Raw genomic sequence first — 57,671 nt, forward strand, 5'->3', positions numbered from 1 at the left:
CGCCGTCGAAATCGGCCGGGGGGAGGAATCGATGATACCCACCCTTTTCCCGGGAGATATCGTCCTGATCGATCGGGATGACCCCCGAGGAAAGATGGATTTCAAGAATGGCCGCATTTATGGGGTCAGAACCAAAGGTGGGGAATGTCAGGTAAAACGGGTTTATGCGCAATCGCAGGCCCTCATTATCAGTTCGGACAACCGGGAAGTTCCTCCCGAACCTGCCTGGACCGATGACCTTAAGCGGCTCATCATCGGCAGGGTCGTCTGGGGCTGGAGGAACCTGCAGGAAGCCTAAGGTATTCCAAACTTTAAAAGGGGACTTTGATGTCATTATTTCATTGGGTTACCCGAGGTATGACCATGCAGTTTTCAGAAAAAGTCCAGATTTTAAAAAAATCGCCGATCTTCTCCATTTTAAATGAATCGGAACAACTGGAGCTATCTAAAATTGCTTTTGAACGCGCCCTGAAGTCGGGCGAATTTCTCTTCCAGGAAGAGGAGCGTTGCGAATATTTTTATGTCCTCGTGGAAGGCAAGATAAGGGCTTCCCTTTATTCCTCTTTAGGGAAAGACCTGACCTTAATTACCTACTTGCGGCCCGGTGAGATCTTGGGCCCCACCTCCATTTTCCGGGACAGACCCCCTTCCGGCTCCATGCAGGCCGTGGTCCCGACACAAGTCTTAGGATTCAACAAAAATGAATTTGTCTCCTTTATCCTCGGTCACCCCTTAATCATGTTGGAAATGCTCAAGGTTCTGGCCGCCAGGGTTTCGGAATTGAATCGGCGGCTCAGGGATGTGGCCGGGGAAAGGGTGGAACAGCGCCTGTTCCGGGTTATGCTGACTTTGTCCCGCAGACTCGGCCCGACCTTTACCATCACCCGCCAGGAGCTGGCCGACATGGTCGGAGCCACCACCGAGACGATCATCCGGATCTTAAGTTCCCTGCAAAAGGAAAAGATCATCGCCTCGGTTCGGGGAAAAGTCACGATCCTCGATGAGGCCCGGCTTCGAGTCTTAAGCGAAGGCCTTTCATAGACCGGGTTTCCGTCCTCCCTTTCTTCTTCTTTCTTTATTACAGGAATACCGCCAATAAAATTCTTTCAGCATGATCTAGATCATAGACCCAAACAGGGGAATACCCTTATTGTGCGTTCGGAGTTCGGAGTTCGGAGTTTAAAAAGGCCATTTTTATATTTCGTGGACCCCCTGGAGTCTGGGGTTCAGCAGGAGAAGGAGGTCGTCATGTGGGAAAAAAGTCTTAGAATTATGTTGCTGGTTTCATTGATGCTGGTCCCTCTGGGGACCCCGGTTCACGGGGCGGAACCTCCCATTAAGATCGGGATCATCCAAGGGTTCTCCGGGGCTTTGGAGGCCTATGCCAAACAGATGCTGACCGGCTTTAAAATGGGCCTGGAATATGCCACCAAAGGGAAAAACGAGGTCCTGGGCCGAAAGATTGAGCTGATTGTCGAAGACGACCAATTGAAGCCCGATGTGGCCAAGAGGCTTATCACCAAATTATATGCGGACAATAAGGTGGATCTGGTCATCGGGACGACCAGCAGCGCCGCTGCTTTAGCCATGCTCCCGGTGGCCCTGGAGTTTAAAAAAATCCTGTTGATCGAACCGGCTGTGGCCGATTCGATCACCGGCAGTGCCTGGAATCGCTATGTCTTCCGGACCGGCAGAAACTCCGGGCAGGATGCCATTGCCAATGCCAAGGCCGTGGCCAAACCCGGGGTCTATCTGGCCGGCATCGCCCAGGATTATGCCTTTGGGAGGGACGGCGTTTCGGCTTATAAGGCTGCGGCCGAGAAATTGGGGGCCAGGGTGATCCATGAAGAATATTGCCCCATGGCCCAAAGCGACCACACTTCCTCGGTCCAGAGAATAATCGATGCCTTAAAGGATAAGCCCGGCGAAAAATATATTTTTTCTTACTGGGCGGGAAAGCATACCCCCATCGAACAATTGGGCGGCATGAAGGTGGAAAAATATGGAATCAAGATCACGACCGGGGCCAACATCCTTCCGGTCTTAAAGACCTACCTTCCCCTGCTCAAGGCCTATGAAAGTCTAAGGGGGATAACCGGAGGGGCCTATTACTATTACGAGATCCCTAAAAATCCGGTGAATAATTGGCTGGTCAAGGAGCATCTTGCCCGATTCAAGGAGCCGCCGGACTTTTTCACCTGTGGAGGATTCGCAGCCGCCACGGCGGTGGTGACGGCCCTGGAAAAAGCCAAATCAACCCAGACGGAAAAATTGATATCAACCATGGAAGGGATGGAGTTCCAGACCCCCAAAGGGAAAATGATTTTCCGAAAGGAAGACCATCAGGCCCTGCAATCCATGTACATCTTTCGATTCGAAGCCAAGGCGGATAGAGAATGGGCTGTGCCGGTTCTGGTCAGGGAGATTTCTCCGGAAGAAGGCGCACCACCCATCCAGGTCAAAAAATAGCCCATGCGCCAAACTTCGATTATAGAAACGGTAGATCTCACCATCCGGTTCGGCGGACATGTGGCGGTGAACCAGGTCACCCTGAAAATCCCTCCGCAGACCTTCAAATCCATTATCGGGCCGAATGGAGCGGGGAAGACCACTTTTTTTAACATCATTTCCGGTCAATATCCTCCCAGTGGAGGGAAGGTTTTTTTCAAGGGCCGCGATATCACCCAGCTCTCTCCCGCGGTCCGGACCCAGTTGGGTATCGGAAGGTCTTTCCAGCTTACCAATTTGTTTTTATCCCTGACGGTCCTGGAAAACGTCCGGTTGGCCGTTCAATCCCAAAGGAACCTTGGGTTCAATTTTTGGAAAAATTATCTCCATTTTTCCGAATGTGAAGACCGGGCCTATCACCTTCTGGAAATGGTTTTATTGGACAAAAAATGGAATGTTCCGGCCAGCAGCCTGACCCACGGTGAACAACGGAAACTGGAAATCGCCGTACTACTGGCCCTGGAGCCGGAAGTACTCCTCTTGGATGAACCTACGGCCGGTATGTCCCTGGAAGAAGTCCCTTCCATTTTGGAACTCCTCATGGAGATCAAGGAAAAACGGGATAAAACGATTCTTCTGGTGGAGCACAAACTGGATGTCTTGATGGCCCTCTCCGATTCCATTGCCGTCCTCCATGAAGGCAGGCTCATTGCCGATGACCGGCCTGAGGTCATCAGTCAAAACCGAATCGTCCAGGAAGCCTATTTTGGAGGAGGCCCAGCCAGTGCCTGAACCCATCCTTAGGATGGAGGGGATTCACACCTTCATTGGAAAACATCATGTCTTGCAGGGTGTCTCCCTGGAGATTTATCCGGGGAATATAACGGTGCTTTTGGGAAGAAACGGGGCCGGCAAGAGTACGACCCTGCGGACCATTATGGGGTTGGTTCCTCCCACTCAAGGGACCATTCATTTTAAGAATCAACCGATTGATCATCTGAAGCCTTTTCAAGTCGCCCGGCTGGGAATAGGGTTTGTTCCCGAAGATCGCGGCCTTTTCGATCATCTGACGGTGGAAGAGAACTTCCGGGTGGCCATGCTTGGGGAAGATGAAACCTCCTGGCAGAGACTGGAGTCCATCCTGGAAATCTTCCCGGATCTCAAAAAATTCTGGAGGGCCAAGGCCGGAGTTTTGAGCGGCGGACAAAAGCAAATGCTGGCTATTGCCCGCCCCCTGGTCAACCCCAATGCCCTGTTATTGATCGATGAACCCTCCAAAGGATTAGCCCCGATCATCATCGAACACCTGATCGAAGCCATCCATAAACTTAAAGAAAAAGCGGTCATTATCCTGGTGGAACAGAATTTTTATATGGCCAGCCGCTTAGGGAATGCCTTCTGTCTGTTTGACGACGGGAAGACTGTCCTTAAAGGTCCCATGGAGGAAATCATCCGGGATGAAGATCTGAAAAAGAAATATTTGGGGATTTCAAAGACTTCTTAGAAAGAGAGTATGGCATGACCTCTGCTGGCAGACCATGGATTCCAAGGCTTATCGGGCCGGCCCTGATCCTTCTTCCCCTTTTGTTCATCCAACCCAAGACCTATCTGACTTTGACTATCTCCGGATTGGCCATGGGGATGCTCCTCTTCCTGGTGGCTTCGGGCTTCTCTTTGATCTTCGGTTTTATGGATGTCCTGAATTTTGCCCACGGGGCCTTTTTCGCCTGGGGGGCCTATGTAGGTTATACGGCCATGCTCTGGATCAACAAATGGTCGGGGTGGGCCACTTCGGATTCCTTCTTCTTGAATATGATCATCTTTCTTCTGGCCTTGATGGCAGCCGGATTAAGCGTGGCTGTCCTGGGGATTATTATTGAGAGACTGGTGATTCGTCGCGTCTATGGAAACCATCTGTTTCAAATTTTTATCACCGTCGGGACCATGATCGTCCTGGAGGAATTGATTCGCATCACCTGGGGGCCGGACGATGAGGTCATGTCCGTACCCCAGAGCTTCATCGGATCCTGGGATCTTTTCGATGTGGTCATCTCAAAATACCCCATGATCGCCATTGTCATCGGACTATTGATTTACGGGGCCATGCACCTGATCCTGAAAAAAACAAAACTAGGGATGATTGTCCGGGCCGGGGTGGAAAAACCGGAGATGGTTCAGGCTATGGGGCATAATATTTACCGGTATTTTACCGGCGTATTTGCTGCCGGATCGGCCCTGGCCGCCATTGGCGGCGGCATGTGGGCCACTTTCGTCAAATCCATTCACCCGGCCATGGGGGGAGAAGTGATCATTTTCGCCCTGGTCATCGCCATCATTGGGGGCCTGGGCAGTATGACCGGTTCGGTGGTCGGCGCTTTGATTGTCGGGCTTTCGTACAATTACGTAGCTTACCTGATCCCTAAAGGGTCTTTAGGCATTACCATGATCCTTTTAATCGTTGTTTTATTGATCAAGCCGACCGGGTTATTTTCGGAGGGAACCTGATTTGGAAAAAATCCATTTGACGCCTGTTCAGGAATACCGTTTGCGCGAAAGGGCCGAAAGGACCAGCGGGTCCGTCTTTTATCTTAAACTCTTTCTGTTGGCCTTTTTTTTGTCCGTACCTTTCCTGTTTCACTCTTTTGAGATACTGGATGTGATCCTCAAGATCATTGTCTTTTCGGCCCTGGTCGCCAGTTATGATATACTCATCGGATATACCGGAATCGCCTCGCTGGGCCATACTCTATACTTTGGAATCGGGGCCTATCTGGTAGGCATCTTCATGGGGAAGTTCGGTTTGAGTTCCTATGGCCATCTGGCTCTGGCCGTCTTGATCGGTGTAGTGTTATCAGGGGTTCTATCCGTATTTATCGGGTTTTTTTCCCTCCGTATACGGACTATTTTCTTTGCCATGGTTACCCTGGCCTTTTTGGAGTTTGTCTTTATCCTCTCCAGCCAGTTACGGTTCCTGACCGGCGGGGATGACGGCCTCAGCTTTAAGCTTCCCGGCATCCTGGCCATCGATTACAGCCTGGGCCGGTTTTTAGGCCTGGAGGTTACGGGCCGCATCATAAGCTATTACCTGATCCTCCTGGTTGCCCTGATCCTCTTTCTTTTGATGCTCCGTTTTGTCCATTCCCCCTTCGGCCGGGTACTTAAGTCCATTCGGGACAATGAACAACGCTCCATTGCTTTAGGCTATAAGACCTACCTTTTTCATATCATGGCTTCTTCTTTTGCCAGTTGTGTCGCTTCGGTTGCGGGGGGGTGTTTTGCCATCTGGGTCGGGTTCGTCAGCCCCGAATCCACCCTGGGGGTCCCTATTATGCTGGATGTGCTCCTCATGGTCATTGTCGGGGGTATGGGGACACTCTATGGAGGAATTTTCGGAGCCTCCTTTTTAATGGTTATGCGGGCTTTTCTGCCAAAGGTCCAGGGACTCGTTGCGGCTCTGCTGCCCGGTGTTCCTTTAGCCGTCCGGTTATCGGAGCGCTGGCTTTTTTATTTCGGACTGCTTTTCATCCTGATCGTCTATTTCTTTCCCAAAGGATTAGTCGGGACGGCCCAGGAGTTCGTTCATAAAAAAAGGAACGAGGAAATTGGGTAGCCCCCAAATGGCCAAGGCCAGGGGGGATGGCCTTCAGATCCAGACGGCCCTTTGGAAGGGGAAAGGGAAAACCATTCTATGCCTTCATGGTCTTACGGCCAATTGCCGTTGCTGGGACCATCTGGCCTCCAGTTTAACCCCCCGCCATCAGATCATCGCCGTGGATCTCCGGGGCCGGGGGCTTTCGGACAAACCTTCCACCGGATACGCTTTGAATCATCATGTTGCCGATATGGTGGCCTTGCTGGATGATTTAAGGCTGGAATGCCCGGTGATCGCAGGACACTCCCTGGGTGCCTTCATCGCCCTGGCCCTGGCCGCTATCTATCCCCAAAGGGTTGAACGGCTGATCCTACTGGACGGCGGCGGAAAACTCTCTGAAGCACAAAGGGCCAAGGTCTTTAATGGGATCAAGCCCTCCCTGGATCGTCTGGGAAAGGTTTTCCCCGATTGGGAATCCTACCTTTCTTCTTTAAAACAAATCCCCTTTTTTCAGCCCTGGAATCCTGATCTTAACACCTATGCCCGGTATGAAGTCGAGGAGGTGGCCGGAGGCATCAGTCCGCGGATCAAAGGGGAACACATCATGGAAGAACTGTACAACATAAGAACCATCGACCCTTCTCAATTTTATCCCAAGCTGTCATCGCCGGTTCTGATTTTGCGGGCCACCCAGGGGATGGTGACAGAAGACGACCTGGTGCTGCCTGATGAAATATTAGAACCCATGGTCCGGACCATACCAAACGTTCGCTGTCTGGATCTGGCAGGGACCAACCACTATTCCATCCTGTTTCAACCCAACCCGATACGGGACCGGGCCATTCTGGAATTTCTGGAGTCCTGATATTTCTGAAAAAATCTAACCAAAGATATTCGGGGATATTTTAAATTTCGGACTTCGGAGAAATTAATAGACATGTTGCCTGAAAATGAAGGGAGGCAGATCCGGCTTGACATCAAAGATATAGTCATCTATTATGACCAACATGGGGGGATGGCATGAAACAGTATAATATTGCAGAAGCAAAATCCCATTTTTCCGAACTCGTAAAGCTGGCCTTGCTGGGGGAAGAGATTGTAATCGCACGGGACAACAAACCGATCATAAGGCTTTCACCGGTAACGGGGGTAAAAAAGGCGCGAAAGCCCGGTTCAGCCAAAGGGCAGATCCTGTCTATCTCCCCGGACTTTGATGACGTGCCTGCGGATTTCAAGGAATATATCTGATGGCTCGACTTCTCCTGGATACGCATGTATTCCTCTGGTGGGTTAACGACTCTCCCGAACTGACGTCGGCAGCCCGTCTGGCGATTGCCGATTCGGACAACGCCTGCTTTCTCAGCCTGGCCAGTTGCTGGGAGATGGCCATAAAATCGAGTCTCGGTAAGCTTCGCCTGGCAAAACCTGTTGAGAGATTTGTGACGGAACAACTGGCGGCAAACGGCTTTAGACTGTTGAACATCGAGCTGAGACATGCGGCAAAGGTGGAGAAGCTGCCCTTTAACCATCGCGATCCCTTTGATCGTCTGTTGATCGCACAAGCGATGACGGATAAGCTGACGATTGTATCGGCCGACAATGTCTTTGCCGACTACACGGTGAAGCTTCTCTGGTGAGAAGGTAGAAGCCGGCAATTATTCCTGAAAAGCCTCCTCCCTTTTTTTCCGTATAGCCGGAAAGATCACCAGGAAAAGCAGCAGGGCCGAAAGGGTAAGTAAAACGGCGCTTATGGGCCGGGTCAGGAAAACCATCGGATCGCCTCGCGAGATCAGCATGGCCCGCCGCAAATTTTCCTCCATAAGCGGACCCAAAATAAAGCCGAGTAAAAAGGGCGCCCCCTCGCAGCCGGTCTTGGCAAAGACATATCCGAGAAACCCGAAAATGACCATGATCACCACTTCAGCGGTGCTGTTGTTGAGGGTGTAGACCCCGATGCAGCAAAAAACCAGGATGGCCGGGAAAAGATAGCGGTAAGGCACCTTGAGCAGGCTTACCCAAAGCCCGATCAAGGGGAGATTAATGACGACCAGCATCAGATTTCCGATCCACATGCTGGCCACCATCCCCCAAAACAACTCCGGCCGTTCCTGCATAACACCGGGGCCGGGGGCTATGCCCTGGATGATCATGGCCCCCATCATCAAGGCCATGACCGCATTGGAGGGCAGGCCGAGGGTCAGCAGGGGGATAAAGGAGGTCTGGGAGGCCGCATTGTTGGCTGATTCCGGCCCGGCCACCCCTTCGATGGCGCCCTGACCGAACCGGAAGGGCTTTTTGGATAAACGTTTCTCCAGGGTATAAGAGGCGAAGGAACTGAGCACGGCCCCTCCCCCCGGCAAGACCCCGAGGATGGAACCCAGAAAGGTCCCTCGAACCACCGGCGCCCAGGATTCCTTAAAGTCCTTCCTGGACGGCCAGAGGCCACGAATCTTGGATGATACAACCCTGCGGTCCTGTCCTTTTTCCAGGTTCAAAATGATTTCAGCCAGGCCGAAGACCCCCATGGCAATAGGTACAAAGCCGAGACCGTCGGTCAATTCAGGAATGCCGAAGGTATAACGGGATACGCCGCTATTCAGATCCATGCCGATCAAACCCAGAAACAAACCGAAAAGAATCATGGCCACGGCCTTGATGACCGACCCATGGGCCAACACAATGGCCGATATGAGTCCCAACACCATGAGAGAAAAATATTCTGGGGAGGAAAATTTCTGGGAAAAGCTGGCCAGGGCCGGGCCGAAGAGGGCGATCAATAGGGTCGCCACCGACCCGGCAAAAAACGACCCCAAAGCGGCAATGGCCAGGGCCGCACCGGCCCGCCCCTGTTGGGCCATTCGATGGCCGTCGATGCAGGTCACCACGGAAGAGGCCTCTCCGGGCAGGTTGACGAGAATGGAGGTGGTGGAGCCTCCGTACTGGGCACCATAGTAGATGCCGGCCAGCATGATCAGGGCCGAAAGGGGGGTCAAACCGAAGGTGATGGGCAGCAACATGGCAATGGTAGCCACCGGCCCGAGACCGGGGAGCACGCCGATTAAGGTGCCGATCAGGGCACCAACCAGACAGAACAGCAGATTGGCCGGGACCAGTACCGCAGAGAATCCAAGGAGAAGGGAGTCAAAGATTTGTGTCATGACGGCCACACCTGCAAGGGTAAACCAAGCAGATAGATAAACAACAAAACAGACAGTCCGGCCATAAAGGTGCTCAAAAACAGGGTTTGATGCCAGCGGATTTCGTGGGTGCCAAAAGAGGAAAGGATAGTCACCAATATAATCGACAGAACCAGACCTCCCCGGGAAATCAAAAAAGCAAAGGCCAGAATGCCACCGAAAATGGAGGCCATGGGCCTCCATTTCCACCGCTCAAGGGTACTCTCGCCGAACCGGATGGATTTGAGACTGATTATCAGTCCGATAAAAACCATGGAATAGGACAGGAGTCTGGGTAAAAAACCCGGCCCCATGCGCGTGATGGTGCCGACAGTTAATGTCCATCCCAACAAAATCCCAAGGACACCAATAATAACGAAAATCAAACCGGCCAGAAAATCCTGCTTGTTTTTAAGGATAACCATCTGGTCCTCCCCTATTTATGCAAATAAGAACCAGGAGTCAAGGTGTTTTATGTTGAATTCTGACTTCTGAATTCTACGTATTGTTATTCCGCTTTGATCCCGGCGGCCTGGATCACCTTGGACCATTTATCCATTTCGGATTTCAAAAAGGCGCCGTATTCCTCCGGTGCGTTTCCGACTACTACAAATCCCTGTTTAGTGAGTTTTTGCTTGATTTCCGGTGTCCGTAAGACCTTAAGAAATTCGGCGTTCAATCTGGCCACCAGTTCCCGCGGAGTAGAGGCCGGCGCCAGGATCCCGAACCAGGCCGATGATTCAAAACCGGGAACGGTTTCGGCCAGGGCCGGCAAATCCGGCGCAATCTCCATCCGTTTGGCACTGGTAACCCCCAGGGCACGAACTTTCCCCGCCTTGATGTGCGGCTGAAGCGGCAGCAGGCTGTCGAACAGCATCTGGATCTGTCCGGTGATCAGATCAGCGGCCGCAGCCGCTCCACCTTTGTAAGGGATATGAACGATGTCGATTCCCGCTTTCATCTTAAGTAATTCCCCACCCAGATGCGATGCACCTCCGATGGCCGCTGAGCCGTAGTTCAGTTTACCCGGGTGGGCCTTGGCATAGGCCAGAAATTCCGGAATGGTTTTCACCGGAACACTCGGATGGACCACCAGGACCAATGGGGTGAGGCCCAGCAAGGTAACCGGGGCAAAGTCCTTAAGGCTGTCATAGGTTAATTTTTTATACAGGTAGGGGTTGATGGCGTGACTGGTGTAATTCATCAGAACCGTATAGCCATCGGGCCCAGCCTTGGCCACTAATTGGGAGGCAATCATCCCTCCGGCACCGGGTCGGTTGTCGATGATGATCTGTTGGCCAAGATTTTCATTCAATTTGTGGGCAATAATTCGCATGGAAATATCTGCGGTCCCCCCCGGTGGCGCCGGAACGATTATGGTGATTGGTTTGGCAGGGAATTTGGGAGATTCACCATAAAGGAGTCCCGAAAGGGAAAAGAGGGCAATAACACCGGCGATGATCATCCTGAATGTTCTTTTCATAGGCCTTCTCCTTTTTTTAACGACTCCGTATGAACGAGTCAAAATAATTAACGGTCCCATAAGAAAAAAAATTCGTCGAAGATTGGTTCCTATTTTATCCTCTCCTTTAATTAAACTTCTATGATGCAGATCATAGAAGGACAAAAAAGAATGGTTTAAATTGTGCATGCTGACGTTAGACATAAATTCTAAGAATCACGATTAAAGAATTGAGCGGTTTCAAAAAATGAAAGAGCAAAGTTTTCTCAGCCCCTATCGCATCCTGGATTTGACCGATGAAAAGGGACTGATCTGCGGTAAGTTCCTCAGGGATCTCGGGGCCAAGGTGATCAAGATCGAAAAACCCGGTGGGGATCCGGCCCGGAATATCGGTCCCTTCTATCATGATATCCAGGATCCCGAAAAAAGTCTTTTCTGGTTTTCCTTGAACACCGGCAAGAAGGGGATCACCCTGGATATCACTCGACCCAAAGGAAAAGAAATTTTCCGGGAATTGGTCAAAGGTGCGGACTGTGTTCTGGAATCCTTTCCACCCGGCACACTGGATGGCCTGGAACTCGGCTACAAAGCGTTATGCCTGATAAAATCCGACCTGATCATGACTTCCATCACCCCTTTCGGAGATAAGGGACCTTACCGGGATTATAAAGGATCGGATCTTATCCTCTGGGCCTTATCGGGCCTGCTCTTTATCTGCGGGGATCCGGACCGGCCTCCGGTCAGGATAAGCCTGGAACAATCATACCTGCACGCCGGTGCCGACGGGGCCGCCGGCACGGTCATGGCCCTCTTCCATCGGGGTCGATCGGGGAAAGGGCAGCAGGTTCAGGTATCGATTCTCAAGGCCATGGAACGTGTGGCCTATACGGCCCACATCCTCTGGGACGCCCGGGGCAAAATCCTGAGAAGGCCCGGAAGCGCCTTGAGAATTCCCCCTCTTGGTACGAAGACCCCTCTCATCTGGTCCTGTAAGGACGGCTATGTGGCCTTCTATTTATTCGGAGGCGCCATGGGTGCCGTGAGTAATCCGGCCCTCACTCAATGGTTGGATGAAGAAGGTCTGGCCAGTGAAGTCATGAAGGCCATGGATTGGCCTAAATTTGATATTGGAACAACCCTTCAAGAAGACATTGACCGTCACATTGTCGGACCGATCGCCGAATTTTTCAAAGGCCGCACCAAGAAAGAACTTTGGGAAGGCGGCATAAAAAGACGGGTCATGGTCTATCCGGTTAATGATGCCCATGGGGTGCTGAACGACCAGCAGCTCAAGGAAAGAAATTTTTGGGCCAGGGTCGCACATACCCATCTTGAGGATACCCTGGATTATCCCGGGCCTTTTATCAAAGTGGAAGGGGAACTTTGCCAGGTCAGGGGACGGGCCCCTTTGATCGGGGAACACAACGAGGAAATCTATGTAAATGAACTCGGGCTATCGGGAGAAGATCTGGTGCGGTTAAAGGCGGAGGGGGTTATTTAGATTTTGGATTTTAGATTTCGGATTTCGGATTTAAAAGAAACAGCATTCCCATGATCCGTGGTGCTCCCCCCGGACATAAGGGTTTAGTACGAAAATAGATTTTTAACCACTTTGGCCTCTGTTGGGGCTTCGTAGGGGCGGTATTTTCATGCTTAAGGGGTTTTTCCTTTGAGCTTTGAGCTTTCAGCTTTCAGCTATTTTATAGGGTGCAATGGATGAATAATAAAATTCTGGAAGGCATTCGTATCATCGAATTCGGTTGGGCCGTGGTGGGTCCCTTGACCACCAGTTGGGCCGGGGGTTACGGGGCCGAGGTCATTAAGATAGAGACCAAAACCCGGCCGGATATCATCCGGACCATGACCCCTTATAAAGATGACCGGGTGGACCTGGACAATTCACTCTTTTTCGGCCGGGAAAATGCCAACAAGTACAGCCTGGCCTTGAACCTGAAACATCCCGAGGGGGTGAATATTGCCAAAAAACTGGTGGCCGAAAGTGATTGCGTGCTGGATAGCTATACCGCCGGGGTCATGGATCGCTATGGATTAGGCTATGAGGATTTAAAACAGGTCAAGCCGGATATTATCATGTTGAGTTCCTGTATGTACGGGCAGACCGGTCCCTTGAGGTCCATGCCCGGCTATGGTGTCCCCCTGACGGCCATAAGCGGTCTGACCTACCTGTGTGGCTGGCCGGATCGGCCCCCTACCGGCCCCTATGGCTCCTACACCGATTATCTGGTCCCCCGGTTGAACCTCCTGGCCCTGGTAAGCGCCCTGGAGTACCGGAGGCGGACCGGTAAAGGGACCTTCATTGATGCGGCCCAGCTTGAGGCCAGTGTGCAGTTCGTCTCCCCAGCCCTTCTGGAGTATGGAGCCAATCAACGAACCGCCATCCGTTCCGGCAACACATCAAATCGTGCAGCGCCACACGGCGTTTTTCCCTGCAAAGGGAACGACCGGTGGTGTGCTCTCAGCGTTTTTAACGAAGAAGAGTGGCAGGGGTTCTGTGAGGCCCTGGACCATCTGCCCTGGACGAAAAGACCTGAATTTGCCTCCCTGTCGGAACGGAAGCAAAACGAAGGGGAATTAAACCGGTTAATTGAAGAATGGACCCGGCAGCGGGAAGCGGAATGGGTCATGGTTCAAATGCAAAGCCATGGCGTTCCGGCCGGGGTGGCTAATAACGGCCAGGACCTGGGGCATGATCCCCAGTTAACATACACCCATTATTACCGAAGGCTGGAGCATCCGGAAATGGGGGCCGTTGATTATGCCCCCCATTCCATTGAATTCTCCAATGCCCCCCAGGAAATTTTTCGTTCTCCCTGTCTGGGAGAACATACCGAATATATTTGTAAAAATATCCTTGGACTTTCCGACCAGGAATTCAAGAAGTATTCGGCTGAAGGGGTCTTCGAGTAATCATCCCCAGACAGCATGTATCTGTATTAAACCCTTATACCCCTTGGGGACACCACGAAGCATAAAAATATTTTTTAGGGGCGATGGGCGATGGGCAAGGTTAAACGGGTTTATGGGTTATTATTCGCCTATGGCCTATAGCCTCGTGCCTATAGCCTGAATTTTTCTATTTTCGAACTAAATCACAGGAGCAGCATGACGGATCTGAAAGAGATTATCGACAAGGGGATTGAAAAATATAACCGGGACAAGGTGGGGAAGATCATCCGCCCCCCACAGGGGAACGAATGGGCCACCAGGGATGCCATCAGACACTTCGCCAACGGGCTGGGTGACCCCAATCCCCTCTGGCGGGATGAAGACTATGCCCAAAAGAGCCCTTATGGCGGCATCATTGCCCCGCCGTTCTTTTTGAACGCCGTATCTGAAGGTCAGGCCATTATCGGACTTCCTGGTTTGATTTCAACCTTTGTGGGTTCTGAATGGGAATGGTTTAAACCGATCCGGATCAATGATCGATTTTCCGTGACCAATAGGCTCCTGGAGCTTAAAGAGTTGCCGGATAATAACGGCCGGCGCCGTTTATTACAATCCGGCATTCTGCGTTATTCCGATCAAAGGGGGGAAGCCGTCGGACAATGCCAATGGAATATGATGCGTACGGAAATAAAGCCGGGTCAAAGCAAACGCAATGAGACGTCTAACGAGCCGGCCCAAAAAGGATCTCAGCCCTACAGTGAAGATGCGTTAAAGAAAATCTATGCGGCTGTTGAAGCTGAAGAGATCAGAGGGAACATTCCCAGATTTTTCGAAGAAGTAAAATTGGGTGAGACGTTGAAACCGGTGGTCAAAGGACCGTTGTCTATTTCCGATATGGTGGCCTGGGCCATAGGGACCGGCTGGCACCGCATCGAATTGGCCCATGGTCCGAAATTGCTGCACTTGCGGGCCAACCCCGGTCTTTCCTATATTGATCCGGATTCGGGGAGTCCTGAGCCGATTGCCAATTCTCATTTTTGGCCTTCGGCGGCCAGGATTCTGATGGGCTCCTCCCTTCCCCTGGATTTGGGTTTTCAACGGGTCAGTTGGCTGGGCCATCTGATTACCAACTGGATGAGTGATTTCGGTTTTCTGAAAAAACTGGCGGCCCGTCTCAAGGGCCTGGTACGATTTGGGGATACGACCTGGTGTCATGGAAAGGTTATTGGGAAAAGGCAAGAGGCAGAAGGCTGTCTGGTGGATTTGGATCTTTTTTGCAAAAACCAGCACGGGGAGATCACCACTACAGGCCAGGCCGTGGTGCAGCTCCCCTCTAAGCATTCATGCCCCAGGGGACGCCACGAAGCATGAAAATAGGTTTTCGACGAACGCCGAACGCTAAACGACGAACGTTATTTTCGCACTAAATCTTCTGTTTTTAAACGCCTACAGGAGGATAAGCTTTGATGAACTTTATTGAGATGGATAACAAACTCAATCGCTATTTACGGTTGTCGACCTTCCCGGTGGCGGTCAGGATGTTGGAATCCGAGCAGGAACTCACCGGGGATGGAGGGTTAAAAAAATCCAGTGGAATGCCCATGCCGGTATGCCAGGGCATTTCCCTTTCCCGGCGCTACGGATGGAGGGTTGTCCAGGGGAGGGAGGACATGAGCTGCCCCCTTGGGGCCGTGGCCCTGGGGTTCGTCCCTCCGAAACCAAAATTTTTAGACGGCACTATCGAGGTCCCCTATTGGGTGAGAACCAGGGAGGCCCGGGCCAAAATCGCCCGGAATCTTCCCAAATTGGAATGGGGGAAATATAAATTTCTGATCTCGGCCCCCCTGAATACCGCCGACTTTGAACCCCACTTGGTTATAGTCTATGGCAATCCGGCACAGGCGATGCGGCTGGTCCAAAGTTGTATTTATTTGACCGGGGACCCGGTTGTTTCTTCCAGCTACGGGGCAGCCGGTTGCGGAACCTATATATCGAAAACCCTCCTGACCGATGAATGTCAATTTGTCCTTTCCGGAGCCGGGGACAGGATATTCGCAGCCACCCAGGACCATGAGGTCTGTTTCTCCATTCCCATGGGCCGGATGGAGGCGATTTTAAGGGGACTGGAAGAAACCTATCGGGCCGGCATGAGATACCCGACCCCCAGCTATCTTAAATCCCAGATAGAATTGCCCGACACCTATAAAGATCTCCTGGGATATTTACAGGTCGAGCAGATTCCTCAGAACTCCGGAGAATTGGCCGCCTTGCCCCCTTCCGGATAGAAAAAAGGCGGTTGTAGCCAGGGTCTTAAAATGATAAAAAAAGGATATCATCATGGAATCAAGAGATCTTAAACAGGAACTGGACCTGATGGGACTTCTGGTCAGAAAGTTTGAGGAGTGGGCCGAGGTTATCCCGGATAAAACATTTTTCTATTACGGCGAGGAGGACCGTCGCTTTACTTATCAGGAATTTAACCAGTTAGCCAATAACCTGGCCTTCCATCTGCGGGCCATGGGAGTGCAAAAAGGGGACCGGGTCTCCCTCTTTCTGCTCAACCCCACCGTCATCATTATTGCCATGTTCGCCTTGTGGAAAATCGGAGCTGTATTCTGTCCCATCAATTTTCTTTATAAAAGACGTCTTCTATCGTATCAGCTCAACGATACCAAACCCAGGCTTCTGATTACCGAAAAAGGGCGGGAACCCCTATTAAACCAGATAAAAGCGGAAATCGGTGATTTCCCCATTGTGCTTTATCACCCCCAAAAAGGCGACCATGATTTCAAGGAGGATGATCCCGCTCTGGTTTTGGATCAGAAGTTCCATTGGACCCCCTGGGCTGACCTGTTAAGCGGAGACCATCCAAACCCCAATATCCTCCTTAACTATTGGGATACGGCCAATATTATCTATACCTCGGGCACTACCGGCCCGCCCAAAGGGGTGGTCCAGCCTTGTCGTTGGCTGCAGAATTACTGTTATTACGGGGTAAAGCTCCTCCATCCCGATGATGTGGTTTATTGTGACCTGCCCCTTTACCACGTGGGTGGGGCCTTTTCCCTGGTCGGACGTGCAGCCTGGCAGGGGTGTACGGTGGCGGTCTGGGACCGCTTCAGCGCTTCGGAATTCTGGAACCGGATCCGAGTCAGTGGGGCCAGTTATTGCCTTTTGCTGGATGTGATGATGCCCTGGCTGCTTCAGCCTCCGGAAAAACCGGAAGATCGGCATAATACCCTTCGAAGGGTCCATATGCAGCCCCTGCCTGAATACCATCACCTTTTTGCCAGGAGGTTCGGTATTGATTTTGTAAATGTCGGCTATGGGGCCACGGAAATCGGTTATGCCTGTGCCGCCATGATCGATGAATCCCTTGACGGCCACGGGACCCCTGCAGAATTCCAGAAAGGTTTTTCAAGGGATGAAATCGTCGCCATTGCCGGCCGGTTGGGTCTGCCGGTGCTTCCCGGAACCGTTCCGGTCAAAAAAGGATTCATGGGTAAGGCCTGCATGTTTCATGAGGTTTCTATTGTCAATGAACATGATGAAGAACTGGCAGCCGGAGAATACGGGCAGATTGTCTTACGGAGCCGATTGCCTTATGTTTTACTGGATGAATATCTGAACCGGCCGGAGGCCACGAAAGAAGTATTCCGGAATCTCTGGTTTCACACCGGAGACGGCGCTTACAAAAATGAAGAGGGAATTTTTTATTTTGTGGACCGCATGGGGGGATTCATCCGGGTCCGGGGGGAAAATATTTCATCCTTTCAGATTGAGGATATGATCAATGCCCATTCCAAGATTGCCGTTTCGGCCGCCTTTCCGGTTCCGGCCGAAAAGGGATTGGAAGATGATATCGTTGTTTATATCGTCCCCGCACCGGGAGAAAATCTATCAGAAAGCGAACTCAGGCCCTGGATCGAGGCCGAAATGCCTAAATACATGTGGCCCAAACATATCCGGTTTATTGAGACCCTGCCCCAAACCCCGACTCACAAGGTGGAAAAGTACAAACTGAAAGAGATCTTCTTGAATGAGAGAAAATAGGGTGTGAAAACCACCCTGTTTTTTTCCCTTTCCACTGCCAAAGCACTCTATCCCTGTTTTTTCTTTCTTGACCTCCCCTCCCGGCTTGAGTAAAGTTGTCTAAGCTGAGATTCAATTCTAAGGATAACCGGTAAAACTCATGTCCGTTCCTCCTGTCCCTGTCCGGGTCAGCCGCTGCCCTGATTATGCGCCTGGAAACGTATTTGAAGCGGTGGAGAAGATGCTCTCCGATCTGGAGCCCCTTCCCCTCCCCCCTGGTGCCCGGGTCCTGCTCAAACCTAATGGTCTTTCGGCCCATCACGGTCCGGACCGGCCCGTTAATACCCGGGGGGAGGTGGTGGAGGCTGTAGGCCGCTACCTCCTTAATCATCATGAGGTGCATCTGCTTATCGCCGATTCCGGCGGACTGGGCTCCTACGGGAAATCTCAGAGGGCTTTTGCTCTGATGGGTTTGGACCGGGTGGCTGTCACCCTTGGGGCCGAATTGGTCAATCTCGAAAAACTCGGCGTTATGGACATCCAAAACCCACAGGGAAAACTGTTACCCCGATTCAAGGCCACTGCCCTGTTGGACCGGGTTGATGTCATAATCAACCTGCCCAAGTTAAAAACCCATATCCTGACCGGGATAACCGGAGCCATAAAAAATTATCTGGGGCTGTTGCCCGGATCCCTGAAGCGGTCCGTCCACTTGATCGCACCCACCGGACCGGCCATGGCCCAGGCCCTGACCGATATCCTGTCCGGAATTAAAATGAAGGTACCTCTGGCCTTGCATATCATGGATGGCATAATGGCCATGGAAGGGACCGGGCCGACCCACGGCCAGGCCCGGCCGGTCAATCGGCTCCTGGCCTCAACCGATCCGGTGGCTTTGGATGTTGTTGCAGCCTTCATCATGGGATTTGAACCGGCCAGAGTTCCCACAATCGTTCAAGCCGCGGAAGCAGGACTGGGGATGGCCGATCCGTCCCGGATCGAACTTCTGGGGACTTCCTGGCAAGACCTGCCTATCCCCGGCTTTAAACATCCCTTCACCAGGACCAGGGAATGGGCCGAGAGGATCATACCAGCCTGGTTGATCGGCAGGGCCTTTGACTGGCTGTATGAAGCCAAACCCAAGATCAAGAAGGATCAGTGTCAGAAATGCGGCTTATGCGTCCAGGCCTGTCCGGCCCAGGCCTTGAATTTGACCGATCCGGGGCTGACCATAAATCAACAACTGTGTATCGAATGTTACTGTTGCCTGGAGCATTGTCCCTATGAAGGGTTATGGGTCCCCCGGGGTCTGTGGGACCGGATTAAAAGGGGACGCTGAAAGCAAAAGTGCATCTTTTTGTTACTGGTTTCTCGTTACTCGTTTTAATACAAAAATAAGTTCGGGGTTTAGAGTTCGGAGCAAACCATTTTCATGATTCGAGGTGTTCCGGCGGAGCATGAGAGTTTAACCAGCAACCAGTAACCAGTAACCAGTAACGAGCCGCAGATAACAGTGTTTACGTTAGAATAAATTCTCTGTTGAACATTTTTACCACTAATTAAAAGGAGCTATAACCATGAAGGAAGTGGGTATCATCGGTGCCGGGACCATGGGTCACGGCATTGCCCAATGTTTTACCGTCAAAGGCTGGCAGGTCCGGCTTTATGATGCCAGACCGGAAACATTGAAAACAGCGCCAGACCGCATCCGGGCTAATCTGAATGTTTTTGTAGAAGCCGGGGTCATAGATCCGGACACGGCCCGGGCCGCAGCGGAGCAGGTGATCCTTTGTGATACATTAGCCTTGGCAGCCCAAGGCCCGGAACTCATCATAGAGACGATCAGCGAAGAACTGGATCTTAAGCGAAAGTTATTTACTGAACTGGAAGGACTGGTCCCCCCGGAAACCATCTTCTGCACCAACACCTCGGCCATCAGCATCACTTCCATCTGCCGCTATCTCAAACATCGGGAGCGGGCACTGGGGACCCATTTCTGGAACCCTCCCCACGTCCTGCCCTGTGTCGAAATTATAAAAAGCCAATATACCTCCGAGGACGTCTTCGAAAAGGTGGTCTCTATCATAGCGGCTATCGGCAAAGAGCCGGTGCGGGTCCATAAAGATGTTCCGGGATTTTTGGGTAACCGGATGCAGCACGCCTTGCAGCGGGAGGCCATGAGCATCGTGGAGCAGGGCATTGCCTCCCCGGAGGAGGTGGACCGGGTCGTTAAATTCGGTTTCGGCCTGCGTCTGGCCCTTATGGGGCCTTTGGAACGAGCCGATCTGGGGGGTCTGGATATCACTTATAAGGTTCAGAAATATTTACTCCCCCATCTGTGCAACGAAATCGAACCTTCTGCGCTCTTAGCTGAAAAAGTAGCCGAAGGTCATCTGGGGGCCAAGAGCGGCCAGGGCTACTATCCCTGGCCCCCGGAAAAGACCGCTGAAACCATCAGAACCAGGGACCGTCTGCTTTTGGACCTCATCAAATTGATCTTTGGGCCTTAACAGGTTGCTGAAAAAGGTCCAGATACAAGGCGCCCGAAATCCAGAGGAATGAGGCGTACATAAAAGTACGTCGCAATGACGAAGGATGAGGGCAACACGGTAGATGGACCTTTTTGAGCAACCTGTTAAAAAAAGTTTTTTCGCATCCCGTTAAGGGAAGGTCTGCTTTATGGCTGCCCCCATGGCCTCAATAACCTGTTCATCGATTTTCATTCCATCAAAATCATAGACCAGGAAATGGGCCTTTTTATCCAAGGCCGCCCTGGTCATTTGGCCGGCCCGGACAGGTCCCGGATTAATCACCGGGGTGCAATCGGTGTTGTTAATGACTTCCAAACCGGCCTCTGTGGTCTTTACGGTTGACGGATCAAAATCAGTACACCAATGCCAGTCCAGATAATCCACCTTCCCGGAAATCATCGGCCGGCCCCGCCCTCCGGGGCCATTAAGGACCTTTTTCCCAGGCCATTCCTTCAGGGCTAATTCCTGCCATTCTCGGGATTTACTGGAGCCATCAGGTTCTGAAACAGGCAAAAGGAGTACCTGGTTTATCCCGATTTGGTCCCTGATCTCCCGAATCCGGTCCAGAAACCATTCGGTCGAGGCTTTGCTTGACCCCTCGCTGTTCCAATTCACCACACTGATCAAGGTGGTGATATGATAGGTCCGCATGGCCTTTACGAACCGTTTGGCTGCTTCCAGATCCGTCCGGCGAGATAATCCTTTTCGTCCTTCTTCATCAAACCAGGGGACATATTCGATCCCGGTCAGCGTTAGTCCATTCCGGGAAAGCAGTTCTCCCAATGCATTCGGATCAATTCGAGACCAATTATTCACCAGGCCGTATCCGATCAAGATTGATGGGCGATTAAGACGAGATTCCTTATCAGACCGGGCGGAGGGGCTTGCCCCTGATTCCTGGGCCGAAAGGGGTCTGGCAGACAAGGTCCAGAGGCAAAAAGACAAAAAAACAGCAATAAAAAATAGAAAATTTTTGATCGGCTTCAATTTTTTGTTTTTATTCCCAGGGCCATCAGGCCCCCGAGGATGGAAACACCCCCGGCCAGAAAAAATGGGATTGAAAAAGTCTGGGTGGCATCGGAAAGATAGCCTCCGATCCCCGGCCCCAGGGCCTGACCGATCCCAAAAAATAGGGTGACTAAACCAAGACCGGCCGGGGCCAGCCGGGGACCGACGATATCGCCGGCAGTGGCGGCCATGATGGTCGGGATGCTCCAGGCACTCAGACCGAAAAAAAAGACCGATAAATAATAGCCTGTTGGCCCCTTGATCAGGGCAAAAATCAGGTAGGCGGCCGCCAGGGTTAAATAAGCCAGGGCCGCTCCCCGGGCCCGTCCCAGATAATCGGAGATACCGCCCCAGATAATCCCGCAAAAAATGCTTAAGCCTCCGACCAAAGCCCACAGACCTCCGGCTTTGGCCGGGGTCATTCCCAATTCCTTTATCAGATAGGCGGCAAAAAAGGTCATATAGATGATATAGGAAAAGCCGTACATAAAATAGACCATCCCCAGATACCAGACGGCCTTGACTTTATAAACTTCTTTCCATCTGAGGGCGCCGGAAGCAGGGGCCGGTCCTTTGGGTAAAGACTGTGGAACTTCCTCCCCCACCTGGCAAAGGCCCAGCTCTTCAGGCCGGCTGCGAATAAACAGGGCCGCTAAAACGGCAATCAGTAGCACAGCCGCCCCCAGATAATACCAGGCGAAGCGCCAACCCTCCAGCCCATGGGCCTTGAGAATAGGCGGGATGACCAGGCTGGCGATCATGGTCCCCAAACCGATCCCGGCCGAAACGATCCCGGTAGCAAACCCCCGCCGATGGCTGGCGAACCAGGCCGAGCCCAGGGCCATAGCCGGAACGTAGGCCGCCCCGTGGCCCAGGCCGGTGAGCAGGCGCAGGCTGAAGGCCATTTCAAAGCTTTGGGCCAGGCCGGTCAGAAGCATGGTCACCCCCATAAAGGCCAGGGCCAGGGTGATCATCCAGCGACACCCGAAATGGGCTGCCAAGGCCCCGCCGATCAAGGCCATAAGGAGATAACCGACAAAATTCCCGGTACCGATCAGACCCAACTGGGTATAACTGAAATGGAGCCCGTCCTTCATGGCCGGGAGAATCAGGGTATAAGACATGCGCCCGAACCCATGGGCCCCGATAGTTACCAACAAACCCACAAAGATCACAATCCAGCCGTAATGCAACCTGGGTTTCTCCATATACCCTCCTTGATGGGATTTCGGATAATCGGCTCACCTATTTTTTCAAAGCAGCCTCAACTTTTTTTAGCGGCAGGGTTCTCGACAGATCCCCGGGGGAAATTTCGATCAGAAAGCCCCGCTTGCCTCCGTTAATAACCAATCGGTCAAGGGAGAAGATACTTTTTTCAGCATAAACCGGCAAGGTTTTTCTGGTCCCGAAGGGACTGATGCCCCCTACTTGATAGCCGGTGTGTTTTTGGGCTTCCCCTTCCCCACAGGGATTAATCCGTTTTACACCTATCTGACGGGCTAATTCTTTGGTGGAAACCTGACAATCGCCGTGCTGCAGAACGATAAAGGGTTGGCCGGAGTCCGCTTTCAAGACCAATGTCTTGATAATACTATGCTCCGGAATCTTAAGCATCTCGGCCGCCAGATGCGTGCCTCCATGTTCTTCATAGGTATAGAAACGGGGCTTGAAATCTATTTTTCGCTCCCGCAGAAAACGGACAGCCGGAGTGACGGGAATGTCGGGTTTGTCCGCCAAAAAGCCCCTTTTATGCTTCCGCCTTTTTTTCAGCGGCGATCCGCAAGGCTTTTGCTTCCAATTGTTCAGTGTACTTTTTCCAGGCCTGCCCCTGTTCATCAGTTGCCTTCCAAAGGGTGAAATGACAGGTAGGAGCCCCGGTCGGAATCGTGGTGTCAACGCGCACCTGAAAGCCTGGTGCCAGGCCGGCCTCCTCAAAGGCATCCAGCATCCCCTGGACCAGGTAGCGTTGAACCCGGCAATCGAAGGCCTGATAATGATCCTGGTGGGGGCACCAGAGGATATCAAAGCTGACCTGATCCGGTCCGTCGATTTTGGGATCTTCCAGCGAGGCATAGGCGATCCGGTTGATCACCGTGACGACATAACTCAAAAACGTTTCTTCGGTCATCGAATCCGGTTTTTGAATGCCCTTGAGAATTTGCCGTCCCACATCCAAACCCACCTTTTGCAAGGCCTGACAGACCACCTTCTGACCTTCGACTCCGAACTGTTTTTCACAATCTTTGAGGATCTCGATAACCGCCATGGCCTGCATGGTCCCCCACTGCCAGAGGGTGGCCGGGTCGAAATCGGTCTTTCCCAGGACCTCTTCGTTCAACCTCTTCAGGCCGTTAGCATAGGGTTGGTTGAACCTGAAATCCTTCCAGGCCTCCTCCGGACGATGTTCCCAGTGTTTCATGGCATTTCCTTTCGTTTAAACTTGATTCTTTTGGGCCACCGAACTACACGGGCCAATATAGACATTTTGAGTCCGGCCAATAATGATGCTCACGAAAAAACCCGTCATTCCGACTCCGTCCCGTTGGGGACTACGTCCCGGAGGGCGCAGGCGGGAATCCAGGCCCTATGTAACTAATTAATCCCGCCAAAAGCGGGACCCGTTTTCACGGGAATGACGATAATGGGCGCTTCTCTTGAACTTTGAGCTTTGAGCTTTCAGCTATTTTCTCAACTCTTCCGAATAAAATGCGGTATCTCCGCCGGAACGGGGAAAACGATTTCAACAAAGCCGGCATAGCGCCCTTCCTGATACCAGGGGGTTTGATAAATGAGGCGATGCTGCCCTTCTTTTTCAATGGAATACACATTGTCCTCCTGCCGGTCCATCAGCCCCTTCAATTTTTCCCGGGCCGCCTCGGGATGGCAGTCCAGGACATTGGTGCCGATCAGGTCCTTCCCCCCCTGTTTCTCGAAGCTTTTAATAGCCCTATCATTCATATACAGGATAATCCCCTCCGGATCGCAAACCACAATCGCCCCCGGAAATTCCTTGACCCAAGCATGTTCCGTCATAACTTTTTCATATCCTTTCCGGTTTTATCAACCTTCTTGTAAAATCAGTGCGGTGTCAACTCACTTTAAAATTTAAATAATTCTTTCCCCGGTGGTAATAATCTCTTTTATATACGGGTTTGTTTCATCAAAGTCCGATCTGGCAAAGGCGTGGGGTTCAATACTAAGGTCAATGTCCCATCTAAGCTGCATGAGTTCGAGATCATCCTTAATTCCATCGATATCTTCCTTATCCAGAAAAACCGCCAAGTCGATATCGCTTTCGGGGTGTTGAGTGCCTTTAGCGTAAGATCCATATAAATAGAGCCGCCATATACCGACCCGATTGTCCTTAAGACGATCAATATACTGATTGATTTTTTGGTATATTACCTGCTTATCTGTTGCAAGAGCCATTGCCTAAACTCCTTGATCTTTTTGATGGAATCCTCTGTATATTCTTTGGTGGCCATTTGAAAAAACCTGTCTTTAAAATCAGGATATCGGGTACGAAGATTATACGTCGTTACCTCATCAAGAAAAAGCATCTGTTCCTTCGTTAGTTCAAGCCCGGCGTCTTTAGCGATTTTCAAAAGATTATGAATTCGAGGCGAGGCAATATCAACATTCCTGACGTAACAGGCTTTCAATAATTTTTCCAATACCAGATGCCCGACAAACAAGGACCACCCATAATGACTGTTGCTGAACAGACTTTCCATCACCGGGTAATCCTGGTTTGATGAATTGATCCAATACTGAACATTACGTTAGGATGCCCGGCAAGCTCGGTTTTGCCCTTAAATGACATAATCTTTAGCCCAGAAAGGACCATAACTGGTGTCCCGCCGAGTTCCACTATGCAAACTTATCAGACCGGCGTCTGCATGCAAGGCGGTTACTACCCATCCCGTACAACCGATTGTTCGCTGAGATTGATTCCAATCTCGTAAAGAAAATCGGGGGAAAAATCTGCATCATTTGGCCAAGTAACGGTATTGATATCCGGATTGACAGTAAAACGGCGGAAGTACTGGGGATCTTTAAGAGGTTCGAAGACAGGGCCGTCAAGGTGCAAGGCCAAGTCAACCATTTTTTCCTGACCATTTTCAAATCGAACCATAAGCTTATAATCGGACAGATAGGTGGCTTCAGTAACGTAATGCATTGGACGCCTCTCAATCTAACGGTGGTATTGTCAATAAATTTTCCCGACGTTCTGCTCTTTGCCAGTTCTCCATCAGTTCTTGCCGGTGCTCAAACGCCCATTCCAAAACCAGGGAGATGGCCCTGCGGGGGAGAGACCCCTCAATAATCCCGAGGTCTGAAATCGCAAAGGCGGCTCTTTGCCCTGCATATTTTGCGTGGAAATGAGGGGGGGCATGTTCCTTATAATACATGGCGATTACAATTCCAAAAAATCTACTTATTTCCGGCATTGAAAACCACCTCCAAAACCTCGATTACCATACCTGGTCAATAAATACCACAATTTTGTCCGTAATTCCGACGGCATGGGAAACGAAACCTCTTTAAGTTAACGGCATTGGAACCAAACCTCGACTTACACCTAAAAGAAATGCTAATATGCTGTGGAGACTCTATACTTCTGGTTTCCAACCAGTGCTACATATTGGAGATGAAAATATTTCCTCATACGTAATAATATTCGAAACCATGAGGACTTGAACAGCAATAGCCCTTTGTCTAAATTGCTTATTGCTATGCAGGTCACCGCCTCCTCGTTGGTTTGTAAGGTAATTTGTCTCCTACAATATTTTTGACAGAGGTCATCAAAAAATTTCAGTTCATGTGACCGATCAGCGATATCTCGGGATGCATCAGGGTGAACAGGAAAAAGGGATGAGCACCTGAGGGGTCTCACGTTTGTTATGTATACTATAGAACCCGTATTGTTCAGAAATTTCAAATTCACTCCATCGTAATCTTTGTTATCCATGGTCAGTTTACATTGGCTGAGTGAAACTGCAAGATTTGGAACATTCCTTACTTTTCGTCGTGTCCAAATAAACAAAACCAAAGGCCAAAAAATGCCAGTAAAAACGATCGTGAGCCAATTTGGAAGGTCGTTTAATCTTATCCACGAGTAGGCGTCCAGAAATTCACTCCCAATGTCTTTCATAAGACCTCCATGGGGGACGTATTCTATCTATTGATTATCTGGTTTACGAAAATATCTTTTTTAGCTTTCCAACCTTGCATCTACTCGGCGGATCGTCCACCAATTTATTAGATTTAAATTATGGTTAGCCCTAGGAGGGCACAATATTTTTATTTAATTTTCAACTACATACCATCATAAATTGTGTTTTGATTGTGTTTTGATTGTGTTGAATTCCCCTAAAAACACAATTAATTCAAACCATCCATACTAAATCGCAAACCATTTACCGGCTTTAGTTCGACCTTCCACTTTTATCTTTTTTTCTCCCTTTAACTCCTTTAACAAACCATGGATCTGGTACCTGGAAAGAGAGGGTAGGACTTGGGATAACTCTTCGAATTTGCATCCCCCTGGTCCGCACTCCTGAAAATGCTTTAAATTTATTGGCCAAAGAGTTATTGGTTTTTTTAAATTGGAAATATTTTAAATCTATTCGGGTAATGAATTGCTCAATGTCCGGGAATGCTTCAATATAGTCATTGATTATCTCCGGGAAGGCTGAAATATCAAGCTTGGGCATGATTTCATCAGTCAGCAACGCCTTTTCGCCCATAACGGCCCTGTTAATCCTGCCCCAAGTAAAAATATTTGTTTCATTTTTTGATCTTTTCTTGCTTAAAAATTCGAAGGAATCGTCGCTTTCTCTGCCAGCCTTTCTAATAGGCGAGCATCCCTATACCCATTAACTCTCATTAATCTGGCTTTTCTGATTTTTTCTCTTTTGGATATTCCGCTTGTGCCTCACGAACCTCAATTTGACCCACAGGAACCTTTCCATTGGGATATCTGATAAATCGGGTTTTTTCATTTTTAAATTCATTTAAAAATCGGTTGAGAAGAGGATATCTTGTACAAAGGCCCTGTCCAAACTGGGAGAATACTTTGCCGCTTCGAAAACCTGCCACTCTTTCAACAAATTCAATTAATTCTCCGTTATAAGACACGACTCCCCAAGCGAACGTCCAATATCTTGAAATTTCGCCAATTTTTTAAAATGATCCGTGAGATGAGCATCAGTCGACCTCCAAAATTTTCCAACTTTCAATAACAGGATTTTCGATGACCACCTGTTTCATCTATCAAGCTCCGAAAAAGGTTTTGGAGAAAGGGGAGATTGGAATATTACTTCTTTTATATAGCGTCAGGTCGGAAAGTCAAGTCAAATCATTAAATTATAAATTGGAGGGAGGGGCCTACACCGGGAGGGTAGCGAAGCTTATCGATTGCTCCGCCAACGGCGGATGGGGATTGGGCTGTCCCGATGGATCAAAAAAGGAAAAACGGTCGGCCTTTGCTGAATCCTGACTGGAACTTTGGAACATAATGAAAAATTTGAGGTCTTCAGACCATAAAACAAAGGGCAGTATAGCTATCCTTTATAGCCTTTATAGCCTTTGTCATAGTATGGACTTTTATAGAAATCGCACTGCATACAACTGGCCACTTTCATGGCAAATTTCCCTTGCACCTTCCCCCCGCAGAGGGTGCCGGCTATCCAGGCACAATGCTTGCCGTGATTCGGGAAGGCAGGACAAACCCCCAATTCCTGGGCCTTGATTCCTCCTAATTGACGGCCACAATTTTTGAATTCCCAACAATTCACTGTATCCTCCTTGCCAATAAAATTCCTGAAGAAAAGTTTCAAAAACTTCCCATAAAGGTTTTATCGGATTGGCCGGGAGAAAACTTAAATCCGAAGCGAAAATTCAAGCCAACTCATTGAATTATATAAAATAAGGATTGGAAGTACCCTGCCAAATTACGACGTCTGGCCGATACCCTGGAAGCCGGAAAGAATTTTTCCATCCAGATTTCCGGCGAACGTCTTTACGTCCCGTCGTCGGCCGTGGTCAATATCGAGCATGAGCGGGAAGGCAATTGGGAAGAGGTGGAATTCCAGATCAAATGGAAGAGGGCCTAAGCCGAAGGGGGAAGCTGGAAGCAGGAAGATAATTTTCAGGCTTCTGAAACCGCCATCTCAAATTTTTCCACTAAAAAAAACTCCAACACTTCTCTGACCGCCCGAATCTGGTTGCCGAAAGGCAAAGGTTCCGACCCTCTGAAAAACAATCCCTTTTCAATATCTCCCCGCTGAGCGGCTGCCAGACGGGTCTCAATACAAAATTGTCCGGCAGCCGGATTGCCGGATTTGAAGCCGCAATGGATGAGGCAATTTAAATTGCGGATACATTTTGCCTGCTCCGGATCAGCGTTGGCCCTCATCTCAACTTCCTGAGCCAGATAACGCTTCAGCCAGGGTGTTCTCACCGCCCGCGCCGGAAGACCGGCCGCGCTCATAAAGGTGACGATATCCTTAGAAGTGGCTTCAGCCAGTACCCGTTTGAAGTTGAGATGGGCATCACCTTCTTCGGTTACGGCAAAAGGGGTTCCGATTTGTGCGCCACTGGCGCCCAGGTTAAAAAGGTTCTTCAAAGTTAATAAAGAATTGATCCCGCCGGCAGGAATCAAAGGGATGCTGTTTACCTTAATCCCTAATTCCTTAAAGACGCCCCGAACCGCTTCCAACACATGGGTAAAGTCAAATTTGGGATCCATGACTTCTTCTATCCGTGGTGATCCCAGATGTCCTCCGGCATATCGGGGGTGCTCGATCACAATGGCATCCGGCAGACGGTCTTTTCGCATCCATTTTTTCAAAACCGCCCGGACGCCACGCTCTTCGGATAATATGGGAATCAAGGCTACTTCATCAAAACCGCGTACCAGATCAGGCAGATCCATAGGCAACCCCGCTCCCATAATGATGGCATTAGCCCCACTGATACAGGCCTGACGCACCAGATCCGCGTAATGCGGCAAGGCCTTCATAACATTGACGGCCAAAAATCCGGCAGCCTTGCAGATGTCCCGGGCGCTTGTAATTTCCCGGTCCAAAGCCTCCAGATTGCTTTCGGCCAAAGTGGCATGGTCCCGGCAATTGCGCGTACGCTCCATGATGTCCGGATGCAAACGGCGCAACTCCACGCTGGCAATGGTCCCTATGGCACCTTCTTTGGCTACGGTTCCGGCCAGCCGATGGGCCGAAATCCCTATGCCCATCCCGCCCTGGATAATGGGCAACAATTTTCGTCCTTTCAAAGTCAATAAAGGAAAAACAGATTTAATCATTTGATCACCTTGTTCTTTTAAATAGTTTGGTATTCAGGTATCCCAACCCGGACCAGCCGGAACCAAAATTGGTTATCTCAAACATCGGGAAGATTTTCATTTGGTCCGGGTAGAGGGCCTGTTTTTTATAAATTCTTTCCAAGTTGCGTAGATTTTTATTCTTAAGTCACTAAAAGGAAAGAAGCAGAAAATGCGGAAAATTTCTTTCTTCTTGAATCTCAGGACAGGGAAGATAAAACCTCGGCCGCTTCGTCCTGCACTTCGCCATCTTCGGCGATGGCCTTCAGAGTGCGGAGTTTGCTTAAAAAGGCCTGCTGGTCTCTCAGAGAGCGCCCGGGATAAACCGTCGCCATCTTTTTCAGCAATTCGACAACGATCTCGGGATCTTCATAATCCAGAAACAGGAACTGGGTCCCCCAATGGGTGGGAAGGCCGTATTCCTCGAGATATTGTTTGGCCAGAGCATGAAATTTACGGGATCCGAAATTCTCAAGCAAGGTACCGGCAGCCTTTTCATGGGCCGCGGTCCCCTGCTTGCCCCGGAAATGTTTATTGGCCTCTTTTAAGGCCATTTTTCGAAGCCATTCATCCTTGCCTTTTTTCCCCCGGGTCGGCCGAGGTCCTTTGGACACATGGCTGCTTCGATCCTTGCGTTGATCGATTTCCCGCCAGGACGGACGTTCCCGTTCCCGGTCTTCTTCATCGCGGTCGGACATGAAAACCCCCCCAAAAGAGCAAGGTGCAAGGTATAAGGTGTAGGGCTTAGAATTTTACCTTGAACCTTGGACCTTGAACCGTAAACCTTTATTGATCATTCTTCAGCGGCGGTTGACCGGTTGACTCCAGGACACTCATCCACATATTGCCTCCCACATCCACTTGCTTTCTCCGGGCTCCTGCGGCCCGGATGGGGATATGAACATACTCATTGTTCCAGAGGCTGACCAGCATATTGGTTTTTCCGGCCATACCGGCATGGACGGCATGCTGACCCAAAAATCCGCAAAAGATACGATCGCTGGAATTGGCCGGCTGGCTGCGAATGATATAACTGGGATCGATATATTTGAGATTGATCTCCATGTTAAGGTGGCTGAAATGCCGCCGGATGCGTTCGGCCAAAAAAATCCCGATGTCTTTTAATTTGATATTGCCGGAAGGATCTCTTTCTTCAGGGAGACCGTCCAGATATTTTTGTCCGGCCCCTTCGGCCACCACGATAACCCCGTGCCCTCTCTCCTTCAGCCTTTTCTGCACGGCGGCTAATAACCCCTGAGGGCCTTCCAGATCAAAGTCGTATTCCGGGATCAACACAAAATTGACCTCCCGGGAAGCCAGCGCGGCATGGGCGGCAATAAATCCGGAATAGCGCCCCATGAGCTTGACCATGCCGATACCATTGGGGGCCCCTACGGATTCGACATGGGCGCTTCGAATTACCTTGGCGGCATCCTCTACGGCTGTTTCAAAGCCGAAAGATTTTTCCACTAACGAGATGTCATTGTCAATGGTCTTGGGGATACCGATAACCGAAGTAATCAGCCCCCGTTTTTTTATTTCTTCGACGATGAGATCCGCCCCTCTTAATGTGCCGTCTCCTCCGATGGTAAAGAGGATATTGATATTGAGTTGTTGGAGGGTATCCACGATTTCTTCGACCTTATATTGACCCCTCGACGAGGAGAGGATCGTTCCCCCCAATTCATGGATATAAGAGACCCGTTCGGGAGTCAAATCAATGACCGGGTGGCCGTATTCTGGGATAAAACCTTGATATCCGTAAGGAATGCCAATAATATTCCGGACCCCGTAAATAAAATAAAGCTCTAAAACAATGGCCCGGATAACATCATTTTCCCCCGGGCATAACCCGCCGGCGGTAACGATTGCACATTTGGTCTTCTTGGGTGAAAAAAAAATTTTCTGCCGGGGCCCGGCCTTCTCAAAAGTCAAAGGGGGCTCCCCCTTCCGGAGGCATTCGAGAAAATGTTGTTCAGAAATGTCGATAAGGATCCTTTCCTGGTCATCGACAAAATTCTCGGAAGGGCGAAGGCAAGTCAGGGGATCTTCAAAAGGGAGACAGTGGACAGGGGAATCGATCTTGGGAATCCCTATTTGCTCAATGACGGTGTTTTCCTTGGTCAATTGGTTTAAATAACTCAAAGGTCTTTCCCTCCTTGTGTTATCTGAATTTAAAATCCCCCTTGCCCAATAAATCGTGAAGGTGCAGAATACCGACTACCCGCCGATCCGGATCGACGATCGGCAGAATAGTAATCAGGTACTGTTCCATCATCTCCAAGGCCTCCGAAGCCTGGATCTCGGGGGATATGGATTTGGGGTTGAGGGTCATGACCTCGCCGGCCAGGGTCTCTTCCAGGGGGGCCTTTCGTTTGATAATCCGTCTCAAGTCCCCGTCAGTTATGATCCCCGACAAAAAATGTTCTCCGCCTTCCACAACCAGAGTGGCACCCAGGTCCTTGTCGTCCATCTCCTGGATGGCTTCGATCAAGGTCTGCGCCGGAGAAACCATGGGTATCTGATCGCCGGTCAGCATGACCTCGGAGACCTTGACGGACAACCTTTCGCCTAACGTCCCTCCGGGATGGAAGCGTTTAAAATCCTGATGGTTGAACTGGCGCCGTTTTATCAGGGCTACGGCCAGAGCATCCCCCATAGCCAGGGCCGCAGTGGTACTGGTGGTCGGCGCTAATCCCAAGGGACAGGCCTCTTTCTCCACTCCGACATCGATCACCAGGTCACTTTGTTTGGCCAGGGTCGATGCACAATTTCCGGTAAAGGTAATCAGCCTGGCCCCGATGCGCGTCAGACTGGGTAGAATAATAGTCAGCTCCCCGGTCTCGCCGCTGTTGGAAATAGCCAGAACGATATCTTTAGCAGTGACCATACCCAGATCCCCATGCATGGCCTCTACCGGATGCAAAAACAAAGCGGGGGTACCGGTACTGTTTAAAGTGGCCACGATCTTCCGGGCCACGATCCCGGACTTGCCGATACCGGTCAGGATGACCCGGCCTTTGAGCTGATAGATGGCTTCAACCGCCTTTTCAAAGGCCGGTCCCAGTTTGGGGATCAGATCCAAGATCCCCTGGGCTTCAATCTCCAAGACTTCCCTGGCTTCATCCAGAAGCATGATCCGCCGACTATCTTTCCAGACAAAGCTTGGTAAAGGCGGTATCGGGCTCTACCGAGTAGCGGCCATTAAAACAAGCCAGGCAAAAACTGGACTCCGGCAAACCGGTAGCCTCCACCATGCCTCCCATGCTCAAATATCCCAGACTGTCCAGCTCTAAAAACTTCCTGATATCCTCGACCGAATGGTGACAGGCGATCAACTCCCCTTTGGTGGAAAAATCAATCCCGTAATAACAGGGAAACTGGTGGGGAGGACAACTGACCAGCATGTGGACTTCACTGGCCCCGGCCGATCGGACGGCCTGGACCCGGGTACGACTGGTGGTCCCTCGAATAATGGAATCTTCGATGATGACCACCCGTTTCCCTTTAAGGACCGAACGGACCGGATTCAGCTTTACCCGAACGCCAAAATCCCGCATACTCTGGGAAGGCTGAATAAAGGTCCGCCCGACATAATGATTGCGGATGACCCCCATTTCAAAAGGGATTTTGGAGGCCTCGGCAAATCCGAGGGCGGCGTAATTTCCGGAGTCCGGAAAGGGCATGGCCAGGTCCCCCTGGGGTTGAAATTCCTTGGCCAGCATCTGCCCTAATCGTTTACGCACCTGATAGACATTTTGTCCGAAGATATAACTATCCGGCCGGGCGAAATAAATAAACTCAAAGATGCAAAAGGCACTTTGGGTCTTGGCAGCAGGCTTAACCGACCGCAGGCCGTTCTGGTTTATAAAAATAATTTCTCCGGGCTCAATATCCCTGACATATTGGGCCTCGATCAAATCCAGGGCGCAGGTTTCGGAAGCCAGCACATAAGCCCCATTTAACTTCCCTAAGCACAGAGGCCGGAACCCATGGGGATCACGGGCCCCAATCAATTGGTCCTGGGTTAAAAGGAGCATGGAATAGGCCCCCTGGACTTGCGATAAGGCATGGATCAGGGCCGACTCAAAACCTTGTTCCATACTATGGGCGATAAGATGGATAAAGATCTCGCTGTCCATGGTGGACTGGAAGATGGAGCCTTTCTTTTCCAGACTCTGCCGCAACTCATGGGCGTTGGTCAGATTCCCGTTATGGGCAATGGCCAGGGCCATTCCGGCATGAGAGACCAGGAAGGGCTGGGCATTTTTCAACATGGAAGACCCGGTCGTAGAGTAACGCACATGTCCGATAGCCAGGTTTCCATGAAGGGCGGACAGGCTCTGTTCATTAAAAACATCCGCCACCAGGCCCATGCCCTTTTGTTCCCGGACCTGGGAGCCATCGGAGATGACAATCCCGGCGCTCTCTTCCCCACGGTGTTGGAGGGCGTAGAGGCCAAAATAGGTCAGCTTAGCGGCTTCCGGATGCCCATGGATCCCGAAAATGCCACACTCTTCTTTTAATTCCTGATCCTCATAAATCGGGTACATCATGTTTTTTCACCTGCTGATTAAAAAGGATTCAAGGGGTCAAGGGGTCAAGGATTCAGATGAAAGGCTTGGAATTTAAACCCTGCAGTTCCCCGGAGGGGAACCTTTTTCATAGCTCGACGAATCGGCTCCCAAAAGGGAGCCTCTTCGGAAGCTCGGCTGAGCCGAGCGGGCCGAGCGGCTGAATCCTGGAATCCTTGAACCCGCCTCTTCTATTTCAAATCGTTATGATACTCCTGAATAGTCCGCACCGAAAGCTTTTTCTGCTGCAGAGCCTCGATGGCCTCGGCCGTGGCCCTGGCCCCGGCTACCGTGGTGGTATAGGGGATACTATGCACCAAAGCGGTTTGCCGGATGGAATAGGATTCAGAGACGCTTTTTGAACCAACGGAGGTGTTGACGACCAGTTGGATCTCTCCGTTTTTTATTAGATCTACCACATGGGGCCGGCCTTCCCGAACTTTGTTGACCATTTGATTGGAAAGCCCGGCCTGATCAAAAAACCGCGAAGTCCCCGAGGTGGCCATAATTTTAAAACCCAGATTATATAATTTTCGGGCCGTGGATAAAATCATTTTCTTATCCTGATCCTTGACACTGATAAAAACCGTGCCGGAAAGGGGCAGTTTGCTGCCGGCCGCCAGTTGCGATTTGGCGAAGGCCAGACCAAAGCTGCGATCGATACCCATGACCTCGCCGGTGGACTTCATCTCCGGACCGAGGAGGGTATCGACTCCGGGAAAACGCAAGAAAGGGAAAACCGATTCTTTGACCGAAATATGGGAGGGATTGATTTCACGGGTCAATCCCTGGGACTTGAGACTTACGCCCAGCATGACCCGGGTGGCCACTTTGGCCCAGGGAATCCCGGTGGCCTTGCTGACAAAAGGGATGGTCCGGGAGGCCCGGGGATTGACTTCCAGGACATAGAGGATATTGTCTTTGAGGGCATATTGGATATTCATCAGACCCCGAACCTCCAACTCTCCGGCCAGGGCGTAAGTATTGGCCTTGATCCGTTCGATCTGATCCGGTTTAAGGGTATAAGGAGGCAGAACACAAGCGCTGTCACCGGAGTGGATTCCGGCCTCTTCAATGTGCTCCATGATCCCGCAGATCAAGGTCTTCTCTCCGTCGGAAACGGCATCCACGTCGATTTCAATGGCCTCTTCCAGAAACTTATCAATCAGGATGGGATGTCCCGGTGAAACCAGAACCGCTTTGGCCATGAAAGTTTTCAGGGCGGCCGGCTCATAGACGATCTCCATAGCCCGGCCCCCCAGGACATAGGAAGGACGGACGACCACCGGATATCCGATGGATTCGGCCACCTTGAGGGCCTCTTCCACCGTAAAGGCGGTCCCGTTTTTCGGTTGGATTAGCCCTAATTTTTTTAAAAGTTCTTGAAACCGTTCCCGGTCTTCGGCCCGGTCGATGCTGTCCGGAGAAGTTCCGATAATCGGGGCCTGGGCTGCCTGAAGACCTACGGCCAGATTCAAAGGGGTTTGGCCCCCGAACTGAACGATGACGCCTTTAGGTTTTTCCCGATCGATAATATGGTAGACATCTTCATGGGTCAGGGGTTCGAAGTAAAGTTTATCGGAGATATCATAATCCGTACTGACCGTCTCCGGATTGCTGTTGACCATGATACTGGTATAGCCCTCTTCTTTGGCCGTCATCGAGGCGTGGACACAGCAATAGTCGAATTCTATCCCCTGACCGATACGATTCGGTCCGCCCCCTAAGATCATGATGCGCTCTTTATCGGAAGGACGGAATTCATCTTCCATCTCATATGTTGAATAATAATAGGGCGTAAAGGCCTCGAATTCAGCGGCACAGGTATCGACCAGCTTATAGACCGGGAGGATATGGAGTTCCTGTCGGCGCCGGAATATTTCCGAAGGGGGGACCTTAAGCAGATGACCCAATTGCACATCGGAAAAGCCGAATCCTTTGGCTTGTTGCAGCAGATCCGGAGAGAGGGTTTCCAGGGTACAGCCGGCCAGGGTTTTTTCCATTTCCATGATCTGGGCCAGGTTGTGGAGAAACCAGGGATCAATCCGGGTCAGGTCATAAATTTTTTCAATGCTGAGGCCGGCTTCCAGGGCGGCTTTAAGATAAAAAATCCTTTCGGAATTGGTCTGACGGAGTTTTTTATGGATTTCATCCAACGGGACATTGTACAAATCTTTTCCATCAGCCCCAAAGCCGAAGCGACCGATCTCCAAAGAACGGATCCCTTTTTGCAGGGCCTCTTTAAAGGTCCGGCCGATGGCCATGGCCTCCCCCACGGACTTCATGGAAGTGGTCAGATAATCTTCCGTCCCGGGAAATTTTTCAAAGGTCCAGCGGGGAATCTTGACCACACAATAGTCGATGGTCGGCTCAAAGGAGGCCATGGTTTCCTTGGTAATATCATTGGGGATTTCATCAAGGGTATAACCCACGGCCAATTTGGCGGCAATCTTGGCAATCGGGAATCCCGGAGCCTTGGAGGCCAGGGCCGAGGAACGGGAAACCCGGGGATTCATTTCAATGACCACCATTTCCCCGCTGCCGGGATGGACGGCAAACTGGATATTCGATCCGCCGGTCTCTACCCCGATCTCACGGATAATGGCCAGGGAGGCATCCCGCATGACCTGATATTCTTTGTCGGTCAAGGTCTGGGCCGGGGCCACGGTTATGGAATCTCCGGTGTGGACCCCCATGGGATCGAAGTTCTCGATAGAACAGATGATCACCACATTATCCTTGAAATCCCGCATGACTTCCAGTTCATATTCTTTCCAGCCCAGGACCGATTCTTCCAGCATGACCTGGTGGATCATGCTGGCTTCCAGACCGGCCGCCACCAGGATCTCAAACTCTTCCCGATTATAAGCCACCCCGCCGCCGGTGCCCCCCAGGGTGAAACTCGGACGGATGATAACCGGATAACCGATCTTTTCCACCAATTCCCTGGCTTGCGAAAGATCAGTGGCGATAACGCTCTCCGGGACCCTCAGTCCGATCTTCCACATGGCCCGACGAAACTCATCCCGGTCTTCTGCTTTTTTGATCACCGGCAAAGAAGCCCCGATCATTTCCACGCCGTAAGCCGTGAGGACCCCCATCTCGGCCACGGCCACAGCGGTATTGAGACCGGTCTGTCCGCCCAGGGTCGGGAGCAGGGCCTGGGGGCGTTCCCGCTCGATGATCTTGGCCACGACCTCCGGGGTGACCGGTTCGATATAGGTCCGATGGGCCATCTCCGGATCGGTCATGATGGTGGCCGGGTTGCTGTTGACCAGGACGATTTCAAAGCCTTCTTCCCGCAAGGCCTTGCAGGCCTGGGTGCCGGAATAATCGAATTCGCAGGCCTGGCTGATGATGATCGGGCCGGAGCCGATGATCAGGATTTTGTTGAGATCGGTTCGCCTGGGCATGGGTTATCCTTTCCGGTTGCTTTCCATCAGGGAAAGGAAATGGTCAAAGAGATAAGAGGCATCGTGGGGACCGGGCGAGGCCTCGGGATGATATTGTACTGAAAAAACAGGCAATCGTTTATGCTCCATACCTTCCAGGGTTTGATCATTTAGATTAATATGAGTTAATTCCACATCAGGATCCTTCATCGAATCCAGGTCCACCGAAAAACCATGGTTTTGAGAGGTGATCTCCACCCGGCCAGTCCTGAGATACTTAACCGGCTGGTTGGCCCCGCGGTGGCCGAACTTGAGTTTGGAAGTTATACCGCCCAGGGCCAGACCCAGGATCTGGTGGCCCAGGCAGATGCCGAAGATGGGCAGCATATCCAAAAGATTCCGAACCGTTTGGATGATCTCCGGATTGACGGCCGGATCACCGGGTCCGTTGGTCAGCAAAAATCCATCGGGTTTGACGGCCAGGATATCCCTGGCCGGGGTCAAGGCCGGTACGACCAGAACTTGACAGCCTCTTCGCTCCAGGGAGCGCAGGATGTTGTATTTCACGCCGCAGTCCAGGACCACGACCTTAAAGCCCGATCCCGAGACGTTCCAGGGATTCTTTATTTGTTCGGGAGATAGGGGCTGGACCTTTCCCTGAGTCCAGGAATAAGGCTGTGCGGCCGTTACCTGCCCCACCAATCCCTGCCCGAGCATGGGAGGAACGGCCTTGCTCTTTTCGATCAGAGCCTCGGGGTTCAGGCAATCGGTCGAGGCCCAGGCCCTCATGGCCCCATGGTTTCTCAGATGTCTGGTCAAGGCCCGGGTGTCAATCCCTTCCAGACCCAGGACACCACTTTTCATAAGATAATCGGCCAAAGGGGCCTGGGAGCGAAAATTGCTTGGGAAAGGCAGATATTCCTTGACCAGAAAGGCCTCAACCTGGATCCGGTCTGATTCCACATCCTGGTCGTTGATCCCATAATTTCCGATCAAAGGATAGGTCATGGTAACCATTTGGCCCTTATAAGAAGGGTCGGTTATCACCTCCTGATATCCGGTCATGGCTGTATTGAAAACGCATTCCCCACCGGCCTCACCAGGGCCGGTAAAGGACCTGGCGGGAAACACGGTGCCATCTTCTAAGGCTAACAAGGCTTTCATTTCAATTCCTGATAATCTCGGCAATCATCTCTGCCGCTTTTTGGGTGAGTCCTCTTTTGGATTTCAAGGCCTGGAGGCCGGCTTCCCCTCTTTCGGCAGCCTCCTCCGGATGCTCCAAAAAATAATGCATCCCTTCCGTCAATTCAACCTCGCCGGCCACACCGATTCCGGCCCCGGCCTTTTCTAAAAAGTCCCGGGCATCCTTAAAATCATCCATATAGGGTCCGTAGAAAACCAACTTTCCCCAGGCCGCCGGCTCCAAAATGTTCTGTCCTCCCTTGGGGACCAGACTGGCCCCGCAAAAAACCAGGGTAGCCAGGCTATAGAGGGCAAAGAGGTCTCCGATTCGGTCGACAAGGATGACCGCTTCTTTCCGGAGCCCCCCGGATTGAAGAATCCGGCTGTAAAGCTGGTAAGACACCCTTTGTTTTTTTAATAAGTCCTCTATCTCCGCACATCGATTGATATGGCGAGGGGCCAGGATGAGGGCCAGATCCGGGAAATGGGTCCTTAAACGGTTATACACGGAAAGGAGAATCGCTTCTTCCCCTCCCCGGGTACTTCCGGCCACTATGACAGGCCCTTCCTCGGAAAGAAGAAGCCTTTGCCGGATCTTGGTCTTTACAGTTTCCCGGCCCTGATCCAACAGACTGTCATATTTGATATTCCCCAGGATATGGACCTGCTCCGCCCTGGCACCCAGGGCGATCAAATTTTTGGCGTCATCCCCATGCCTGACCATCAAGACCTTGAAATTCCTGAGCAGGGGTCCTATGAACCAGCGGATTTTGGAATACCGTCTGAAAGAACGCTGCGAAATCCGGCCATTGACCAGGATCAGTTTACAACCCGATCGACCCGCCTGAAAAAGAAAGTTTGGCCAAAGTTCCGTTTCCAGGGCGATAAAGGCCCTGGGACGGAAAAATTTTAAGGCCCTTTTGACACATAGCCAAAAATCCAGGGGATAATAGATAAGGGGTATATCTTTTCCCAAGAGCTTTTCGGCTGTTTCCCTTCCTGCCGGGGTTGTTGTAGAAAGAAGGAGAGGAACATCGGGGAGTTGCTCTTTGATCCTCTGTGTCAGGGCCACCGCTGCCTTGACTTCGCCCACTGAGACGGCTTGAATCCAGATGGGTCTCCCATTGGGCAAGGTTGCCTCCGGCCGAAGGGATTGCGGGTAACGACCTAATCGTTCGACCAGATGGTTACTATACTTTCCTTGGGACAGATTATACAAGATTAGGAAAGGAAACCCAACTAAAAAAAGAATTCCAGCTAGGATATTATAGCAGATAAGACCTAATGGCATAAAAAAATTATTATTTTCAAATAGATAAGATAAACTGATTGTTGCTGGTTATAGTATTTTTTAGCCAAAGGGTCAAGTTTAAATATTTTTGGTTTCAGTTTTTATCTCCAATATCCGGTCGAGACGAAAATGACGCAGGTCCTGCCTTTCATGGCAGTAGGCGCGCAGGCCTTCGAATCGTTTTCCTCCATATTCCATCATCTCAATAGACTCGGGGCGGATGCGGCGGCGGGATTTGGTGTCATCCGGTTTGAGATAGATGATCTCCAGGTCTTTTTTTTCCTCCATCACCTCTTTAATGATCCTGACCTTGTCGACATAAGAAAGTCTTTCTTCGGCCTTTTTATATTGAAACCGGGTCAGAAATTTAACCACCCTGAAATCCATCAGAATGTGATGCTTTTGAATGGGCTTGGAAAGAATCAGGCCTTTAAGGCTGGTGCAGCGGCTCAGGGCCACATAAACCTGCCCGTGGGCGAAGGTACCCCGGCCGATGTCGATGACCACCTTTTCAAAGGTCTTGCCCTGACTCTTGTGAATGGTAATGGCCCAGGCCAGTTTCAGGGGGTATTGGGTGAAGGCGCCCACCGGTTGGGAAAATATTTTCCGGGCATTGGCATCGTAGGTATATTTTAAGATCTCCCAGGTAACGGGCGTAACCCGGGCAACCGTATTGTCCTCCAACTCCACCTGGATGGTATCTTCTTCCCCACGGCGGGAAATGATCCCGGTGATCTTGCCGATCGAGCCGTTGACCCAGCGGCCAAGGGGATCATTATTGAGAAGCATGACCTGGGCCCCGGTTTTCACTTCCAGAATCGTCTCGGTGGGCAGGGCCGAGGGTTCGAAGTCGCCTTCGATAAGGCCTTGAAAGGTAACCGCTTTACCCGCAAGACGATCCAGTTTTTCCTGATTTCTCTGAAAGGCCTGGTCATTGGTACTGGTCAGATAAATATAAAAATCATCTGCCTCCGGAAGAAAATCCGGGGCGCAATTTTGATTGAGCCGGACCATATCGGCATCGGTGATGGAACGGTTCCGGATGGCGTTGAGAAGACCGATGAAATCTTCATCAGTCTGGCGGTAGATCTTTTCCAGCTCCACGAATTCCATTTCAAAACGAGGGGTCGTAAAAATTCGGGAGGAAAAAAAATAAGGGGTTTCATATTGAAGGCGGAAAACGGCCTTTTCAGCCGAGGTGACCACGGGAGGGAGTTGATAAAGGTCGCCGATAAAAATCATCTGGATTCCGCCGAATGATTTTTTAGGCTGCCGGCCGTTGAGGCGGAGGAATTTCTCCACACAGTCCAGGAGGTCGGCCCGGACCATGGAGACTTCGTCGATAACGATGGTTTCCAGTTGTTTATAGAGGGTCGGCCGCTTGCTGTCCTTTGGGCTCTTTTTTTTGACCTTATCCAGGGAAATATCCGGTTTAAAGCCGCAAAAGGAATGGATGGTCTGCCCCCGGACATTGAGGGCCGCCACCCCGGTAGGGGCCAGGACGGCGATCTTTTTGCGGGTCATTTTTCGAAAATGATCCAGCAAGGTCGATTTTCCCGTCCCGGCCTTCCCGGTGACAAAAAGATGCCGGTCGGTATTCTCCATCAGCTCCAGGGCCTGCTGAAATCGCTCATTGATCTCGATCGGGTTGGTTTTGGGCATGAGGTTTAGGTAACATTGTTTAACAGGGGGTGTCAACGGCAATTGGAAAGGCTAAGGAATAGGGGGCCAATTTGTCTTGACTTTTCCTGATTTCTTTTCTACTTAAATGACGTTGATATTTTCCAATATTGGAGGGGATAGATGCTCGTCTCAAAAAGCAAGTGTTTTTGGGTAGTTTTGGCATTGGTGGGGATGATGATCCCCGGTCTGGCCCATTCGGCTAATTTTCCGAACAAACCTATTACCCTGATCGTCCCTTACCCGGCCGGAGGGGCAACCGACGTGGTTATCCGGCCTCTGGCGGAAGCGGCCAAAAAATATCTCGGCCAACCGGTGATTGTGGAAAACAAAGGCGGCGGCGGCGGAGCTGTAGGCGTTGGCAGCATTATCGGGAAAAATCCGGATGGCTACCTTCTTTCAGTAGTGGTTACCAGCCTCCACCGGGTTTCCTATATCAATAAGCTCTCTTTTGATACGGTAAAGGATATAACCCCCGTCATGCGGGTTGGCGGTTACCTTTATGGTATCCTGGTCAATCAAAATTCCCCCCATAAGACTCTGAAAGACCTGCTGGATTATGCCAAGGCCAATCCTGGAAAGCTCAGTTACATGGCTTCCGGGATCGGAACCGGTGGGCATATCGCCATGGAAGAACTGGGCTATTTTTCCGGAGGCCTCAAGTTCAATCATCTGCCTTCGAAAGGGGACCAGGAATCCTCCACAGCCCTTCTGGGCGGTCACGTAGATGCCATTTCCACGACATCCGGCTGGATCCCCCTGGTCGAGGCCGGAAAACTGCGATTATTGGCCACCTATGGAGACAAAAGGACCAAGCGGTATCCCAACATACCCACCGTATATGAGCTGGGGTATAAATTTGTTCATACCTCTCCCATCGGTATTGTGGGCCCCAAAGGGATGCCCAAAGAGATCATCAAGGTCTTGCATGATGCCTTCAAGAAAGCCCTGGATGATCCCTTGTTTTTAGAGACCATGGCTAAATTCGAGATGCCGGTCATGTATCAAAATTCGGAGGATTTCGGGAAATATTGGGCCGAGGCTTATGGTGAAGCCGGGGAACATGTCAAAAAATATATGAAGAAATAGCCGACTTGAAAAAATCGTCCTCGATCATCAATATCATCTGGATCGCCTTTTCGGCTGCCGTTGCCCTGGAAGCCTGGCGTTTGGACCCGGGTAACCTCCATTCCCCCGGGCCGGGTTTTTTGCCTTTTATAGCCGCTGTGCTCCTGGGAATTCTGGCGGTAATCGCTTTTATCCAGACCCTGAAGGAAAAGGCCTCCCAGGACAAGGGATTCCTCTCCTTCGGGGATTATTTGATCAAGGTAGGTTTCCTGACCGGGGCCTTGATCGTTTACGTCTTTTTACTTAATGTACTGGGTTTTTTATTGGGGACCTTTCTCCTGCTCCTATTGTTATTCCGGATAGTCGAACCCTTAAGGTGGCGAACGGTTTTGATGGCCACTCTGATCACCTTGGGTGTCGTTTATCTCCTTTTTAACGTATTCTTGGGGACCCAGTTGCCCAAAGGGGTTTTAGGACTGTGACAGACAACTCAGGATGCATGATTATTAACTTATGGATGTAATTAACCAACTCCTTCTGGGTTTTTCGGTAGCCTTTCAGCCGGTCAACCTGTTTTATTGTTTTTTGGGCTGCTTGATCGGGACACTGGTCGGGGTGCTGCCCGGTCTGGGGCCTACGGCGGCCATGTCCCTGTTGCTTCCCACCACCTTTCACGTGCCTCCGGTTTCGGCCATCATCATGTTGGCCGGGATCTATTACGGGGCCATGTACGGCGGGTCCACTACCTCCATCCTGGTCAATATTCCAGGTGAGGCCGCTTCCGTCATGACCTCCCTGGACGGCTATGCCATGGCCCGCCAGGGGAGAGCCGGCCCGGCCCTGGGAATATCCGCTTTTGGTTCCTTTATAGCAGGCACCATTGGACTGGTTGGATTATCCTTTCTGTCTCCTCCCCTGGTCTCTTTCGCCCTCAAATTCGGACCTCCTGAATATTTTTCCCTCATGTGCCTGGGCATGGTGGTCCTCACCTTCCTGACCTCCGCTTCCATGATTCAATCTCTAATGATGGCCTGTTTGGGGATCATTATCGGGACAGTAGGCACTGATACGGTATCGGGGTCCACCCGTTTTACCTTCGGGATAATGGAGTTGATGGATGGTGTGGGTTTGGTCCCTTTGGTAATGGGCCTCTTTGGTATCTCCGAAATACTTCTCAATCTCGAACAGAAGATCAATCGGGATATTTTTATGACCCGGGTCAAAGGTCTGCTTCCGACGGCCCAGGATTGGCTCCAGGCCAAATGGGCCATCCTCCGGGGAACAGTGATCGGGTTTCTGCTCGGTATCCTGCCCGGCGGCGGAGCGGTCCTGGCCTCCTTTGTGGCCTATGCCATAGAAAAAAAGGCTTCCAGGACACCGGAAAAATTCGGCTCCGGTATGATTGAAGGGGTGGCCTCTCCCGAATCGGCCAATAATGCAGCGGCCCAGGCGGCCTTTATCCCCCTTTTGACCCTTGGACTTCCATCCAATGTCGTCATGGCCGTACTTTTGGGGGCATTGATCATCCACGGCGTAACGCCGGGACCTCTTCTTTTAAGTCAACACCCCGATGTTTTCTGGGGGGTGGTGGCCAGCATGTATCTGGGCAATATGATGCTTCTGGTCTTGAACCTCCCTCTTATCGGGATCTGGGTTCAACTCCTCAAGATCCCCTATCCTTTGATGATGCCCATGATTATTATTTTCTGCCTCATCGGGGCCTATTCCATCGCCGGCAGTACTACCGATATCTATATCATGCTTTTCTTCGGGGTCATCGGCTATTTGATGAAAAAACTCCGCTATGAGGCCCCTCCCCTGGTCCTGGCCTTTGTTTTGGGGCCCATGCTGGAGTATTACCTGAAATCATCGCTCATGTTGTCCCACGGAAGTTTCCGGATCTTTTTTATCCGCCCTATTTCAGCCGTTTGCCTGATCATTACCTTATTGCTTTTATTTCTTCCTGTTCTGAAGACCTTTCGAGGGAAACGGGTAGCCGTTGCTGAAAAAGCCGAAGATCTCTCTTAAACAGGGAATGGGGGAGGCTCTTTGGGATTCGCTTCTACATAAAGAAAGATTAAAAACGGAAAAGCCGAATTTATCAGCCTTGAAGAATTGAAGGCTAACCGCAAATGCTGATGACTTGAACAGCGGGCGTTGGTGATAACTTTTGGGACAGTTTATATACTTAACGATGATCCTGACTGAATTTTTCAGTCACGTTTGTCAAGACCGATATTGTGAATTCTATTCCAGTATCCGCGACAACCGGACCGAGTCCCTGCAGACCATCAAATCCCAACAATTTTTTCCATACTCGGTTTGGTAGAGGATCAACTCTGATTTGCCGGGTATATCTTTTTCCATTTCCTGCCCATTTTGGTTTTCCCTCACTTTTTTCTCATGGTTCCACCTCCTCGCCGAAAAGAATAATTGTCCCGGCTTGGGGCGGAGTATCGAAACGAACCTCCCGGCAAACTAACCCGAAATAAGTCAATTCAGAATCAACGTCCCCCTTTACCCTTTACGATCATTGGCGCCCCCGCAGACGGCACCAACCAAGCCATTGGACACCGATGTTACTTGCTCGCAGGGCCTCAGGATTGAAAATTATCCTTGGCCAGGATACCGAACTGCTTCATTCTATTCCAGATGGTTACCCGGGAAACCCCCAGGATCCGGGCGGCTTCCGATTGATTGCCTTTGGCTTGCTTGAGGGCCTCCAGAAGTTCCTGCTTTTTCTTTTCCATGGGATTGACCGGGACTCTTTCCGGGGAAGGTGTCCTTCCGGACCTCTGGAAAAGACTGGAAGGCAGATGGTGGGGTTGGATCAAGCCTTCCGGACAGGTCACAAAGGCGTATTCAAAAACACTCCGGAGTTCCCGGATGTTGCCCGGCCAATCGTAGCCCATGAAGACCTCCATGGTTTCCGGGTTTATTCCCTGGATCGGTTTTCCGCTTTTAAGTTTCATCCGTCGGAAAAATGTCTCGGCCAATAAGGGGATATCCTCCCGCCTTTCTCTCAGGGCCGGCAACTGGACCGGGATGACATTGATCCTGAAGAAAAGATCCTCCCGGAAAAGCCCTTTATCCACCAGGGTTTTCAGATCCTTATGAGTTGCTGAAATAATCCGCACATCAATAGGTTTGGGTTTGTGATCCCCCACCCGTTCAATCATCTTATTTTCCAGGACCCTTAATAACTTGACCTGGGTGGAAAGGGGAAGATCCCCCACTTCATCCAAGAAGATATCGCCGCCATGGGCCGCCTCAAACCGGCCTTCCCGGTCTCGAATGGCGCCGGTGAAAGCCCCTTTCACATGCCCGAAAAGCTCACTTTCCAGCAAGGACTCCGAAAGGGCCGCACAATTGACCTTGACAAAAGGTTTGCCCTGGCGGGGGCCGCTTTCATGAATGGCTTCGGCCGCCAACTCCTTTCCGGTGCCGCTTTCCCCGAATATAATCACCGGGGCATCGGACTGGGCCACCTTGGCCAGGAGATCAAACACCCGAACCATGGGAGGGGACACCCCCAGCGAGCCATGGAAACCATCCCTGGACCGGAGTTCCCGGCGGAATTCCTCTATCTGGTGGTCTTTTTCAATGATCTCGGAAATGTCGGTCAGGGTTTCCACGGCCCCGATGACCTGGCCCGAACTGTCATGGAGTAAGGAAGCGTTTTTCAAAAGGTGAAAGGACTGCCTGTTTTTTTTCTTCATGGTGCACTGCTTCATCCTGATTTCACCGGATTTAAACAGGTTGCACCAGTGTTGCCCGGCCTGATCCCGGACGATATGGCACATATTGCAATCCAGGACGGAACAGGGTTTTCCGATCAACTCCCCTTCTTTATACCCCAGGAGCTTATCCACGGCCTTATTGACCGATACGATAACCCCCTTCCGGTCGACGATAATGATCCCTTCCTTAATGGTGTCCACCACGGTTTTCCAATAGCGGTTCATTTCAGGTTTCAACATAGGGCTTTACTCCTGTTAAATAATTAAACATTTGTTAAATAATAAGTTAACACATTAAACAGGTCCTGGCAAGCCCCCTTCAGGATTTACAGGAAAAAGATAACCAGAATGCAAAGCCCTTTCCCGGAATCCGCCTGTTGAAAGACCCCCAAAACGCCTTGGCACCAATTATGCTACACCCTAAGTCAACTGTGAAACTTACACCGAAAACCCAAAGGGAGGAAGATGATCATGACCGAATCGGAATTGACAACCATGCCGATAGCTAACACCGTCGATGCCCGGGGCAGTGCCTGCCCGGGTCCTATTCTGGAAGCCAAAAAGGGGATCGGCAAGGTCAAGGTAGGGGAGATACTGGAGGTCCTGTCCGGCGACCCGGGAACCCGCACGGATATCCCGGCCTGGGCCGGTAAAGTGGGGCATGACTATTTAGGCATTTTGGAATCGGACGGCAATGACCGGCTTTTTGTGAGAAGGAAAAAATAGGACGGAACCATGATCCCCAAGGATACAGAAGGGAAGATCCTCATTTTGGCCACCGATCATTGCGCTTATCCAGGGGCCAATTCGGTCGGACAGGCCCACAGCCCTTACCCGGCCAACACCTATATCCTCAGGGTGCCTTCTCCGGTGCTCTTTCCCGAAACCTTTTATCTGGATTGTTTTCAAAAAGGGATCGGGGGCATTCTCATCATGACCTGCGGCCATGAATGCCCCTATCCCGGGGCCTACGACGCCCTGGCCAAACGAATCGACCGGGTTTACGCCTTAATGAAAAAGAAGGACCTGGATATCCGCCGGCTCCGTTTAACGGCCATCTGTACGGTCTGCAACCGGGCCTTTCTCAAAGAGGTGAACGAAATGAACAACCTGGTTAAAGGACTGGAGCCAGTGGGCGTAAGGAGCGCTGCCGCTTGAGGGAGGAGGCTGGAGGCCGTTATCTGGGAAGGCCACGAAGCCTGAAAATGGTTTATTCCGAACTCCGAACTCTAAACTCCGAACTTTATTTTCATGTTAATCTAAGGAAATTATGGAGCATAGAAAATTAAGAACATTTGATACCCTGGTTATCGGCGGCGGTATCGCCGGACTCCAGGCGGCCCTGGATCTGGCCGAACAGGGTTTCAAGGTGGCCATCGTGGAAAAGGACGCCTCTATCGGTGGGAAGATGATCCGTCTTTCCAAAGTATTTCCCACATTGGACTGTGCCAGTTGCATCACCACGCCCAAAATGGCCGCCGCCGCCCATCATGAAAATATCACCCTCTTTACCTATTGTGATCTGAAATCTCTGGACCGTCAAAACGGTCTTCTTTCCGCCAGGGTGACCCAAAAGCCCCGGTATGTGGACCCGGCCAAATGTATCGGCTGCCGGCAGTGCGAATATGGCTGTCCGGTCTATGTGCCCGATGCGGAACAGGGGGGGTTCGGTGCCCGCAAAGCCATTTATATCCCCTTTTCCAATGCCGTCCCCCAGATTGCTCTGCTGGATGTGGCCAACTGCGCCTTATGCGGCAAATGCGCCAAAATCTGTCCGACCCAGGCCGTGGATTATTTGGAGCAGCCCGCGGATTTTGTCATCCAAAGCAAGACGGCGATTCTGGCAACCGGATTTAAGTTGACCCCTTTGAATCAAAAGGAAGAATACGGCCAGGGTCGGGTTGAAAATGTCATTACCTCCTTGCAGATGGAGCGCCTTCTGGCCCCTCACGGACCGTTCCAGCGGGTCATCCGTCCCTCCGACGGCAAGGAGCCGGGCTCCATCGCCTTTGTGCAGTGCGCCGGTTCCCGGGATAAAAGTCTGGGGATCCCTTATTGTTCCAGGGTCTGCTGCATGTACGCCATCAAGCAGGCCATGCTCCTTTCCGGCGCTCTGCCCATGGCCGATATTACCATTTACTATATGGATATCCGGGCCTTCGGCAAAGGCTATGAACAGTTCTTTCAAAATGCCCGGGCCATGGGGATCGAGTTTGTCAAAGCCAAGATAGCCAAAATAAAATCCGGTGAAAATCAGAATGTGGTCTTGAGTTATGAAAATCAGGAAGGGGACGGCGGCCTGATGCATCGGGAACATGATCTGGTTTCCCTTTCCCTGGGGATGGTGCCGGATTGGAACCCCGGAACAGTCTGCCCGGTGACCATGGGTGACGATGCCTTTATCCAACCCTACAGAGTCCACTTGGCACCGGCCTTGACCAATATGGAAGGGGTTTTTGCCGCCGGGGTGGCCCTGGGACCCAAAGATATCGTCGATACCATTGCCGAAGCCGGGGCCGCGGCAATGGAAGCCTCCAACTATTTAACGGCCATGAAAAGAAAAGAGGCGGCTTGATGTTAATAGAATTAGTTAGACATGGCCTGGATTCCCGCCTCCGCCCTTCCCTCCGGCCTGTAAGCCCTACGGGCTGGAAGCGGGGACGGTGTCCCCAACGGGACGGAGTCAGGAATGACGAATCTTTACAGTGTCACCAATCGTAGCAGGAGAAAAAGATATGGCCACTGAAACAGAAAACAGGCCGGAAGAAATGGAAAAAAAAGTCGGTGTCTATATCTGCCATTGCGGCGGCAATATTTCAGACCATGTGGATGTCCGGCAGTTGGCGGAAAATGCCGGACATCTTTCCGGGGTGGCAACGGCCCGGACCAACATGTTCATGTGTTCCGATGCCGGCCAGGAACTGATCCAGGAAGACATAAAAAAGGGTCTGGTCAACCGTATCGTGGTGGCCTCCTCGCCCCCAGTCTGCATGAAACGACCTTTCGGGGGGCCATCAAACGGGCCGCTATGAACCCCTATCTGTATGAACATGCCAATATACGGGAGCAGGTCAGTTGGGTCCATCATGGAAAGCAGGCCACCGACAAAGCCACCCGGCTGGTGGCGGCGGCCGTGGCCAAGACGAAAAAGATGGAACCCCTGGACCCGATTCGGGTTGAAGCCAAAAACCATGCGGTCGTTATCGGAGGCGGGGTGGCCGGATTGCGGGCGGCTGTCGATCTTTCCCGGCGAGGCGTCGAAGTGGCCCTGATAGAAAAATCCCCCTTTTTGGGTGGCCGGGCGGCCGGCCTGGACAAACTGGTGCCCAGCGGAGAGTCGGCCCCTGAACTGATTCGCCAATTAGTCGGGGAAGTCCTGGCTGAAAAAAATATTACGATTTATTCCTGTTCCGAGATCGTCAAGGCCGACGGGTATGTGGGAAACTTTAAGCTCACCTTTCAGAGAAGACCTCCCGAATTGAATGGGGATCCAACAAAGCAGGCCTTCCCGGATTACAAAAATGCCGCCGTGGGTGCTTTTATCCCCTTTGCCGGATACTTCCCGCAACCCATCCCGGAAATAACCGAAGAATTCACCCTCCATACCGGGGCCGTCATCCTGGCCACGGGATTTAAATCCTATGACCCCTTACCAGGGGAATATGGTTTCCAGGAACACCCGGAAGTCATCACCCTGCCGGAGCTTATCCGGCATATGGCCCGAACCGGCTCTCAAGGGTCTCAACTGGAATTGAACGGCAAAAGGATCGAACGGCTGGCTATGATTCACTGCGTAGGCAGCCGGCAGATACCGGGTATTCATGAACCCGGTCCGGAAGGCATCCTGAACGAATATTGTTCCAGAACCTGCTGCAGCGCCACCCTCCAGGCCGCCAGCGTCATCAGGGAAAAATACCCGAAAACAAGGGTCTTTGAATACTACCGGGATATCCGCACCTACGGTCGGGGACAGGAAGAATACTATGAACGGGCCTCGAAAAATCAGGTACTCTTTTTGCGTTTCGAGCCGGATGCCCCTCCGGTGATCGAGGCGGCTGCCGGCTCAGGACACCCTTTAAAGGTGACGGTAAAAGATACCCTGACCTTCGGAGAGGAAATTGAAGCCGAGGTGGATCTGGTGGTCCTGTCCGTAGGCATGGAGCCGAATGATATCTCGGAACTGGTGGAAATGATGAAACTGCCGGTAGGTTCCGATCGCTTTCTGCTGGAAGTCCATCCCAAGCTCCGTCCGGTGGAAGTGGCCAAGACCGGTGTCTTATTGGCCGGGACTTGCCAGGCCCCCATGGATATCAGTGAGGCCTGCAATGCGGCCCAGGCGGCTTCGGTCAAGGCCTCGGCTTTGTTGACCAGGGGGTATGTAGAGTTGGATCCTTATGTAGCCCAGGTCGACCTGAGCCGCTGCACCGGCAATGGCCTTTGCGCCGCCGTCTGCCCTACGGAAGGGGCCTTACAAATGATGGACAGGGTTGTTGACGGGCAAAAGGTCCGGCGGGCCCGGGTCAACCCGGCCCTTTGCACCGGATGCGGTATCTGCGTGGCCGTCTGTCCTGATAAGGCCATCGATATCAACGGCTGGAAGCTGGAGCAGTATGAAGCCATGGTGGAAGCCATAGCAGGATAGAGTTCGGATTTCGGAATGCGGATTTCGGAATTAAAACGAGTCATGAGGAATAATTCCAAATAGAAGGAAAACCATGAAAGAGATGACCGGCCAGGAGGCCTTAAAAAAGCTTAGAGACGAACGCCAAGTCTGGATAGAGCAGGCCAAGAGCCTGATAAAAGAACAGAGTTCGATCATAAAAAAAATCAAGGAGCACCTCCAGGGTGATGGCAAAACCGTGCCGGAAATCGCCCGGGCCACTGGAATCAAAAGCTCAGAGGTCCTTTGGTTTGTTATGGCCCTGAAGAAATACGGCCAGGTGCTCGAGGGTCCGAAAGATGGCGACTATTATAAATATGAACTCACCAACCCCTAACCCGGACAAGCCGGAACCAAAAAATTCGTAACAATTTAGCCCTTTGAAAAACTTGAAACTTTTGTTTGAAAATCCCGACTTTCGCACACGTCATTCCGGTGAAAACCGGAATCCAGGTGTTATGCTGCGACGAAAAGAACCTATAGGGGTAGGAACGGTGCATTGGTTTGCACCGCCCCTCCCTCCGAACCGGACTGGCGGATCTCCCGCATCCGGCTCTCCAGTCGGTGGTTATCCTCATGAGGACTGAAGCAAGGCGCGATGGGCATTATAAAGGCTAAAATACCCAAGGTCCTGAAAGTATTTGTTTGGCCATCGTATGTTGTCCTTGCCCCGGCTAATCCCTTTGCCTTTGCTGTAGCCCCGCAGGATACTTCTGAGCCTGCGTCTTATCCAGCCGTCCAGTGGCTTGAAGGTCGTCCAATGGCTGTGCTTGAAGTATTCAAACCATCCTACGCTCGTTTTGTTGACCTCATCGATGATCTCCGCAATACTGCGGCCATTGCTGCGTTTGGTCTTACGGCGAATGGTGTCTTTGAATTTCTTCATGCTCTTCTTGCGCGGCCAGCGGGTGCCCTTCTCAAAGTGATAGCCGAGAAAGTCGAAGCTCTGGCCGGCTTGTTGTGTGTTAACCAAACTGGTTTTGTCCGCGTGCAGGGTCAGACCCCGAGCTTGGACCAGTTCGTTCACCCGCGTCAATGCCGCTTGAGCTTCTGGCTGGCTCTTGCACAGGATGACGAAATCGTCCGCATAGCGAACCATCTCGTATCCCTCCGTCTTCATGACCTTGTCCACCTCGTGCAGATAAATGTTGGACAGCAGCGGGCTGATCACCGCCCCTTGTGGCGAGCCCGTTTCCGGCGTCCACAGTTTCAGGTCTTGCAAAATCTGCTGTTTGAGAAAGCTTTCGATCAATTCCAGTACGCGGCTGTCAGCGATGCGCTGTTGCACCTCTTTCATCAGGCGTTCATGCCCGATGGTTTCAAAGTAGCTCTTAAGGTCGGCGTCCACTACCCACGTGTTGCCTGCCCTGAGCAATCGCTCGACGCTTCGAAGGGCATCCTTGCACCCTATGCCGGGCCGGAAGCCAAAGCTGGTGTCCATGAACTCATGCTCGAAGATCGGTTCGATGACCATCTTGAGCGCTGTCTGCACCACTTTGTCCCGCACCGTCGGTATTCCCAGCGGCCGCTTGTCCTTGCTGCCGGGCTTGTCGATGTAGGTGCGACGTATCGGCCTGGGCCGATATGTACCGGTGCGCAGTTCCTCTTCAAGTTTTGCCAGGTTCTTCGTCAGTTGCTCCTCAAACTGTTCCAGACTTTGTTGGTCCGATCCTACCGCGCGACCTTTGCCTCTGACCTGTTGCCATGCCTCCAGAAGGACTTGGGGCCGGTGTACCTTGTCATTCAGGCTGAACCAAACGCCTCCTTTCACCCCCTTTTCCAGGGCCTCCAGCATACGATCCGTCCATACCGTACGTTGTACCCAGCTCCATTGACCGGAACGGATTTCTCCTGCTTGCTTAGTCCTTGCGGGCACTGTCGCAGGTTTGTTTTCGCACGCTATGTCCTTCACCTATCCACCTTCCTGCGTCCCTTGACTCCACGGGCATTACCCCGCTTCCTTGCTAATATGGACGCTCTGACTCCTGCCCGTACGGCTCTCCGTCTACTTGTTGAGCAGACTCGATTCCAACCTTTACACAGGCAGGTCTCCCTGGTTCACATGGCGCGACCTTCAATGCATTCCGTCACCAAACACCTGACGCGTCCCGTCATCGCTTTTGTGCTGCCCGCCCAGCGTGATGGGCTTCCAGGACCATTTCGCTTCCGTGGGACTCGCAGTCGTTCACGGGGTTTATACCAACCTGGGGTAAGCTTTCGCTCCTGGTCTGGACTTCGCCTCGAATCCGCAGGCTCGTCACTACGTACGGCCGAATCGTGTTCGCACTATTACTACGGACTGCATGTTCGCCTTGGGTTGCTCCCCACCCCACCTCGCGGTGACGCAGTTACCTTTGGCTACCGGGCTCGGGCATCTCCCGGAGGAGGACTTTCACCTCCCAAATCACGCCTGCTTCCAGGCGCACGGATTCCGGTTTTCACCGGAATGACGGAGAGGTTGTCGACGTTTTTTGAAAAAGCTAAACTGATACAAAAAATTCTATCCATTTTGCGTAGAAATTTATTCCTAAGTTACTAAGGGAGAACGATGATGGCTGACCGGATTGATCCTGATTTGATGACCCAATTAAAAAAGTTCGGCCTGTCCGATGCCACGGAATGCTTCAATTGCGGCAATTGCACGGCCGTCTGCGCTTTGTCTTCGGAATCCACCCCCTTCCCCAGGAAGGTCATCCGCTATTTGCAGTTGGGCTTAAAATCCAAACTGGCCGGGAGCGTGGAACCCTGGCTCTGTTATTACTGCGGCGACTGTTCCAAAACCTGTCCGCGGCAGGCCAATCCGGGGGAAGTCATGATGGGGCTCCGCCGATTTCTGACTGCATCTTATGACTGGACCGGCATTTCGCGCCTTTTCTATACCTCAAAAATATTTGAAGTCCTGTCGCTTTTGGTGGTAGCCGCCCTGGTGGGCCTGGGCTTTTATTTCTTTCACGGTCCCATGCTGACCGATCGTGTGGCCTTAAATGTCTTTGCCCCCAACACGACCATTGAGATCCTGGACCTGATTATGCTGGGCGTCCTGTCTTTTTTCCTCTTGAGCAATGCTTACCGGATGTCAAAAGCCGTTATGGCCGACGGGCCGGCAGCCGGACCGGAGTCTCGGCCCAAAGGGATATTCGGGATCCCTTTGTTAGTTTATGCCAGGGAGGCCAAGGAATTCATCCTTCAGTTTACGACCCAGAAGAGATTTAACGCTTGCGGGACCCCCTCGCAAAGGACCCAGTGGCTGGTCCATCTACTGATCATGACCGGATACTCCACCGTCTTTCTGCTGGTGGTGGTGGGCATCCGTTGGTTTCAACGGGATGAAATCTATCCTTTATGGCACCCCATCCGGTTGCTGGGCTATTATTCCACCTTTGCCATCCTCTACGGTGTCACTTACGCCCTGGTCGGCAGGATCAGGAAAAGCAAAACCGTTTACCAGCATTCCCATTCATCGGACTGGGTCTTTTTAATCATGCTTTGGCTGACCGCTTTCAGCGGCATCTTGATTCACTTTGCCCAGTTGCTGGTTATGCCTCTGACCACCTACTTTATCTATGTCATTCACCTGATGATCGCTGTCCCTATGCTGGTCATTGAAGTCCCTTTTGCCAAGTGGACCCACCAGCTTTACAGGCCCCTGGTCCTTTATCTGACGAAAGTCAAGGAAAGGGCTCTGCAGGAGGAAACTGAATCCGAAACCATAATAGCCGTTCCCAAAGCCAATCTGGCGGAAATGGGCTAACCGAATCAACAAAGGAGAAACACCAATGGCGGAAAAAGAAGAAAAAGTCCTGTTTATCTGCACCCACGCCGGGGATGATCCGGAAAAGGCGGCCATGCCTTTTGTCATGGCCTGCGCGGCCCTGGCCATGGACGTCAAGGCCCTGGTGGTTTTGCAGGGCGAGGGCGTTTTCCTGGCTAAAAAAGGCTACTGCGAAACCCTGGCTAAACCGGGAGGCTTTGAATCCCTGACCAAACTGATTGCTGATTTTCTGGAATTGGGAGGGGAACTGAAGGTCTGTGTCCCCTGTATCAGGATCCGTAATATTGCCGAATCCGATCTGATTGATAAGACCGGGACAACGGCTGCCGGCCAACTCATCACCGAATCGCTCAAGGCCAACGCCGTCTTTACCTATTAAGCCTTCAGGTTCTGTGGGGCGCCACGAGGCATGAAAATGCTTCACAAGGCGATAGGCAATGGGCCAGGGGCTATAGGTTAAATGATCTTAAGATTTTTCCTTCACCCATAGCCTATAGCCTATTGCCCATCGCCATTTTGAGTTTTTTCGCACTTGAAACTTGCATCTTGCATCTTGAACCCTTTTTTTCTTATTAAAATACCGTCTCCCCAATAGAAATATACAGGCAATACCTTATTTTTCATTTACGGAAATGAAGATAGTATCTATGAAGGTAATATTAAAAAAAAATAAAGGTTGTTGCGTTCGTAAAAAGCTATGAAACGCCGCATTGCGGGGCTGTATCAGAAAATAACTTGGCAATAAAAAAGCTAAGTTATTTGGAAGTCTAAAAGCGCCGATTACGTCATTCCCGTGAAAACGGGAATCCAGTGTTTTAAATTAGGACGCTGATTTTCGCCGATACCCGCAGATAACTACTCTATATATTCAAAATCTTGGCAATCTGCGTCGATCTGCGTCCAAAAAGGAAATTCCTATACCCTTAAATTAGTTACATATAGCCTGGATTCCCGCCTTCGCGGGAATGACGAGTTATTACGAGACCATCAAGGTTTGGATTACCAAGGGTCGACGTGGGTTGAAAGGAGTGGTTTGCATGAAGAGGCCCCTTATTGGCTTGTTGGTGGTATTCTTTTTCTTTGGTGTCGTCGGGCCGGGAAAAAGTAATGGCCTGGAAAAACAAATCGCCCTGAAAGAGGCCGTTAAAACCGCCCTTGAAGAAAACCATGACCTCCGGGCCATGGGAAACAGGCTTTTCGCCCAGGAAGCCGATATCGGTATGGCCCGCAGTGCCTTCCTTCCAAAAATCGCCTTCGAGGAGAGGGCCACCCGCACCAACAACCCGCCGACGGCCTTTATGATGAAACTGAATCAAGGCCGGTTTTCCCAATCCGACTTTGAGATCGGTTCCCTCAACAACCCCCAACCGGTTACCGACCTCCAGACCCTGTTGACCCTTGAACAACCGCTTTATGACCCGAAAGTCTCCCTTGGGCTGGCTATGGCCCAAAAGGAACATGCGGCTCAGAATGAAAGCTATTACAGAAAAAAGGAGGAGCTGACCCTGAAAGTCGCCCGGGTCTATCTCCAGGTCCATACGGCTAAAGCGTTTATTGAAGTCAGCCAAAAGGCCCTCGAAGATGCCCGGGAACACTTGAGGGTCGTCGAAGTAAGATACAAAAATGGGCTGGGTCTTTACTCCGATATCCTGAGGGCCTCAACGGCCGTCACTTCGGCCGAGCAACAAATGGTCAGCGCCGAGAAAAATCTGGCCGTGTCTAAGAGGATGTTGGGGCTCCTCCTGGGGAAAACCGATCCTCTGGATACGGATGATCAAAATATCAGCCTCCCTTTGAACCCCATTAATTATTATACCGGGGCCTCTGAGGGAAGAAAAGACCTCAAGGCCCTGAAGATGCGCCACGAGAATGCCCAAAGCACGGTTAAGCTGGCGGAAGCCAAATATTTTCCGACCATCCATCTGGGAGGGACGTATCAGCTCAACGACCACAATACGCCTTTGGGTTCCGAGGGAAAATCCTGGCTTTTGTCTGCCGCCCTCCGCTGGGATTTGTTTGATGGGATGAACCGCAAATATGAGCGGGCCAAAGCCCTCCAAACGGTTAAGGAAACGGAAGAGCTGCTGAAAGGCCTTGACCAGATGGTCAGCTTCAAAATCCATGAGGCCTATCTGACGGTTCAAGAAGCGCAAAAAAATGCCGAGTTGGCCAGGGCGGCCCTCAAGACCGCCGAGGAAGGCCAGCGGCTGGTCAAGAGCCGCTATGAAAATTCCCTTTCCCCCCTGGTGGACTTTCTCGATGTCCAGGTGCACCTGAACCAGGCCAGGGCCGACCGGGTGGCCAAAGAGAATGAATATCTCTTTGCCCTGATCCATCTCGGATTCGAAAGCGGCACTATCCTGAAGGATTTAAATATAGAGTAAAGTTAGTGACAATGAACTCGTGAAAAATCGTCATTCCCTCGCAGGTTTTCGCGAGAATGACAAAATTGGGCTATTGATGATTGGAGGCATGTTTGATGAAAAGGCCCCTTCCCTTCTGGCTCATGGCCATGCTCTTGCTTTTTATAGGTTGCCGGGAAAAAGAACCCCATCCTTCTTCCCAAGCCCAAAGACCAATTGTGACCGGTGTATCCCTGCTCAAGGTTTCTCCTTCTTCAATAGATTCCTTCTATGAAACATCGGGCACCGTCAAGGCCGGGGCAATCAGTATCGTGGCCAGCCGCAGTCTGGGAACGGTAACGGCCGTCAAGGTCCGGGAAGGCGATCTGGTAAAGGCCGGAGAGGTCCTGGTTACCATAGACGACCGGGATCTGGCCCAGAAGGTGGTTCAGGCCGAAACAGCCAACCAG

The 57,671-nt window shown here is 51.4% G+C and carries 56 protein-coding genes and 1 pseudogene (1 of these 57 running past the window's edge); 30 read left to right on the plus strand and 27 right to left on the minus strand.

The annotated features are described in order from the left end of the window. Positions 1–31: 31 nt before the first annotated feature. The 10 genes from HY879_08425 (at position 32) to HY879_08470 (ending at position 7,677) form a co-directional block, all read left to right on the plus strand. Positions 32–298, plus strand: a complete 267-nt coding sequence (locus tag HY879_08425; GenBank protein ID MBI5603369.1) for a S24/S26 family peptidase — start codon at positions 32–34, stop codon at positions 296–298. A gap of 29 nt (positions 299–327) precedes the next feature. Then, positions 328–1,041 (plus strand): Crp/Fnr family transcriptional regulator, encoded by a 714-nt coding sequence (locus HY879_08430; protein MBI5603370.1) that lies wholly within the window; start codon positions 328–330, stop codon positions 1,039–1,041. 231 nt (positions 1,042–1,272) lie between these two features. After that, positions 1,273–2,469 carry a substrate-binding domain-containing protein gene (locus HY879_08435; protein MBI5603371.1) on the plus strand — a complete coding sequence of 399 codons (1,197 nt, stop codon included), beginning with the start codon at positions 1,273–1,275 and terminating at the stop codon, positions 2,467–2,469. Between the two features lie 3 nt (positions 2,470–2,472). Then, a complete protein-coding gene (locus HY879_08440) occupies positions 2,473–3,240 on the plus strand; it encodes an ABC transporter ATP-binding protein (protein ID MBI5603372.1) in 768 nt (255 codons plus the stop codon). After that, positions 3,164–3,952 carry an ABC transporter ATP-binding protein gene (locus HY879_08445; GenBank protein ID MBI5603373.1) on the plus strand — a complete coding sequence of 263 codons (789 nt, stop codon included), beginning with the start codon at positions 3,164–3,166 and terminating at the stop codon, positions 3,950–3,952. Before HY879_08440 ends, HY879_08445 begins: the two co-directional genes overlap by 77 nt. Before the next feature lie 14 nt (positions 3,953–3,966). Then, complete coding sequence (locus HY879_08450; GenBank protein ID MBI5603374.1) at positions 3,967–4,953, plus strand: branched-chain amino acid ABC transporter permease; 987 nt, start codon at positions 3,967–3,969, stop codon at positions 4,951–4,953. 1 nt (position 4,954) lies between these two features. Then, a complete protein-coding gene (locus HY879_08455) occupies positions 4,955–6,058 on the plus strand; it encodes a branched-chain amino acid ABC transporter permease (GenBank protein MBI5603375.1) in 1,104 nt (367 codons plus the stop codon). A gap of 7 nt (positions 6,059–6,065) precedes the next feature. Then, on the plus strand, positions 6,066–6,905 hold the full coding sequence (locus HY879_08460) for an alpha/beta hydrolase (GenBank protein MBI5603376.1): 840 nt from the start codon (positions 6,066–6,068) through the stop codon (positions 6,903–6,905). A gap of 155 nt (positions 6,906–7,060) precedes the next feature. Then, positions 7,061–7,288 (plus strand): type II toxin-antitoxin system Phd/YefM family antitoxin, encoded by a 228-nt coding sequence (locus HY879_08465; protein MBI5603377.1) that lies wholly within the window; start codon positions 7,061–7,063, stop codon positions 7,286–7,288. Next, positions 7,288–7,677 carry a type II toxin-antitoxin system VapC family toxin gene (locus HY879_08470; GenBank protein ID MBI5603378.1) on the plus strand — a complete coding sequence of 130 codons (390 nt, stop codon included), beginning with the start codon at positions 7,288–7,290 and terminating at the stop codon, positions 7,675–7,677. Before HY879_08465 ends, HY879_08470 begins: the two co-directional genes overlap by 1 nt. Before the next feature lie 18 nt (positions 7,678–7,695). Here HY879_08470 and HY879_08475 read toward each other — a convergent pair whose 3' ends face one another. The 3 genes from HY879_08475 to HY879_08485 form a co-directional block, all read right to left on the minus strand. Then, the gene (locus HY879_08475) at positions 7,696–9,198 is read right to left on the minus strand and encodes a tripartite tricarboxylate transporter permease (GenBank protein MBI5603379.1); all 1,503 of its coding nucleotides are present in this window, start codon (positions 9,196–9,198) and stop codon (positions 7,696–7,698) included. Beyond that, the gene (locus tag HY879_08480; GenBank protein MBI5603380.1) at positions 9,195–9,641 is read right to left on the minus strand and encodes a tripartite tricarboxylate transporter TctB family protein; all 447 of its coding nucleotides are present in this window, start codon (positions 9,639–9,641) and stop codon (positions 9,195–9,197) included. The genes HY879_08475 and HY879_08480 overlap by 4 nt, the downstream gene beginning before the upstream one ends. Positions 9,642–9,724: 83 nt before the next feature. Further along, positions 9,725–10,699: a tripartite tricarboxylate transporter substrate binding protein gene (locus HY879_08485; protein ID MBI5603381.1), complete on the minus strand. Its 975-nt coding sequence runs from the start codon at positions 10,697–10,699 to the stop codon at positions 9,725–9,727. Between the two features lie 226 nt (positions 10,700–10,925). On the opposite strand from HY879_08485, the gene HY879_08490 reads away from it, so the two are divergent. The 7 genes from HY879_08490 (at position 10,926) to HY879_08520 (ending at position 20,127) form a co-directional block, all read left to right on the plus strand. Further along, positions 10,926–12,179: a CoA transferase gene (locus HY879_08490; GenBank protein MBI5603382.1), complete on the plus strand. Its 1,254-nt coding sequence runs from the start codon at positions 10,926–10,928 to the stop codon at positions 12,177–12,179. A 215-nt stretch (positions 12,180–12,394) separates the two neighbouring features. Next, positions 12,395–13,606, plus strand: a complete 1,212-nt coding sequence (locus HY879_08495) for a CoA transferase (GenBank protein ID MBI5603383.1) — start codon at positions 12,395–12,397, stop codon at positions 13,604–13,606. Positions 13,607–13,801: 195 nt separating this feature from the next. After that, positions 13,802–14,956 (plus strand): MaoC family dehydratase N-terminal domain-containing protein, encoded by a 1,155-nt coding sequence (locus tag HY879_08500; GenBank protein MBI5603384.1) that lies wholly within the window; start codon positions 13,802–13,804, stop codon positions 14,954–14,956. A gap of 95 nt (positions 14,957–15,051) precedes the next feature. Then, positions 15,052–15,870 carry a DUF169 domain-containing protein gene (locus HY879_08505; GenBank protein MBI5603385.1) on the plus strand — a complete coding sequence of 273 codons (819 nt, stop codon included), beginning with the start codon at positions 15,052–15,054 and terminating at the stop codon, positions 15,868–15,870. Between the two features lie 52 nt (positions 15,871–15,922). Then, on the plus strand, positions 15,923–17,638 hold the full coding sequence (locus tag HY879_08510; GenBank protein MBI5603386.1) for an AMP-binding protein: 1,716 nt from the start codon (positions 15,923–15,925) through the stop codon (positions 17,636–17,638). Positions 17,639–17,777: 139 nt separating this feature from the next. Further along, on the plus strand, positions 17,778–18,956 hold the full coding sequence (locus HY879_08515; protein MBI5603387.1) for a DUF362 domain-containing protein: 1,179 nt from the start codon (positions 17,778–17,780) through the stop codon (positions 18,954–18,956). 238 nt (positions 18,957–19,194) lie between these two features. After that, positions 19,195–20,127, plus strand: a complete 933-nt coding sequence (locus tag HY879_08520; GenBank protein ID MBI5603388.1) for a 3-hydroxyacyl-CoA dehydrogenase family protein — start codon at positions 19,195–19,197, stop codon at positions 20,125–20,127. Positions 20,128–20,277: 150 nt separating this feature from the next. Here the strand turns inward: HY879_08520 and HY879_08525 are convergent, their stop codons facing one another. The 12 genes from HY879_08525 to HY879_08580 all read right to left on the minus strand — a co-directional run bounded on the left by HY879_08525 (position 20,278) and on the right by HY879_08580 (position 27,956). Next, positions 20,278–20,964 carry a hypothetical protein gene (locus tag HY879_08525; protein MBI5603389.1) on the minus strand — a complete coding sequence of 229 codons (687 nt, stop codon included), beginning with the start codon at positions 20,962–20,964 and terminating at the stop codon, positions 20,278–20,280. A 167-nt stretch (positions 20,965–21,131) separates the two neighbouring features. After that, positions 21,132–22,364 carry an MFS transporter gene (locus HY879_08530; GenBank protein ID MBI5603390.1) on the minus strand — a complete coding sequence of 411 codons (1,233 nt, stop codon included), beginning with the start codon at positions 22,362–22,364 and terminating at the stop codon, positions 21,132–21,134. A gap of 37 nt (positions 22,365–22,401) precedes the next feature. Next, a complete protein-coding gene (locus HY879_08535) occupies positions 22,402–22,992 on the minus strand; it encodes an aminoacyl-tRNA deacylase (GenBank protein ID MBI5603391.1) in 591 nt (196 codons plus the stop codon). Next, positions 22,904–23,575, minus strand: a complete 672-nt coding sequence (locus tag HY879_08540; GenBank protein MBI5603392.1) for a hypothetical protein — start codon at positions 23,573–23,575, stop codon at positions 22,904–22,906. Before HY879_08540 ends, HY879_08535 begins: the two co-directional genes overlap by 89 nt. A 269-nt stretch (positions 23,576–23,844) precedes the next feature. Continuing rightward, positions 23,845–24,189, minus strand: a complete 345-nt coding sequence (locus HY879_08545) for a diguanylate cyclase (GenBank protein ID MBI5603393.1) — start codon at positions 24,187–24,189, stop codon at positions 23,845–23,847. Between the two features lie 72 nt (positions 24,190–24,261). Next, positions 24,262–24,585 carry a nucleotidyltransferase domain-containing protein gene (locus tag HY879_08550; protein ID MBI5603394.1) on the minus strand — a complete coding sequence of 108 codons (324 nt, stop codon included), beginning with the start codon at positions 24,583–24,585 and terminating at the stop codon, positions 24,262–24,264. Then, on the minus strand, positions 24,558–24,893 hold the full coding sequence (locus tag HY879_08555; protein MBI5603395.1) for a HEPN domain-containing protein: 336 nt from the start codon (positions 24,891–24,893) through the stop codon (positions 24,558–24,560). The genes HY879_08550 and HY879_08555 overlap by 28 nt, the downstream gene beginning before the upstream one ends. A gap of 176 nt (positions 24,894–25,069) precedes the next feature. Further along, a complete protein-coding gene (locus HY879_08560; protein MBI5603396.1) occupies positions 25,070–25,336 on the minus strand; it encodes a DUF2442 domain-containing protein in 267 nt (88 codons plus the stop codon). A 10-nt stretch (positions 25,337–25,346) separates the two neighbouring features. Then, positions 25,347–25,607 carry a DUF4160 domain-containing protein gene (locus HY879_08565; protein MBI5603397.1) on the minus strand — a complete coding sequence of 87 codons (261 nt, stop codon included), beginning with the start codon at positions 25,605–25,607 and terminating at the stop codon, positions 25,347–25,349. Positions 25,608–26,585: 978 nt separating this feature from the next. Further along, positions 26,586–26,906: a hypothetical protein gene (locus tag HY879_08570; protein MBI5603398.1), complete on the minus strand. Its 321-nt coding sequence runs from the start codon at positions 26,904–26,906 to the stop codon at positions 26,586–26,588. A 139-nt stretch (positions 26,907–27,045) separates the two neighbouring features. After that, positions 27,046–27,297, minus strand: a complete 252-nt coding sequence (locus HY879_08575) for a hypothetical protein (GenBank protein ID MBI5603399.1) — start codon at positions 27,295–27,297, stop codon at positions 27,046–27,048. Between the two features lie 425 nt (positions 27,298–27,722). Continuing rightward, a complete protein-coding gene (locus HY879_08580) occupies positions 27,723–27,956 on the minus strand; it encodes a hypothetical protein (GenBank protein ID MBI5603400.1) in 234 nt (77 codons plus the stop codon). A 165-nt stretch (positions 27,957–28,121) separates the two neighbouring features. Here HY879_08580 and HY879_08585 point away from each other — a divergent pair, with 165 nt between their 5' ends. Then, positions 28,122–28,274 (plus strand): hypothetical protein, encoded by a 153-nt coding sequence (locus tag HY879_08585; GenBank protein ID MBI5603401.1) that lies wholly within the window; start codon positions 28,122–28,124, stop codon positions 28,272–28,274. Positions 28,275–28,309: 35 nt separating this feature from the next. On the opposite strand, the gene HY879_08590 is transcribed toward HY879_08585, so the two are convergent. The 9 genes from HY879_08590 to HY879_08630 form a co-directional block, all read right to left on the minus strand. Beyond that, complete coding sequence (locus HY879_08590) at positions 28,310–29,482, minus strand: nitronate monooxygenase (protein ID MBI5603402.1); 1,173 nt, start codon at positions 29,480–29,482, stop codon at positions 28,310–28,312. 218 nt (positions 29,483–29,700) lie between these two features. Further along, positions 29,701–30,198, minus strand: a complete 498-nt coding sequence (locus HY879_08595; GenBank protein MBI5603403.1) for a hypothetical protein — start codon at positions 30,196–30,198, stop codon at positions 29,701–29,703. A gap of 88 nt (positions 30,199–30,286) precedes the next feature. Then, a complete protein-coding gene (locus HY879_08600; protein ID MBI5603404.1) occupies positions 30,287–31,627 on the minus strand; it encodes an ATP-dependent 6-phosphofructokinase in 1,341 nt (446 codons plus the stop codon). Between the two features lie 37 nt (positions 31,628–31,664). Next, positions 31,665–32,636: a KpsF/GutQ family sugar-phosphate isomerase gene (locus HY879_08605; protein ID MBI5603405.1), complete on the minus strand. Its 972-nt coding sequence runs from the start codon at positions 32,634–32,636 to the stop codon at positions 31,665–31,667. A gap of 10 nt (positions 32,637–32,646) precedes the next feature. After that, entirely contained in the window at positions 32,647–34,056 is a 1,410-nt protein-coding gene (locus HY879_08610; protein ID MBI5603406.1) for an amidophosphoribosyltransferase, read from the minus strand. Between the two features lie 209 nt (positions 34,057–34,265). After that, entirely contained in the window at positions 34,266–37,487 is a 3,222-nt protein-coding gene (carB, locus tag HY879_08615) for a carbamoyl-phosphate synthase large subunit (GenBank protein ID MBI5603407.1), read from the minus strand. A gap of 3 nt (positions 37,488–37,490) precedes the next feature. Next, positions 37,491–38,630, minus strand: a complete 1,140-nt coding sequence (gene carA, locus HY879_08620; protein ID MBI5603408.1) for a glutamine-hydrolyzing carbamoyl-phosphate synthase small subunit — start codon at positions 38,628–38,630, stop codon at positions 37,491–37,493. Position 38,631: 1 nt separating this feature from the next. Then, a complete protein-coding gene (locus HY879_08625) occupies positions 38,632–39,867 on the minus strand; it encodes a 3-deoxy-D-manno-octulosonic acid transferase (protein ID MBI5603409.1) in 1,236 nt (411 codons plus the stop codon). 150 nt (positions 39,868–40,017) lie between these two features. Continuing rightward, positions 40,018–41,601: an AAA family ATPase gene (locus HY879_08630; GenBank protein MBI5603410.1), complete on the minus strand. Its 1,584-nt coding sequence runs from the start codon at positions 41,599–41,601 to the stop codon at positions 40,018–40,020. A gap of 141 nt (positions 41,602–41,742) precedes the next feature. On the opposite strand from HY879_08630, the gene HY879_08635 reads away from it, so the two are divergent. Genes HY879_08635 through HY879_08645 form a run of 3 tightly spaced genes read left to right on the plus strand, consistent with a single transcriptional unit; the run spans position 41,743 to position 44,715 of the window. After that, positions 41,743–42,708: a tripartite tricarboxylate transporter substrate binding protein gene (locus HY879_08635; GenBank protein ID MBI5603411.1), complete on the plus strand. Its 966-nt coding sequence runs from the start codon at positions 41,743–41,745 to the stop codon at positions 42,706–42,708. 5 nt (positions 42,709–42,713) lie between these two features. Beyond that, positions 42,714–43,169 carry a tripartite tricarboxylate transporter TctB family protein gene (locus tag HY879_08640; protein MBI5603412.1) on the plus strand — a complete coding sequence of 152 codons (456 nt, stop codon included), beginning with the start codon at positions 42,714–42,716 and terminating at the stop codon, positions 43,167–43,169. A 31-nt stretch (positions 43,170–43,200) separates the two neighbouring features. Further along, positions 43,201–44,715, plus strand: coding sequence for a tripartite tricarboxylate transporter permease (locus HY879_08645; GenBank protein ID MBI5603413.1), 1,515 nt, complete (start codon positions 43,201–43,203; stop codon positions 44,713–44,715). Positions 44,716–44,934: 219 nt separating this feature from the next. Here HY879_08645 and HY879_08650 read toward each other — a convergent pair whose 3' ends face one another. Together HY879_08650 and HY879_08655 are read right to left on the minus strand one after the other, a co-directional pair. Beyond that, on the minus strand, positions 44,935–45,081 hold the full coding sequence (locus HY879_08650) for a hypothetical protein (protein ID MBI5603414.1): 147 nt from the start codon (positions 45,079–45,081) through the stop codon (positions 44,935–44,937). A 203-nt stretch (positions 45,082–45,284) separates the two neighbouring features. Then, positions 45,285–46,667: a sigma 54-interacting transcriptional regulator gene (locus tag HY879_08655; GenBank protein MBI5603415.1), complete on the minus strand. Its 1,383-nt coding sequence runs from the start codon at positions 46,665–46,667 to the stop codon at positions 45,285–45,287. A gap of 231 nt (positions 46,668–46,898) precedes the next feature. Between HY879_08655 and HY879_08660 the strand changes: the two genes are divergently transcribed. The 5 genes and pseudogenes from HY879_08660 (at position 46,899) to HY879_08680 (ending at position 51,424) form a co-directional block, all read left to right on the plus strand. Beyond that, positions 46,899–47,153 carry a sulfurtransferase TusA family protein gene (locus HY879_08660; protein MBI5603416.1) on the plus strand — a complete coding sequence of 85 codons (255 nt, stop codon included), beginning with the start codon at positions 46,899–46,901 and terminating at the stop codon, positions 47,151–47,153. 9 nt (positions 47,154–47,162) lie between these two features. Continuing rightward, positions 47,163–47,585: a hydrogenase iron-sulfur subunit gene (locus HY879_08665; protein ID MBI5603417.1), complete on the plus strand. Its 423-nt coding sequence runs from the start codon at positions 47,163–47,165 to the stop codon at positions 47,583–47,585. 112 nt (positions 47,586–47,697) lie between these two features. Next, positions 47,698–49,002 carry a CoB--CoM heterodisulfide reductase iron-sulfur subunit A family protein gene (locus HY879_08670; GenBank protein ID MBI5603418.1) on the plus strand — a complete coding sequence of 435 codons (1,305 nt, stop codon included), beginning with the start codon at positions 47,698–47,700 and terminating at the stop codon, positions 49,000–49,002. A 160-nt stretch (positions 49,003–49,162) separates the two neighbouring features. Further along, positions 49,163–51,069 (plus strand): annotated as a pseudogene (locus HY879_08675) (CoB--CoM heterodisulfide reductase iron-sulfur subunit A family protein). 73 nt (positions 51,070–51,142) lie between these two features. Further along, positions 51,143–51,424 (plus strand): winged helix-turn-helix domain-containing protein, encoded by a 282-nt coding sequence (locus HY879_08680; protein MBI5603419.1) that lies wholly within the window; start codon positions 51,143–51,145, stop codon positions 51,422–51,424. Positions 51,425–51,661: 237 nt separating this feature from the next. On the opposite strand, the gene ltrA is transcribed toward HY879_08680, so the two are convergent. Further along, a complete protein-coding gene (ltrA, locus tag HY879_08685) occupies positions 51,662–52,882 on the minus strand; it encodes a group II intron reverse transcriptase/maturase (protein ID MBI5603420.1) in 1,221 nt (406 codons plus the stop codon). A 753-nt stretch (positions 52,883–53,635) separates the two neighbouring features. Here ltrA and HY879_08690 point away from each other — a divergent pair. From HY879_08690 to HY879_08705, 4 genes are all read left to right on the plus strand, one after another. Next, positions 53,636–54,838: a 4Fe-4S dicluster domain-containing protein gene (locus HY879_08690; protein ID MBI5603421.1), complete on the plus strand. Its 1,203-nt coding sequence runs from the start codon at positions 53,636–53,638 to the stop codon at positions 54,836–54,838. Between the two features lie 25 nt (positions 54,839–54,863). Next, positions 54,864–55,238 carry a DsrE family protein gene (locus HY879_08695; GenBank protein ID MBI5603422.1) on the plus strand — a complete coding sequence of 125 codons (375 nt, stop codon included), beginning with the start codon at positions 54,864–54,866 and terminating at the stop codon, positions 55,236–55,238. Positions 55,239–55,896: 658 nt separating this feature from the next. Continuing rightward, complete coding sequence (locus HY879_08700; protein MBI5603423.1) at positions 55,897–57,243, plus strand: TolC family protein; 1,347 nt, start codon at positions 55,897–55,899, stop codon at positions 57,241–57,243. A 95-nt stretch (positions 57,244–57,338) separates the two neighbouring features. After that, positions 57,339–57,671: the start of an efflux RND transporter periplasmic adaptor subunit gene (locus HY879_08705; GenBank protein ID MBI5603424.1), read on the plus strand. Its footprint extends 774 nt past the window's final position; the window shows 333 of its 1,107 coding nt (coding positions 1–333); its start codon is at positions 57,339–57,341; its stop codon lies off the right edge, out of view.

The organism is Deltaproteobacteria bacterium (assembly GCA_016219225.1).
Lineage (GTDB): Bacteria > Desulfobacterota > RBG-13-43-22 > RBG-13-43-22 > RBG-13-43-22 > RBG-13-43-22.

Excerpts from the sequence above, each read along its gene's own strand:
- HY879_08425 (MBI5603369.1), top strand. The coding sequence starts at position 32 with ATGATACCCACCCTTTTCCCGGGAGATATCGTCCTGATCGATCGGGAT.
- HY879_08430 (MBI5603370.1), top strand. The coding sequence starts at position 328 with ATGTCATTATTTCATTGGGTTACCCGAGGTATGACCATGCAGTTTTCA.
- HY879_08435 (MBI5603371.1), top strand. The coding sequence starts at position 1,273 with ATGTTGCTGGTTTCATTGATGCTGGTCCCTCTGGGGACCCCGGTTCAC.
- HY879_08440 (MBI5603372.1), top strand. The coding sequence starts at position 2,473 with ATGCGCCAAACTTCGATTATAGAAACGGTAGATCTCACCATCCGGTTC.
- HY879_08445 (MBI5603373.1), top strand. The coding sequence starts at position 3,164 with ATGACCGGCCTGAGGTCATCAGTCAAAACCGAATCGTCCAGGAAGCCT.
- HY879_08450 (MBI5603374.1), top strand. The coding sequence starts at position 3,967 with ATGACCTCTGCTGGCAGACCATGGATTCCAAGGCTTATCGGGCCGGCC.
- HY879_08460 (MBI5603376.1), top strand. The coding sequence starts at position 6,066 with ATGGCCAAGGCCAGGGGGGATGGCCTTCAGATCCAGACGGCCCTTTGG.
- HY879_08465 (MBI5603377.1), top strand. The coding sequence starts at position 7,061 with ATGAAACAGTATAATATTGCAGAAGCAAAATCCCATTTTTCCGAACTC.
- HY879_08470 (MBI5603378.1), top strand. The coding sequence starts at position 7,288 with ATGGCTCGACTTCTCCTGGATACGCATGTATTCCTCTGGTGGGTTAAC.
- HY879_08475 (MBI5603379.1), bottom strand. The coding sequence starts at position 9,198 with ATGACACAAATCTTTGACTCCCTTCTCCTTGGATTCTCTGCGGTACTG.
- HY879_08480 (MBI5603380.1), bottom strand. The coding sequence starts at position 9,641 with ATGGTTATCCTTAAAAACAAGCAGGATTTTCTGGCCGGTTTGATTTTC.
- HY879_08485 (MBI5603381.1), bottom strand. The coding sequence starts at position 10,699 with ATGAAAAGAACATTCAGGATGATCATCGCCGGTGTTATTGCCCTCTTT.
- HY879_08490 (MBI5603382.1), top strand. The coding sequence starts at position 10,926 with ATGAAAGAGCAAAGTTTTCTCAGCCCCTATCGCATCCTGGATTTGACC.
- HY879_08495 (MBI5603383.1), top strand. The coding sequence starts at position 12,395 with ATGAATAATAAAATTCTGGAAGGCATTCGTATCATCGAATTCGGTTGG.
- HY879_08500 (MBI5603384.1), top strand. The coding sequence starts at position 13,802 with ATGACGGATCTGAAAGAGATTATCGACAAGGGGATTGAAAAATATAAC.
- HY879_08505 (MBI5603385.1), top strand. The coding sequence starts at position 15,052 with ATGAACTTTATTGAGATGGATAACAAACTCAATCGCTATTTACGGTTG.
- HY879_08510 (MBI5603386.1), top strand. The coding sequence starts at position 15,923 with ATGGAATCAAGAGATCTTAAACAGGAACTGGACCTGATGGGACTTCTG.
- HY879_08515 (MBI5603387.1), top strand. The coding sequence starts at position 17,778 with ATGTCCGTTCCTCCTGTCCCTGTCCGGGTCAGCCGCTGCCCTGATTAT.
- HY879_08520 (MBI5603388.1), top strand. The coding sequence starts at position 19,195 with ATGAAGGAAGTGGGTATCATCGGTGCCGGGACCATGGGTCACGGCATT.
- HY879_08530 (MBI5603390.1), bottom strand. The coding sequence starts at position 22,364 with ATGGAGAAACCCAGGTTGCATTACGGCTGGATTGTGATCTTTGTGGGT.
- HY879_08535 (MBI5603391.1), bottom strand. The coding sequence starts at position 22,992 with ATGAACAGGGGCAGGCCTGGAAAAAGTACACTGAACAATTGGAAGCAA.
- HY879_08540 (MBI5603392.1), bottom strand. The coding sequence starts at position 23,575 with ATGAAACACTGGGAACATCGTCCGGAGGAGGCCTGGAAGGATTTCAGG.
- HY879_08545 (MBI5603393.1), bottom strand. The coding sequence starts at position 24,189 with ATGACGGAACATGCTTGGGTCAAGGAATTTCCGGGGGCGATTGTGGTT.
- HY879_08550 (MBI5603394.1), bottom strand. The coding sequence starts at position 24,585 with ATGGCTCTTGCAACAGATAAGCAGGTAATATACCAAAAAATCAATCAG.
- HY879_08560 (MBI5603396.1), bottom strand. The coding sequence starts at position 25,336 with ATGCATTACGTTACTGAAGCCACCTATCTGTCCGATTATAAGCTTATG.
- HY879_08565 (MBI5603397.1), bottom strand. The coding sequence starts at position 25,607 with ATGCCGGAAATAAGTAGATTTTTTGGAATTGTAATCGCCATGTATTAT.
- HY879_08570 (MBI5603398.1), bottom strand. The coding sequence starts at position 26,906 with ATGGGCGAAAAGGCGTTGCTGACTGATGAAATCATGCCCAAGCTTGAT.
- HY879_08590 (MBI5603402.1), bottom strand. The coding sequence starts at position 29,482 with ATGATTAAATCTGTTTTTCCTTTATTGACTTTGAAAGGACGAAAATTG.
- HY879_08595 (MBI5603403.1), bottom strand. The coding sequence starts at position 30,198 with ATGTCCGACCGCGATGAAGAAGACCGGGAACGGGAACGTCCGTCCTGG.
- HY879_08605 (MBI5603405.1), bottom strand. The coding sequence starts at position 32,636 with ATGCTTCTGGATGAAGCCAGGGAAGTCTTGGAGATTGAAGCCCAGGGG.
- HY879_08610 (MBI5603406.1), bottom strand. The coding sequence starts at position 34,056 with ATGATGTACCCGATTTATGAGGATCAGGAATTAAAAGAAGAGTGTGGC.
- carB (MBI5603407.1), bottom strand. The coding sequence starts at position 37,487 with ATGCCCAGGCGAACCGATCTCAACAAAATCCTGATCATCGGCTCCGGC.
- carA (MBI5603408.1), bottom strand. The coding sequence starts at position 38,630 with ATGAAAGCCTTGTTAGCCTTAGAAGATGGCACCGTGTTTCCCGCCAGG.
- HY879_08630 (MBI5603410.1), bottom strand. The coding sequence starts at position 41,601 with ATGCCCAAAACCAACCCGATCGAGATCAATGAGCGATTTCAGCAGGCC.
- HY879_08635 (MBI5603411.1), top strand. The coding sequence starts at position 41,743 with ATGCTCGTCTCAAAAAGCAAGTGTTTTTGGGTAGTTTTGGCATTGGTG.
- HY879_08645 (MBI5603413.1), top strand. The coding sequence starts at position 43,201 with ATGGATGTAATTAACCAACTCCTTCTGGGTTTTTCGGTAGCCTTTCAG.
- HY879_08655 (MBI5603415.1), bottom strand. The coding sequence starts at position 46,667 with ATGTTGAAACCTGAAATGAACCGCTATTGGAAAACCGTGGTGGACACC.
- HY879_08660 (MBI5603416.1), top strand. The coding sequence starts at position 46,899 with ATGACCGAATCGGAATTGACAACCATGCCGATAGCTAACACCGTCGAT.
- HY879_08665 (MBI5603417.1), top strand. The coding sequence starts at position 47,163 with ATGATCCCCAAGGATACAGAAGGGAAGATCCTCATTTTGGCCACCGAT.
- HY879_08670 (MBI5603418.1), top strand. The coding sequence starts at position 47,698 with ATGGAGCATAGAAAATTAAGAACATTTGATACCCTGGTTATCGGCGGC.
- HY879_08680 (MBI5603419.1), top strand. The coding sequence starts at position 51,143 with ATGAAAGAGATGACCGGCCAGGAGGCCTTAAAAAAGCTTAGAGACGAA.
- ltrA (MBI5603420.1), bottom strand. The coding sequence starts at position 52,882 with ATGCTGGAGGCCCTGGAAAAGGGGGTGAAAGGAGGCGTTTGGTTCAGC.
- HY879_08690 (MBI5603421.1), top strand. The coding sequence starts at position 53,636 with ATGATGGCTGACCGGATTGATCCTGATTTGATGACCCAATTAAAAAAG.
- HY879_08695 (MBI5603422.1), top strand. The coding sequence starts at position 54,864 with ATGGCGGAAAAAGAAGAAAAAGTCCTGTTTATCTGCACCCACGCCGGG.
- HY879_08700 (MBI5603423.1), top strand. The coding sequence starts at position 55,897 with ATGAAGAGGCCCCTTATTGGCTTGTTGGTGGTATTCTTTTTCTTTGGT.